The sequence below is a fragment of the Aquirufa sp. genome, assembly GCF_964796385.1.
Window position 1 is genome coordinate 1 of the sequence record NZ_CBAUBA010000021.1, and the last position, 49,161, is coordinate 49,161.

The following is a 49,161-nucleotide window of genomic DNA, read 5'->3' on the forward strand; positions in this document are numbered from 1 at the left end:
AACTGCGATACATTTCACCAAGGCCCATCTCCCAATATTTAACGGCAACTTTCTGAAAGCCTGGCCAACTTAAGGTGTCCCAAAGTTCTTTGGCATTAATACCTAATTTTTTATACCCTTCTTTTTTAAATGCCAAAACGGCATTGGGTCCTGCCTCCACACCACCGCGCATCATGCGCGTAAAATGCACACCTAGGAAAGGGAAATTAGGATCGGGAACTGGGTAAATTAAATTCTTGACTAAATATTCTTTGTCTTTTTTCAACTTAAAATACTCACCACGGAAAGGGACAATGCGTATATCCAATGGCTCTTTTTGCGTCCATTGCGCCACTTGATCGGAATATAAACCGGCACAATTGATGATGAGTTTTGCCTCGTAAACTGCCTTTTCGGTTTCAATGATTGAGAAGGTAAGCCCTTTGGTAATATTGGTTACTTTTTCGCCTAAATGCATTTCACATCCATTGGCTTGAATTCCTTGGGCTAATTTTTCAGCAACTGCGCGGTAGTCGACAATTCCCGTTTGAGGGACAAACAAACCCTCTACTCCAATTACGTGTGGCTCATGTTCACGCATTTCCGCTGGTGACAATTTCTTTAACCCACCAAGGCCATTTTCCTGACCGCGTTGAAATAAAGTCTCTAGTTGCGGACGCTGCTCTTGTGTACTGGCAACAACTACTTTACCTGTTAATTCAAAAGGAATATCTTCTTTTTGACAATACTCGATTAACTGATGATAGCCTTCAATGCAATTTTTAGCTTTTAGTGAACCGGGTTTATAGTAAAGTCCAGAGTGAATAACCCCGGAATTATTACCCGTTTGATGCATGGAAACCATTTTTTCTTTTTCGAAAAGTGCGATTTTCAAACTTGGTTTTGATTCCAATAAACGGTGAGCTGTCGCGAGGCCCACAATGCCTCCACCAACGATAATTACATCTAATGCCATAAGGTAAAAAGGTAAAATAAATAAGCCCTAAAGATACGAATTCCTGCGACGGAATTATCAATTAATTATCAAGTACTTGATGAAAAATCAACCTCGCTTGGCTGTTTTTTTCGTAGCTTTGTGCACCCTCTTTTTTTTTAGCTTCGCCAAACCTCAAAGGATTGGCGAAGCTAGAGGGGTTAAGCACAAAGCTATTGAATCCACAAATTGAAAAACTTTATCGCATTGCGCAACAACCCTCCCGAGTAATCTTGGGCCTCATGTCGGGTACCTCGTTAGACGGATTAGATATGGCGCTTTGTCGGTTTACGGGCCAAGGCCTATCTACAAATTGCGAACTATTTCATTTCGATTCTGTTTCCTTTGACGAAAGCTTTAAAACTTCCATTCGTGCCGTATTTGCACAAGAAAACATCCATTTTCCGAGTCTGAGTACCCTTAACGTGCAAATTGCGCGAACACATGCCGCCATAATTTTGAAAACATTGCAAGCATGGGGTATCAGACCGGATGAAGTTGACATAATTGCCTCGCATGGTCAGACGGTGATGCACCGCCCGGATCGCAGTGGCAAGCTTCCACATTCGACGCTGCAAATTGGCGATGGGGATCATTTGGCACATTTAACTGGAATCATTACACTTTCGGATTTTCGACAAAAACATATAGCGGCAGGCGGCGAGGGTGCTCCAATAGCGATGTTTGGTGATTATTTTTTATTTACCCAAGCAGGTGAAGAACGCATTTTGCTGAACATTGGGGGCATAGGTAATTTCACCTACTTGCCGGCTAATCAAGATCCCAAAGCCATCTTGGTAACAGATACAGGACCTGGAAATACGTTGATGGATGCTTGGGTTCGTACCCATTATCCGGAAAAATCCTTTGATGAAGATGCCCAAATCGCCCGTTCGGGTAGAATAAATACAGATTTTTTAACCGCCTTATTAGGTCTTCCCTTTTTCAAAGAATCATTCCCCAAAAGTACTGGACCTGAATATTTTAACTTGGAGCGCATTGAAAAACTAGCTCCTGCCGATATTACCCCTGCTGATTTCTTAGCGACATTAACGCGCTTTACGGCAGAAAGTATCGCGCTGACAATCCAACATTACACGGGATTACATCAAGCGCATATTTATGTAAGTGGTGGTGGCGCGCGGAACCCGTTGATGATGGAGCATTTGAAAAATTTAATGCCTGGATTTACGATTCAAGATTCAGCGGTTTTGGGAATTGAATCAGCAGCAAAAGAAGCTGTATTATTCGCATTGCTTGCTAATGAAACTTTGATGGACCCGACCCCGGGAGCGGCGCGCCGACTGGGTGATTCGCCGTGGATGACGATGGGGAAGATAAGTTTACCCAATTAGAATTAAGAGGTGAGAAGTAAGAGGTGAGAGGTGAAACTCCGGACTAAAGACTAGTGACTAGCGACTGATATATGAAATACAAATTACAAGATTACATTCTTTTTGAAAACGATGATTTTATTGTCATCAATAAACCATCCGGCATAGCGACGTTGGATGAGCGAAAAGATGATTATGCCCCCAGCATTTTGCGTATCGCAAAAGTGTACTCGGAGGATGCACAGGTGGGTCACCGGCTGGATAAAGAGACGACGGGGGCTTTGGTGATTGCCAAAAACCCCGAGGCATACCGCCACATTTCCATGCAATTCGAGCATCGGGAAACGGCGAAACGCTACCATGCAGTCGTGGAAGGCATGCATGACTGGGATGGCATACTTGTAAACCTGCCCATTCTTCCACTCAAAGATGGAAAGGTGATTATTGCGCGCACAAACGGCAAACATGCGGAGACCTGGTTTCAGACGTTACGTGTTTACAAAGGCTACACACTCGTGGAATGTATGCCCATTACGGGTCGTATGCACCAAATCCGCATTCACCTAACCTGCCTTCATGCGCCGATTGTGGCAGATGAGATGTATGGCGGGAAAGAAGTCTACCTATCCGATTTGAAGCGCAATTTTCATCTTAAAAAAGACACAGAGGAGCGCCCTTTAATGCGTCGCGTGGCACTTCATGCGCACAGTTTGAGTTTTAAATTATTGGATGGAAGCCCAATTACGGTAGAGGCGCCCTACCCGAAAGATTTTAATGTATTGACCAAACAGTTAGAGAAGTTTTCGTAAATTTGCAGCCCTGGCTCCGTAGTTCAATGGATAGAATGTAGGTTTCCGGTACCTAAGATGAAGGTTCGATTCCTTCCGGGGCCACAAAATTAAAAACTCCACCAAATTTAGTGGAGTTTTTTTATGAATTTATCCCTATTATTTTGTTATTAAGTAGAAATGCAAGCATTGCTTTGTTGTATTTAATATTTTCTTCAAAAGTATATTGTGGCATTAAAAAACTAGCAAACAAGTATATTATTTGCATTAATAACAATTTAAGATAATTTTTCTTATCATGAATTCTTAAATAAATGTGCATACTTTGATGAGTAATGATTCTTTGAAAGTTCTTTTTTTTCTTCAAACCACTACCACCTCCAATATGTATAATTTTAGTGTCCTTGAGTATGAATTGGGAAAATCCAGAATCAGCAATTCTTTTTTGAAGTTCAGTTTCCTCATAATTCATAAAAAAATCCTCTGAAAACCCATTAAATTCACTAAATAGAGACTTTCTCATAAACATGTCAGCGCCTATTACTTGATCAACTTTAATATAATTTTTGTTTTCTGAATTCAAAGGAATTTTATTCTTTAAAAAGAGTAATTTAAATTTTGAACTTAACTTTGGAAAGATAAGACCAACTTTCTTTCGGAACGGAATAAGTCTAATAAATTGATTGAATAATGCTTGTTTTAAAATGGTATTGACAATAGGAAAACGTCCACCATAATTATTCATCACATAATTTTCATCAAGCAGAATACATCCTAAGGCACCAATTTTTAATTCACTTTCGTATTTTTTAAAAAAATCATGAAAATATTTTATCGAGTTTTCTATAAGTCTCGTATCCGAATTTAAAAAAAACAAAAAGTCACCTTTTGCAATATTAACACCTAGATTATTTGCTCTACCAAATCCTAAATTCAGATGTGATTTTACAATATCAACATGCGGGAAATTTTCTTTTATGAACTCTACAGAATTATCACTAGAATCATTATCAATTACAATGATTTGAAATTGTACATCTTTTGTAAATTCATAAATTGATCTTATGCACTCACATGTCAAATCTCTTGTGTTGTAATTGACAATAATTATTGAAACCATCACTTAATTATATTTTTATCCTTATTACTTATGATTTAAAATTTAGTAGCATGTCTACTATCTTATTCAATGATTTAACTTGTAATTCCTTTATTTCAAGATATCTTAAATGTGACTTCTTACTATAAAAATCATAATTTGTTATGACTTTATTTAATGCGTTCATTAGATCTACTTTATAAAAAGGCGAAAAATAAACGGGAGCATCCTTCAATATTTCAGGCATAGAACAAACATTTGAAACGAGGAGTGGCTTTCCATATTTCATTGCTTCGATTGGAGGATAACCATATCCCTCAAATAAGGTGGCATAAATGAGGCAATAAGAATTTTTCATAACATTTTCTAAATCTGAAATCGATAAATAAGGCAAACCGATATGATTAGAAAATTGCTTATAACTTTTTCCAATGGTAACCAAAAAATATTCCGGATATACTTGTGAGAATTTTTCAAAAACGAATGACGTAAAATCTACATTCTTTAATGGACGATTTGCCCCTAAAATTAGAAAATACTTTTTTTGAGATTGAATTAATTTCTCTACTTCTTTATTATCAATTTCTTCCTTTCGCAACGCTACCTTTTCTGGACTATGAATGACCAAAATATCCTTCTTAATTTCTGGAAAATAATAATTGATTGAAGTTTTTGAATACTCAGATACTGTAATAATAGTTGCATTTTCTTTTTGGGCAAATTGAAATGGGTTTATATAATGATCTTTAGTTGCTTGAAAAGTAAGGTACTTATAGATCAACCTCAACAAATGTTTTATAGATTTTTTATGTAGTTTCAAATACAGAAAATACTCTAAAAAATTGTCTTCAATTTCAATATTTGACAAATCGTGAAATACGATAAACGTTTTACAGTTTATATTTTCTAGTGAATAATATTCAAGCCGTTGGCCAATACCCACAAAAAAAATATCAATCTTATATTCATAAATAATAGTTGAAATGCTGTTATTTAATGAAATGTCAACACAAGAAAAGTTATAATTTTTTTGTAAAAATTCCGGCGATGCGGATTTATATAGTGATGGAATTTGTGAGTCAAATAGAAAAACAATTTCGTGATTAGCTTCTTCAAGCCTTTCTAAAATGGTCTCTAATATTTTGACAGTAAATTCAGCGCCTCCATTAATGATCGACCCTTGAGTTGAAATCAAATCAAATAGGATTCTTGTTTTTTTAATATTTTTAATTTTAAAGGAGTTCTACATGTTCTTATACTATTAAAACTCAGTGAATTAGTTAATAGTTTTACTTCTAAATCAGAGCAAAACTAGAAAAATTTTTTTATTAAAAGGCAAAAAATAAATTTTCGTCACAAAAAAATAACCCCATCTCGCGACAGGGTTATTTCGTTTTATAAATTGAACTATTAGGGTTAGGTATTCACTTAATTAGAACTAGGTTAAATACTAAATCAAAGTAACCAACTTCCACCCTCCGTTACAATAGGCCCTAGGCCTCATTTTTCGCATTTTTTTACGCATCTACCGTAAACTAAATTAAAATCAGACTCGCCTTTAAATTTCTTAGCTTTACGGCATTAACTAGTATCCGCAATTTTGAAATGTATTCGTGCGCTTTGTTTTCTTTTCACGCTGGTTTCCTGCCACCTAAACGCGCAACAAGTTACATTCCACCAGCTCCCCCAAAATCTACAACTCTACCCACGAAACGAAAAAAATATTGCGATAGTCCCCATATCAGGACGCATGAAATCCGGAACCCCAGGATCGATTTCCGTTCTCGTTAAAAAAAATAAAGCACCCTACGCGTACGTCAAAACCACGTTAAAATCTAGCGGGGACTTTGCCCTATCCATTCCCATTCAAGCTGAATTAGCCCAGTATCAAGTAAGTGTTTATTGGCTCAATGCCAACGACTCCACGTTCCTCGAACAGTGCGAAAATATCGTCGCAGGTGACGTGTTTCTTGTCAGTGGACAATCCAATTCTTATGCGGGGAAAGAGCACCCAAAAGTCTATAAAGGCGAATTTGCGCGCAGCTTTGGCCGAAATCCAGACTACGAAAACTACGCACCCTACCATGCTGCGGATACGCTTTGGTCCATTTCCAATAGCCCATCGGACGTTGGCCTATTCGCCTCCGAACTGCAACGCCTCCTGATTGAAAAACAAAAAGTCCCCATCTGCATCATCAACGGCGGCTCAGGTGGTTCATCCATGGAATACAACCTATTTCGAACCGCGAACCCATACGACCTAAATACCTCTAGCGGTAAACTCAATTACCGCGCGCACAAAGCTGGTGTCACCTCCCACATTAAAGCCTTCATTTACCGACAAGGCGAAAATGAAACCAGCGGTAACGCACCTGAGTGGTTGGCAAATTTCAAAAAACACGCCGAATTACTCAAAAAAGAATACCCCAGCATTCAAAAAATCTACCTTCCCCAAATCAACATCCTCCATGGTGAACTTTCGTTACAAAGCGTCATTCGCGAAGGCCAGCGATCCATCACGCAAACAGATACATTCATTCGTGGATTAGCGACCATCGGCACAAAAGGGTACGACGGCATCCATTATACCCCCGAAGGCTATGCACAAACCGCGGCAGAATTACACCGATTGATTGAAGCTGATTTATACAATCCAAAGACAAACCCCAGTATCGAAAGCCCTAATATCCAACGGGCCTACTTCGCGAGTAAAGACAAGCGAAAAATAATTCTTGAATTTGACAAAGGCCAAAACCTGAAAATTCCCGCCGATTCAACCGTAACAGATTGGAAGGGAAATAAACTAACGCAAAGCCTAAAAAACAATTTTTTCTTCGCCCCGATCGCATTTCCCGATGCCAGATTTAGCGAATTAATTGATATTCAAGCAAAAGCCAACGAGCTTACTTTGCTGCTTTCGAAAGCTCCTGCGACAGACACGCTCGCCTACACGCCGTCATTTTACAACCATCCCAAAGGCTATCAAATCGCTGCACCACTACTCGTCAACCAAAATGGCATGCGGGCATTTGCATTCGACCATTTTTTGATTGAACCCTATGATTCTTATTTTGATGACGATGCCGATGGGTATGTCAATGCGAAGGACCAATGCCCCAATACTAGCCCCAATAATCCAGTTGACAAAAACGGTTGTGCCTCTGACCAACGAGACACCGATGCAGATGGGATGGTGGACAAAGTAGATGATTGCCCATTCGAAAAGCAATTACCCATTCCGGTAATTAGCCTAAACGAAAACACCCTCAGCTCATCAGCTGCCGGATCATACCAATGGTTTAAAAACGGTGTTTTAATGGCTGGTGAAACCAAGCAAATGCTAACCGTAAACGAATCAGGTAACTATGCCGTTGAAATCAAAAGTGCCATGGGATGTTTCGTACCTAGATCGGCGAGCCAACAAGTATTCATCTTGGGAAAAGAGAAGCCCGCAGCCATTCGAATTTTTCCGAATCCGGCACAGGATTTTTTACAATTGGATTTTGACGCTTTAGCTTATCCAAATCTACAGGTACAACTAATTGACCTGCAAGGAAAAGTTTGGTGGGAAAAATATCAGGTAGACGCAAATCAGCGCATTCCATTGAGCCAAGTACCACTTGGAATCTATGTAGTAAAATTCAACCACGGACTAGAATCCGTCAAGATTTTAAAGCAATAAAGTAACATTGTATTCTAGAACTGAAGTTAGCGCATCAAAGAAATAATATGATTGTTGCGTATACAAGGAGACCCGGGGCTCATTTTTACATGTTTTTCAAGGCCCAAGAAAGCAAACTATTGTTCTCATTGGACAAACCTATTTTTTTTGTCATGTGATACCGATGGTTTTTAACGGTTTTTTCAGAGATAAAAAGCAATTCTGCTATTTCCTTCGTTTTCTTTTGAGCAGCAATTAATTCCAAAATTCGCCGCTCAGCCGGTGTAAAATCATGCCCAGCACCCGATTTTTTATTGATTGTCTTAAAAGCTATTTCAACTGAAATTCGAATTTGACTTTCGTTCCATGGTTTAACCAAGTAATTAATTGGACTCGTATCATTCGTTTGATCCAAATGAGTTCGATCTCCAAATGCCGTCAAAAAAATCACCTCTAGCGAAGGAATTACATTTTTGGCATCCAACGCAAAATCGATGCCCGTTTTACCCCCACCTAAATCAATATCACAAATAGCCAGCTGAGGCTTCCAACTGAGCAAAACACGCATTGCATCAGCATAATTATGTGCAAATTGAACCTCATACCCACATTTTTCTAAGATTTCGTGCAGATCCACAGCAACAATCACCTCATCTTCTAAAACTAATATCCGATTACGTCCCATCTATAAATATTTAAACGTTATTTGGTGAATCACCCCCCCATTCACATGCACCTTATGAGTCGCACCCATTTGCGTACACATAAGCGCAATTAACTTCATGCCTAATTGGCCCGAGTTAGTCAAATCAGCTTCTTTTCCTAGTCCATTATCGGATATAAGGATCGAAAGATCCGCTTTAATTAACTGCACCTTAATCTGTAATATATTAGCCTGAGAACCCGTAAATGCATATTTAAATGCATTGGAAATGATTTCATTTAATATCAGGCCAAATGAGGTGATTTTCTCCAAACTCAAGCGAAGTGAAGTATCGATCTCATAGTGAATGGTAACGGGAGACTCCTCCTCTTTTTGGAAAACGGAAACTAAATGAACCACCAACGTTTGGATGTATTCATTGACATTGACAAATTCAAATTCGTGGGTATCATGTAAATTGGAATGGACCAACGCAAAGGTCTGAATGCGATTTTGCATGGACCGAATGAGCTCAATAGACTCTTTATTTCGGACACGTCGTTTTTGTAGATTCAACAGACTATAAATCACCTGCAAGTTATTCTTAACACGGTGATGTAATTCCTTGAGTAAAATTTCGTTCCGACTATTCTGTAGAACGATTTGTTCTGCTCGCACTTTCAATAAGTATTTTTGGCGAATGATGATAAAGGAGACGAGGACCGAAACCAGCATAATGATCACTAACAAGATCAAACTGCGTACTTGAATTTGCTGTACTTCGGAAATTTTTGTCAACTTCATTAGGTCGTTTTTGGAGGCCAATAACTCCGCTCGGCGCTTCGTAACTTCTAATTGGCCCAGCAATAAAACCGATCTATTTCGATTCATCGTCTCACTCAAACTATCTTGATATTGGTGTTGTGCATTTAAATAAAAAAAAGCCGTATCCGATTGATTGACAGATTTATGATAGGATGCAAGCGTTGCCAGTAATTCTATTTTCAGTGGCCGAATAACTTTCCCCTTAAAATATCGGTTCGCGGAGTCTAAATAAATTTTAGCTTTCGGGTATTGTTTTGCCTGAATGTAACATTGACTTAAAACAATCATACTTTGAATTTGATGATCAATGTCATCCCGCGTTAGCGCTAAATCTTCCTTTAAAGTCTCAATTGCACGCGTGTAGTTTCCCTTCTTAACGCGACACATCACGAGCTTTCCCTTAAAATCTCCCCGCCAATAATCTAATTCACGTGGCAAAAATTGCTTCGTCTTTTTATTCCATTCAATCAGCATTTTGACCTGTATAGATCCTTCATTATATAGCTGAATAGCTTGGTCGTATTGACCATTGATAAAGTATAAATTACCTAATCGATTACAATAATAAGCACGCCGAATTTCTAAATCTGCTGGATAGGGCTGATTCGCTTTAAAATCTTTGATAGCTTCTTCAAATAGGCCGCAGTCACGGTATATTTCCCAAAAAGTTTTAATATAGCCCAATTGAATCCGTTTCTGCCGAATTAAAATCGCTTTTTCCATTAGGTTTTTACCCCGATATTCCTCCTCCAAATTGACATAGACATCTCTCCGGTAATGAACCGGAACTAGCCACAAATGCGCATGAAGCCATTCAAGCAAAGGAAGTCCTTCCTCGAATTTAGCCTGATTGTGGTATACTGTGGAAAGTGTCAACAAAACACGCGCAATTTTCCGAACGTCCTTTGCCTTACGGGCCGCCTGTAAATGACCTAAAAGTATAGCCTGAAGATCGGCTACATTTGATAATGAAAAATAATTGCCATTCACTCGATACTGCTGATCCCAATCCTTCCAAATGGTTTCAAAATCAGCAAATTGGCTATGTCTAGCAAACTTACTCGGATTATATCCATCATTCGCCGCATTCGAAATATGGCTTCCTAAACATACAAATAGGAGAATAGCCATAAAACCGTAATCGATTTTACGAAACATATTAATTATTTTAGAACTAGGACCCTTGTGGGATTTTATTTTACTTCCAATATCATCGCCGTTTTTCCAGCGATGCTTATTTGATTTCCTAAGGTAAACTGATTATCTGTCAAAACCTCACTCATGGTGGCGCCAGGTTTAATCATTTCAGCATAGCGCGCTACATCAAGTACTTTTTCTTGGGTATTTTTATTTAAAACTACCATCACTTTGCCTGAATTCGTGTATCTAAAATAGACATAAACTCCGTTCTCTGGGCCAAAATGAAGCAATTTGCCCTCGTGAATAACTGAGTTATTCTTACGCCAGTTTAAAAGTTTTTTAAAAAAATCCTGCGTGCTTTTCTCGTCGGCCGTAAACCCACGCTGGGTTTGGGCATCTTTGTCATCGCCAGGCCAGCCGCCATAAAAATCTCCCCGAATCTCGCCATGCTCACTGCTATTTGGATTTGACATCAAATTCTCAGTACCATAAAAAATCTGTGGAATGCCACGCGTGGTCATTAAAAACGTGATGCCCATGCGAAATAAGGCTTGGTCATGTTTCACTTGGGTATAAAAACGAGACATGTCATGATTGTCGCCAAATACCACCAAATTAGCTGGATTGGCATAAATCAAATCACTCGACAATACACTGTAAATCTTATTCAATCCTTTTCCCCAGTCTTGATCATTTTCGTTCATCGATTCTGTCAAGGCATTCTGCAATGGGAAGTCCATTAATGCTGGCAAGGACGATTTAAATCCATCCCGGTTCACTTTCCCCTTTTGCCAATAGGACGTGATGATTGGATTCGACGACCATTCTTCACCTACCAGATTGAGGTTAGGGTATTCCGCCAAAACAGCATCTGACCATTGTGCCGCAAATTGCTTCTCGGAATAAGGGTACGTATCAATACGAATGCCTCCCAAATGGGCATATTCAATCCACCAGATCGTATTTTGGATCAAATATTTGGCCATAAATGGATTTTTTTGATTCAAATCAGGCATGGCGGGCACGAACCAACCTTCTGACTGCATCTTCGCGTCGAATTTGGACACGTGTGGATCTTGCACCGTTTCTCTACGATGGGTGGTTGAGACAAACTTTCCGTCGAAATTTATCCAATCCTTGAATGGAAAATCTTTCATCCACCAGTGGCCATCACCACAGTGATTTAACACAACATCCATGATGAGTTTAATGCCTTTTTGGCGTGCCTTATCCGCTAGATTTTTATAGTCATTATTTGTCCCAAAACGGGGATCAATCGCATAATGATCTGTAATTGCGTATCCGTGGTAACTTTCCTTCGCTTGATTATTGGTTTGAACTGGCAAACTCCAAATCGCTGTGAAGCCCATGTCATGAATGTAATCTAATCGGTCTGATATCCCTTTTAAATCACCTCCATGCCGACCGTACATTTCAGCGCGGGCAGGATTCGGTTCGCGGTATCCGGGAGCTGCATCATTGGATGGGTCTCCATTCGCAAAGCGATCCGGGGTAATTAAATAGATCACGTCTTTTGTGCTAAATGAAGGGCGATTTGCGGAATTTTTTTCGCGTGCTTTTAATAGATAATCAATATGATGAATGACTTTTCCTCCTTTTTTTATCTCAATCGGGTATGACCCCGCCGGGGTGTTTTTCGTGATTTCAAAGTCGATAAAAAGGTAATTTGGGCTGTCGGCCGAATGCACTTTCACGATCTTTAAACCTGGTTTTTTAGCTATAATTTCACTCCCTTTTATGTCCTTCCCGTGGACCATTAGCTGTAATTGGGTATTTTTCATACCGGTCCACCAGCTGAGTGGTTCGACCCGTAAATCTTGTGCATGCAGGGAAATCGATACGAATAGAAATATTATAAGTTTCTTCATGAATTTAGGGTGTTTTCGCCAGGTTGTCGGGGTCAAGACCCCAACAACCTGAAGCGTGAAATTAGGTAAAAATAGCCCAAAAAAGTGCACTATTTGGATTAAATAGGTGAAAATTATCAGGTTATAGGTAGTTAAAGTGGCCAAAAATTTGTTTTTTGGGGTAACGCTGCCGGGGTCTACGACCCCGGCAGCGTTTACCGGTTTCTTGCATTTAAGCCGATATTTAAAGATATTTGTGCTTCTAAAATTCGCCCTAAATAATCAATCTATATGTGTGGAATTGTTGCTTATATTGGCCATCAAGCCGCATACCCCATAATTCTAAAGGGATTAAAACGCTTGGAATACCGTGGATACGACAGTTCAGGTATTGCATTGTTTGGCCAAAAGGTAATTAGCTTCAAACGAAAAGGCCGGGTAGCCGAATTAGATGCTTGGACAGAAACCATCACACAAACCGCAACCGTAGGAATCGGGCATACACGCTGGGCAACGCACGGCGAACCATCCAACGCAAATGCCCATCCACACAAATCAAATTCGGGTAAATTGACCTTAGTCCACAACGGGATCATCGAAAATTACGCCTCGCTAAAACAAGAATTAATCCAAAAAGGATACACGTTCGAAAGCCAAACTGACACCGAAGTGCTCGTTAATTTTATTGAAGAAATTCAAAAAAACAACCAGTCATCACTCGAGGAAGCCATGCGCATCGCACTTAAACGCGTTGTGGGCGCATACGTGATCATCGTCATCGAAGAGGGCTTTCCTAATCGCTTGATTGCGGCACGTAAAGGAAGTCCGCTCGTGATCGGTGTGGGAGAAGGCGAACATTTTCTAGCCTCGGACGCCTCGCCCATTATCGAGTATACGAAGCAAGTAATTTATGTGAATGACTATGAATTGGCCATTATTTCCCCGGATGAAATCATCCTGAAAAACTTGGGAAATGAACCGATTACGCCATACATCCAACAGCTCGACATGGAATTAGCCCAAATTGAAAAAGGCGGTTATGACCATTTTATGTTGAAAGAAATTTTCGACCAACCGGCCAGTTTGACGGATTGTTTGCGAGGCCGACTAGACAGCGAGAAATTAACGCTGACATTGGCAGGGCTAGAACAGCACTTATCTGTTTTTGCGCAAGCCAAACGCATTGTTATTGTTGCCTGCGGAACCAGCTGGCATGCCGGTCTCGTGGCCGAGTACATGATCGAAACCCTTTGTCGGATCCCCGTCGAAGTTGAATACGCTTCCGAATTCCGTTACCGAAACCCAGTTATCGGACCAGGAGACATCATTTTAGCCATCTCTCAAAGTGGAGAAACGGCGGATACCTTAGTTGCCATTGAACGTGCAAAAGAACAAGGTGCCTTTATTTTTGGCGTGGTCAATGCGGTAGGTTCATCCATTGCACGCTTGTCGCACGCTGGTGCCTACACGCATGCCGGACCGGAAATTGGCGTGGCTTCTACAAAGGCATTTACGGCCCAGCTGACCGTCCTGGCTATGATGGCTATGAAAATTGGTAAGGCAAAAGGCACATTGGCCGAAGCCGAATATGTGCGTTTGATCGCTGAATTGGCCTTGATTCCTGAAAAAGTAAAAACAACGCTAGCGACCCATGAGGCAATCAAGAAAGTAGCCAAACACTACGCAGACGCACGTGATTTCTTATTCCTGGGACGGGGATACAATTTTCCAGTAGCCTTGGAGGGTGCGCTTAAGTTGAAAGAAATTTCATACATCCACGCAGAGGGCTACCCCGCTGCCGAAATGAAACATGGCCCCATTGCCTTGGTAGACGAAAATTTACCCGTCTTATTCATCGCAACCAAAGATGCTTACTACGAAAAAATCGTATCAAATATCCAGGAAATTAAGGCCCGAAAAGGCAAAGTGATCGCGGTAATTTCCGAAGGAGATACCCTCATCCGAAGCATGGCAGATCATGTAATGGTCGTGCCTGAAGTGGATGAACTTTTGGCGCCATTGATTAGTGTATTACCCACCCAGCTTTTATCGTATTACATTGGGGTGGAGCGTGGATTGGATGTAGATAAACCAAGAAATTTGGCAAAAAGTGTTACCGTGGAATGATGACCGAAAAAACATATCAACGCATTTTTTTAGCATTTTTTGCGCTCCTGGCTTTTTCGCTAATTTCACCCATAAATTATGCAACTTCAGGTTTGGATCAGAGCTGGACGCAGGCGATTTTGTTATTGACCAAACAAGGCAAAACTTTTGGCCAAGATTTAATTTTCACCTACGGGCCACTCGGCTATCTTTCATTTAAATTACCTCCAGAACATGCGTCGGTCATCCCAATTTTACTCGTTGATGGGATCGCAATTGGGCATTTTGTTTTCTTACTCACGCTTGCCTTTGAACGATTTCCAGGAAAAAAATGGATTTATCCAGCCATAATTGGACTAATTATCTTGCTGCCTTGGGGATTTTTTGCGGATTTAAGTTTCACTTATTTCTACTTTTTTATCTTTTGGATGCTATTTGCTCATTATAGAGGAAAAACGAACGCGACTTGGGCAGCGCTCCTCATCGTGATTTTGTTATTTTTCATCAAAGTCAACATCAGCATAATCGTCTTTTCTTTATTCGTTTTCAATTCAATTATCCTGGGTTTGACCCAAAAAATGACATGGAAATTAGTTGGCCTACAGAATCTAGCACTTATAGTCGGGATATATTTGAGCTCCATATACTTGCATGTTGACCTATTCAATTACCTAGCTTTCACGCTTCCGTTGATTAATGGCTACCAAGACAGTATGGCGACCATCATTATTTCCACCAGCGGACTAATCGGGCTTTTATTCGTTGAGTGCTTGATTATCGGGGTATTTTGTTGGCAAATTTTCGTCTTAAAAACTTCTTTCAAACACAATTTTTATCTCTATTTGTTACTTGCGATCGTTTTATTTTTAGGATTTAAGCAAGCTCATACGGCCATTTCAAACCCCAATCTTTTTGGTTTTTTCCTGCTGATACCGATGGTCAATGGACTACTATTTTTATTTTGCGACCGAAAATATACGGCACAAATAGGCGGGGGATTCGTGCTTGTTTTAGCAATCAATTTACTAGCGACCCAATACATCCGGTTTGCAGATGGCAACTATTCCGCCCAAGGCTACTTGGCAACATTCCGTCCCGTAAATATTAATCCAATCCACTATTTCGAAAAACTTTTTGGCTACCAATACGCCAAAAACTTTGACGAAAAACCGCTCCAATTGCCAGAAAGGATTAAAACTAAAATTGGCCAACAGACCGTTGACATACTTCACAACGACGTTTCATACATATTCTTCAACAAACTGAATTACAATCCGAGACCTATCATACAGACCTATTCCGCCTATACCGCGGAGTTAATGCAACTCAATGGCAGAAAATATGCGAGTGCCTCCGCACCAAATTTTGTCTTGTTTAAACTAGATCAATTCAGAGAACAAAACCCTTTTTGGGCTGATACAGATGTTAATTTTGAATTGTTGAAACGATATTCCGTAAACGACCAATTTACGGTAGGTAAGGATACACTTTTGTTATTTCAAAAAAATAGTACAGCAGCGCGGGTAGAAAATTTTGTTTATCGGCTGCCAACAATCAAGCAGGATCTATTCATTCCGCTTCTACAAAAAAATGCACCCTATCGGATGATTGCCAACCTCGAATACAGCATATGGGGGAAACTTTGCCGGTTTATTTTTCAGCCCCCGTACATGTATTGCACCGTCTACTACGCGGATGGAACGCAGAAAGAATACCGCGTCATCGATAAAATCTTGAAAGGTGGAGTGATTGTGAATAAAAGAGTCGTGACCCAACAAGAACTCGCAACCTTCTACACGCACAAGGGAGAAAAAAACACGAATGTCAAAGGCATCAAATTTCATACCCGGTTTCCGTGGGCTTATTTATAAAAAAAGAAACAATTTTTCCTCACAGCGTGTTACGCTACCATGTCTGATTCGATTATTTCCATCCAGCACTTAGCCAAAAATTTTGGTACTTTTCAAGCCGTCCGTGACGTAAATATTCAGGTCAATCGCGGAGATGTCTATGGATTTCTTGGGCCAAATGGCGCCGGAAAAAGTACCACCATGCGCTGCATGCTATCGCTCATCCAACCTGATGCGGGTGATATTTCACTTTTTGGCTTACCACTTGCCTCCAATCGTACAAAAATTCTACGGCGCGTAGGTAGCCTCATCGAAAAGCCTGATTTTTATAAATTCCTCAGCGCTTACCGTAACCTAGATTTATTTTCCCGCATTTCCGGTGCACCATCTACGAAAAAAGAAATCTACCAAATGCTCGAATTCGTAGGTCTTGAAGGGCGCGAAAAAAATCAAGTAGGTGGATTTTCCCATGGCATGCGCCAGCGACTTGGCATTGCCCAAACATTATTACATAATCCAGATCTCATTGTTCTCGACGAACCTACTACCGGACTTGATCCGCAAGGAATCATCGATATGCGCAACTTGATTTTGCGCTTGAAAAATGAACAACAAAAAACGATTGTTTTCTCCTCACACAATCTCAGTGAAGTAGAAATTATCTGCAACAGAATGGTGATTATTCACCAGGGAAAAAGCGTGGTCGAAGGAAATGTGAAAGAATTGTTAAACGAGGAAGACCAAATCATTCGAATTCAAACGCAAGAAGATGCGATTTCTAAAGGCATCGCTATCGTTGAAAAATATCCAAATGCTCAGGTGAAGAAAATCGGCAGCGACACCATTGAGGTCACCTTGCAAAAAGAATTGATTCCAGAGGTAAATCGCCAACTGATCGAAGCCGGAGTACCCATTTTTTCAATTGAATCGAAACGGAAATTAGAAGATTACTTCATCAACTTACTTGCCTCATGATATTTTTCCATAGCACCCGAAACGAGTTGATCAAAATCGCGCTGAAACCCCGCAGTTATTTAGGACTTGCGGCAATTACGGGTTTGGTAGGCATTATTTTATTTGCATTGATGGCAGATGGAATGTCCATGATTTCATTCGTCACAGCCTCTTTTGAACAAACACTACGCTTTGAAGGCAAGGTACTCAACGGCAATTTAGTGGCATTTATCATCCTACAGATGCTTATTGTGCACATTCCACTGCTAGTTGCCCTAGTCACCGGCGACCTCATTTCGGGTGAAGCCGCCATGGGAACCTTGCGCATGCTCATGACCAAACCGATTACACGGACCCAACTCCTCATGTCCAAATTCCTAGCCGGTGGTATCTATACGTTTTTGATCGTATTGTGGTTGGGCTTTATGGCGGTTGGGATTGGTCGATTTTTATTCGGACCAGGAGATTTAATGGTACTGAATTCCGATGGGCTCGTTATTCTTCAAGAAGGTGACGTTATGTGGCGATACGCCGGTGCATTTTGTGTTGCCTTTTTAGCCTTGTTGACCATCAGCTCCTTATCCATTTGCTTATCCTGTTTCTCCGATAATTCCATCGGCCCCATCGTAAGTACGATGGCCATTATTCTGTTATTTACGATTATTGGCACCTTGGATGTGCCCGTTTTCGATACGATTCGCCCGCTATTATTTACGACCCATATGGCTGCTTGGCGTTCCTTTTTTGAGGACCCAATTCCGTGGCAACAAATCAAAGAATCTATCGGAATCCTCGTGGCACATAACGCCTTATTTATTGGCCTTTCTGTCATTACTTTTCACCGCAAAGACATCACAGTATAATGAAATATTGGCTTTTAATTTGTTTTCCGTTTTTCGCTTCGGCCCAACAAGCAGACGAGCTTTTTGCACGATTGACTCAAAAATTCAAGCAGGTGCATCACTATGAAGTCGTCGCTCAAATCAAGCCAAATATTCCGCTAATCAAGATTTTACCGGTAAAAGTAAACGTGCAATTCACCTATCCCAATACCTATAAAATCAAATCGGCCGGCATCTCCATCCTACCGAAAAACGGATTCTCTGAACTGCCCTTGCTTTTCAGTCAGCCCAATCAATTCACAGCCATCGCATCCGGAAACGAAGTAATTCAAGGTGTGCGTGCGGAAATCATCACGTTGTTGCCACGCGCAAATGAAGGGGATTTAGTACTAGCCAAAATCTGGGTGGATACCCAATCCATGCTCATCCTAAAATCGCTGATAACCAGTAGGTCAAACGGGACCATCCTGAGCGAATTTGAATATACGAGTGAGAAATCCTGGGGTTTACCCGCACGTATGAAATTCACGATTGACGTGAAAAAATTTAAAATTCCGAAAGGGGTAGCCACAGATATTAATCGCACAAGCCGACAAGTAGATGATGGGAAAAGCACAAATAAGGGCTTTATCATTGTAGAGTTTTCGCAGTATCAAATTAACCGGAATTGAAAAATTTAGATATTCTATTTATATTTAAGAACTAATCCGAATTGATTGATATATGTATGAAATGAACTTACCATGGGTAGAAAGTCCTTTCTTTTCCCAAATCTTGAAAGCAAAAAATCTTACCTCAGCAGATGCCAAAATAGCGACTCAATATAATGAAAAGGGCTATGTTGTTCTTCAAAATATTTTTTCTGACCAATTAATCGAGAATATCAAAAAAGATATGCTTGAAAAAGGTTTTAATCCAGATTATCCTATTGAAACAGCGAGAAACGAGGTAAGGATTCAGGATCTTTGGTTAAAATCAGAATCGGTACAGCAAATGGCTATTCACCCAGAAATTATAAAAACGTTGGAGATGCTATATGACCGAGAAGTAATTCCTTTTCAAACCTTAAACTTCAAAGTTGGATCCCAACAAATGGCTCATTCGGATACCATGCATTTTAGCTGTTTACCAGCGCGTTATATGTGTGGAGTTTGGGTAGCACTAGAGGATATTACGGAGGAAAATGGTCCACTTTTTTATTATCCTGGATCGCACAAGACTCCTGAATACGATTTCAGTCATTTTAAAAATACATTGGAAGATAATTCGTACGAAAACTATCCTGAATACGAGAAATTTATAGAACAATTGATGGACGTTTCGCCTTACAAAAAGGAGAAATTTCTAGCAAAAAAAGGAGATGCACTTATCTGGTCATCCAATATTGTTCACGGGGGAAGTGCAGTTATTGACCCCCAATCAACGCGTTTTTCACAAGTCACCCACTATTATTTTAAGGATTGCGTTTACTACACACCAATGCTTTCTAACATGGCAACAAAAGAGTTATTCCTTCGTCGTTTCTTAGTAAATATTCGTAATGGAGAGACTTTAGTTAATAATTGGAATAGCAAACCAACTAGATTTATGCGTACTCGTGATCAACTTTTTACCATAAACAATCACTTATACTTACACAAATACTTACGTTGGATCGCTGCCAAACTAAGTAAGTAGGCCTAATTTAATTTGCTCTTTTGAATATTTACAAATATTTCCTTAGTAAATCGACGCTTTTCTGAACGCCAACAGTCCCAGGTTCTTTGCCTTCGAACTCAATGGAAATGTACCCTTGGTAATTCGCTTTTTTTAGCATCGCGATGATGCGCTGATAATCTAAATCGAGGCTATACCATTCACCGCCACCGTAATATGTTTTGGCTTGTACAAAACTCGTTTTAGAAACGATTTTTTCTAGCTTATTGTAGGGATTTTCAAGAAAATTACCCGTATCCATGAGGAGACCTAACCAGGGTGAATTCACTGTATCATGAATGCGCAACATACCTTCAGGAGTCGAACCCAAGCCCCAGTGGTTTTCAAGTGCCAATAACACGCCGCATTCCTCCGCTTTTTTCAAGCATTGTTGGATTCCATCCACACACCATTTATAACCATCATCCTCCGTATATCCTGGCAAAATAGGTTCAATTCCACGATTAGCCATTAATTCGTCAAAACTTTTGATGGTATTCCAGCGACCCGTATTCAATCGCAAACATGGAATACCCATTTTGTAGGCAAGCTCAATGCAATGATTCGTATGATCTACATGCTTTTTCAATTCCGCTTTGTCTGGCGTTACAAATCCCTGATGAATCGACAAACAAGTCAGCGCGATGCCATTCAAAAATGCATGTTTTTTAATGTCCTGTAGGTATGCATTGTCCTCACTTTCCATTTGTCGGTGCAATACATCAATCCCATCCAACCCCATTTTCGCCGCTTCATCAATCACGCGTTGAATTGGGAATTTATCTCCTTTAAAATGCCAATAGGAATAGGAAGAAACACTTAACTTGATTTTAGGATTTGGCTTTACGACTGCAGTTTGAAGAGGTGCAACCAAGGGAACGGCGGTAGTTAACGCGGCTGAAGACAAAAAATTACGGCGATTCATCATGGGATCTATTTATTTTTCTTGCCTAACTTACGTAAATATTTTAAATAAATAACAAGGATGTATCTGGATGAACTGGTCGAATTTTGTTTGAGTCTGCCGGATGTCGAGGAGACACAACCATTTGGTCCTGAACACGTTGTATATAAAACAAAAGGAAAAATGTTTTTGCTGGTTGGCCTAGAAGACTCCCCTATTCGTTTCAATGTCAAATGCAATCCGGAGCTTGCCATTCAATTACGCGAGGAATTCCCGCTCGCGGTCCTTCCTGGTTTTCACATGAATAAAAAACATTGGAATACGATTGTGGTGGGACCGGAGCTGTCGCGTAAACAAATTGAGACGTTTATTTTACATTCCTATCATTTAGTGTATAAGTAAACTGATTTTTGTAGTTAGTTTTTGAATAAAAGATTGAAAATTAATTTCCTCCCTGTAGCTTTGGCAAACCTTGGAGGATTGCCAAAGCTAAGAGACCAACATGAAAAAAACATTCGCATTATTTCTGCTTTTCCCATTCCTAAGCCTGGCGCAGAAATCCAATTGGGAATTATCAGGATTTAAAAAACTAGATGACGTAAATCCAATCATGAAACCGGATATAAATGCGCGGTTTTTATGCCCCATTCAAAAAAAATCCGTTGGCTGGGAAAATAAAAATGTACTCAATCCGACGGCTTTGGTACGAAACGGAAAAATTCATTTGTTATATCGCGCGCAAGATTCATTGGGAACATCGCGAATCGGAATGGCCACGTCAACCGATGGCATTCATTTTATCAAAAATCCTACACCCATCCTCTTTCCTACCAATGACCCATTTCAAAAATATGAATGGCCAGGTGGTATTGAAGATCCTCGCGTGATCGAAACGGAGGAAGGAAAATACCTAATGACCTACACATCTTATGATGGCAAAACAGCTCGACTTTGCTCGGCAATTTCGAGTGATTTGTTGGCCTGGGAAAAACTAGGACCCATGTTGAATAGCCCAAAATACGTAAATCTTTGGTCCAAATCTGGTGCCATAGTAGGCAAGGAAATCAATAGCCGAATCATCGCCCAAAAAATCGATGGATTCTATTGGATGTATTTCGGGGATACCGATTTATTCATGGCAAAATCAAGTGACCTACGTTTATGGGAGGTTTGTGAGAATGCAGAAAACCAACAAAAAATCTCCGTCCTACACCCAAGAATGGGGTATTTCGATTCCCGCCTCGTTGAACCGGGGCCATATGCCTTACTCAGGCCGCAAGGAATTCTACTAATCTATAATGCGAGTAATGCCGCAAATTTCAACGATGCCAAATTCCCCAAATTCACCTATGCCGCCGGACAAGCACTCTTCGATGCTAAAAAACCATACCGACTAATTAACCGGTCGAATCAGGCATTTATTTGGCCAGACAAAGATTACGAGCGTATCGGTGAGGTAAATGAGGTCTGCTTCGTGGAAGGGCTTGTCCATTTTAATGGTAAATGGTTCTTATACTACGGAACCGCAGATTCAAAAATCGCAATAGCAACAACTAACTGATAATTTTCAAAAATACGTTAAAATCTCACCTTTCCCCCCTAGCTTTGCCAAACCTTGGAGGATTGGCAAAGCTAAGAGAAAAGATATGATTTTAGGAATTCACCACATCGCAATTATCTGCTCAAATTACGCAGTATCCAAACAATTTTACACTGAAAAACTGGGCTTCACCATCGTACGCGAAGTGTACCGCGAAGCACGAGATTCCTACAAATTGGACCTGGAAGTCAATGGCTTATATCAAATTGAGTTGTTTTCATTCCCCAACCCACCAGCCAGAACCTCACGTCCAGAAGCCGCAGGACTTAGGCATCTTGCCTTTTGTGTTGACGATTTAGACGCGACCGTTGCCTTATTAAATCGGCAAAATATTACGTCCGAAATCATCAGAATCGATGAATTTACAGGAAAACGCTTTACTTTTATAGCTGATCCCGACGATCTCCCTATAGAATTTTACGAGCAATGAATCGAATAGATAAAAAACCACTAGCGCAATTAGGCTTTGATTTCGTAACAGAAAACTTCCTTAAAGCAAATGAAACCGAATTTAAACATCGAAATACCCACATAAATCAAAGTCTTTACCGCCAACTTCAAGCACGCGAAATAAGTATTCTAGAGGCCAATTTAAATGAGGCCGAAAACTGGAAAGATCTTTGGGTAAAAGACGGATTCAACCCCTATTTGGTAAAAAATTGCCGGTTTTTTGGTATTGTGCGCATTGGAATACTTGAGTCTTGCTACCTCGAATTCAAAAACCTCCGTATGCCGGTTGGCCTATATAATTCCACGATTATTTCTAGTGATTTTGGTGATAATGTGGCCATAGATCGGGTCAATCTCCTCTCCCACTACCAAATAGGGAATGAGGTCATGATTTTGCAAGTAAATGAACTGGCTACGACCCCTACAGCTAAATTCGGAAATGGAATTGTCAAAGATGGAGAAGAAGAGCGCATTCGGATTTGGCTTGAATTAGGCAACGAAAATGGTGGCCGAAAAGTCGTTCCGTTTATCGGGATGCGACCTGCTGACGCATTTCTTTGGACGCAAGATCGAGAAGATAAGGAACTTCAAGCAGGATATTTAAACTTGACCAAAGCTGAATTCTCATCAGAAAGAGGGTTTTATGGGCAAATTGGAGATCGTACCATAATTAAAAATACAGGCATCATAAAGGATGTCAATATGGGTTCGGACGCCTACATTAAGGGCGCGAATAAACTCAAAAATTTGACCATCATTTCTTATCCAAACGCCTCCACGCAAATCGGCGAAGGCTGTGAAATCGTCAATGGTATCATCCATGAAGGTTGTCGGATATTTTACGGCGTCAAAGCCGTGCGATTTATTTTGGAAGCACAATCCCAACTCAAATATGGGGCACGATTGATCAACTCATTTTTGGGAAGTAACTCGACCATTTCCTGCTGCGAGGTGCTTAATTCCTTGATATTCCCAGCACACGAGCAACATCACAATAATTCATTTCTATGTGCGTCCATCATTAAAGGCCAAAGCAACATGGCCGCCGGAGCTACATTAGGTTCAAATCACAATTCACGTGGAGCAGATGGTGAGTTGCAGACAGGTCGTGGATTTTGGCCAGGCCTTTCAGTGGCACTGAAACACAATTCCAAATTTGCGTCCTTTAACCTGATTTCCAAAGGCAATTATCCGGCAGAAATCCATAATCCAATACCTTTTTCATTATTGGGAAATGACGATCAAACAGGCGGATTGTTAATTATTGCTGGTTATTGGTTTCAATACAATATGTATGCGATTGCACGCAATGCGTGGAAATTTGCAGCGCGGGATCAGCGCGTTGAAAAAAACATGCTACTTGAATTTGATTATTTGGCACCAGATACCGTCAGTGAAATCCTTGAGGCCCGTGACTTATTTTGTCAGTGGGTCGGTGATGCTATCGGAAAAGATGCTGCAGCGGGAAAAGATTGGTTGGCAAATCCTGCCAACGAGCATGAGAATCTAGCTGTTTGGGCCACCGGAATTGAAAATACCAAACGGAAAACACGCGTAGCTAAAGTCTATCGGGCATACCAGATTTTTGGCGACTTATTACATTATCATGCGGCCAAAGAATGGGTCGCCACCTGTGACCGCAATCCCAGCCAAAAACCGCTCGATTTACTTCACAAGACCATGGAAAAAGCAACAGCTATTCAAACCTGGGACAACCTAGGGGGACAGTTGATTCCTTCCGGGGCGGTACTCGAACTCAAAAACAGCGTCAAAAATAGCCAAATCACGCGCTGGTCTCAAGTTCATGACTTCTATGAAACACAGGCCAAGGTATACCCAGATCAAAAATTTGAAAATGCGTTAAATGGCTTATTGAAAGTTGATCCAGAGGTCATGGCCAACATTCCAGCCTGGCTAAATAAAGCCGTAGAAACTGCACGTTTCTTAACTGCAGGAATCGAAAAATCACGCGAAAAAGATTATCAGGATCCATTTCGCCTGGCGATGTTTGGCAATTCCCAAGAACTCGAAGCGGTGATTGGGGATTTGAATGACAATGAGTTTATCCAACAGTCGAAAGTGAGTCAACAGATTTTTGAGGAGAAAATAAAAGCGATACAGATTAGACGCTAAGAATCGGCGTGAAAAACGCCTCAAACTTTGGCAATCCTTTAAGGTTTGCCAAAGAAAAAGCCCCAAAAATCCCATCACCACCCAAAAAAAGCCCCAAGCGTCGCTTGGGGCCCTCTAACGTCTAACATCCGACGACTAGCGTCTAGATGCTTATGGCTTATTCGAATCCACCTTCAAACGCTCCTCGCGATTGGAAATCTCCCACGCCATGTAAAACACCAAACGACCCACTTTTTGTACCTGATCAAATTCAATTTTCTCCACATCATCACCCGGCTGGTGATAATCATCATGAACCCCGTTAAAGAAAAACGCCACAGGGATACCATGCTTAGCGAAATTATAGTGGTCTGAACGGTAGTAAAAACGGTTCGGATCATTGGGATCATTAAAACGGAAATCCAATTCCAAACCTACGTGCTTCTTGTTCTGGTCAATTAAAATCTCACGCAACGACGAAGACAATTTATCAGATCCAATCTCATAAATATAATCCGGCTTACCCATGTGCTCGTCATCGTAACGTCCGGTCATGTCGGTGTTAAGGTCAACCACCGTATTTGCCAATGGAAACAACGGATGCTTGGAATAATACTCAGAACCCAACAAACCTTTCTCCTCACCGGTTACCGTCATAAACAAGATACTCCGGCGCGGTTTTTTACCTTCTGCAGCCGCCTTTCCAAACGCCTCCGCCAATTCCATAATCGTCACCGTTCCCGAACCATCATCATTCGCACCATTATTGATTTGGCCATCAGCCGAAATACCAATGTGATCATAATGAGCGGTTAATATCACCAACTCCTCTTTCTTGTCCGTTCCCTCTAAATAGCCAACCACATTGTAAGTGTCAACTGGTTTTTCCGTACGCTCAATGGTTAAGTTGATGGATGCCAACTTGTACGTAGACGCAATCGATTTTTTAGCAGCAGCCACAGTAGCTTTATAAGCCAATAGCTGCTCTTCGCTCGTGCCTAAAATTTCCGCAGCCATGGCAGATGAAATCAATAAAACAGGTGCCTCGTTTGGCGAAGCAGCCTCATCCGCAAAAACCATACGCTCATTACCAAAACGCTTCATCATCACCTGACGCTGACGTAATTGATTACCAAAATCTTTCTCCGATTTATCCGAAATCAAAATTAATCCCGCCGCACCCACAGCCTGCGAACGCTTTAATTTCTCTTTCCATCCATCCCCTTTACCAAAAACAGACGGATCCTTGGTTCCTGATAAAACATAATTACCCGCCTCGTCTTTCGCCTCTCCTTCAAATGCGAGAACATATTTTCCTTTGGCATTTAACTTAGCAAAATCCGTAAAGCCCGCCTGCTGAATTCCAAATCCAGCAAAGACCACCGGCACTTTCGTATTCGCAGCTACTGGTACCAAAGCACTCGCCATAAAGTGTCCCAAATAATCGTATGATTTCCCCTTGATAGCTAGCGCAACCTTCGTCCACGATCGATTCACCAAATCTACTTTTTGAAAGTAAGAACCATTTACAGGTGCTAATCCCGATTTCTTAAAATGATCCGCAATGTAATTCGCTGCCACCATTTGTTCTGGTGATCCCGTATTCCGCCCTTTTAGGCTATCGGATGCAATAAATGTCAGGTGCTTTTTCAGATCTTCTGCCTTAATTGTCAAGGCATAGGGAACCGGATTTGATTGAGCGAAAGCGCCGATTGAAATTAAATTAGCGAACAGAATGAACGCTAAAAGATAGTTTGTTAATTTTTTCATGAAGCAAAACAAATTTTAGGAAAGCGAAGTTAAGGAATCAAAAATAAATCGCTAAAAAAAGATTACTTTTGTGGCGCTTTTCATCTCAAATTCAGACGAATTTTATGACCCCAAATTTCAAGTATCGGGAAGACTTTTCATTGCGTCACAACAATGTAGAGCCAACCGATGTAGCAGCTATGTTAAAAGAAATCGGCGTAGCTGATTTAAACACACTCATCAATCAAACTGTACCCGAAAAAATTCGTTTGGCACAAGGCCTTCGCCTGCCAGAACCCAAAACTGAATTTGAATTCCTGCGTGATTTCAAACAAGTCATGGGTCAAAATAAAATCTTCAAAAGCCACATCGGCTTAGGATATTACGATACATTTACACCTACGGTCATTTTGCGCAATATTTTGGAAAATCCATCTTGGTACACGGCCTACACGCCTTATCAAGCGGAAATTGCACAAGGTCGTTTGGAAATGTTGTTGAACTACCAAACCATGATCATCGACCTAACTGGCATGGAATTAGCGAACGCGTCCCTCTTAGATGAAGGAACAGCGGCCGCGGAAGCCATGACCATGTTATATGGCCAGCGCCCGACAGAACGTGGAAATGCAGAAACCCTTTTCGTTTCATCGCTTTGCCTACCACAAACCATCGATTTATTAATGACCCGCGCAGAGCCAATTGGCATTGAAATCGAAGTAGGCGACCATACCAAAATTGACCTAACCGATCCAAAATATTACGGTATCGTTTTACAATATCCAGCGGCAAACGGAGAGGTATTTGATTATACTGCTTTTGTGAGCTCTGCCAAAGAACAACATATACAAATCGTAGTTGCTGCCGATTTACTTGCCTTGACTTTATTAACGCCTCCAGGTGAATGGGGTGCGGATGTTGTCGTAGGAAGTTCGCAACGTTTTGGCGTACCGATGGGTTTCGGTGGTCCTCATGCTGCTTTCTTCGCAACGAAAGAAAAATACAAGCGAAGCATTCCAGGTCGTATCATCGGGGTTTCCGTAGACACCGAAGGAAATCGTGCGCTTCGTATGGCTTTGCAAACCCGCGAGCAACATATTAGAAGAGAAAAAGCAACGTCCAATATCTGTACCGCGCAAGTACTGCTTTCCATCATGGCAGCAGCTTACGGAATTTACCATGGACCGGATGGCTTAAAGAAAATCGCTTCACGCGTGTATGGCCTAACGGAATTGTTGGCCGCCGGTTTGAAAAAACTAGGATACACCTTAGAAAACACCCAACACTTTGATACGTTAACTGTTTTAACCGGTGAACAAACCGAAGAAATTCGGGAATATGCCGAAGAATCGGAGCGTAATTTGAGATACTACAAAAATGATGGCGAGAAGTTGGGCATCACGCTTGACGAAACTACCTCAGAAGATGATGTGATTGAGATTTTGGCATTTTTCCAACGGGCGCAAGGCCAACGAATCTTAGGGGATGAGTTGACCGTCGCATGGAATATCCCAACATCCCTAACACGCGCATCGAACTTCATGACCCATGAGGTTTTCAATCGCTACCATTCCGAGCACGGTATGTTGCGTTATTTGAAGTCACTTGAATCCAAAGATTTATCGATGGTTCACTCCATGATTTCCTTGGGATCATGTACCATGAAATTGAATGCAACGACCGAAATGATTCCGGTGACTTGGCCAGAATTAGGTAAAATGCATCCATTTGCCCCGGGCTTCCAGACGCGTGGGTACCAACAAATGATCACGGAATTAAGTAAGTGGTTATGTGAAATCACTGGATTTGCGGCTATGTCGATGCAACCCAATTCAGGTGCGCAAGGCGAATACGCAGGTTTGATGGTGATTCGTGCTTACCATGCGTCGCGTGGAGATTCGCACCGTAACATCGCACTGATTCCTTCTTCTGCACACGGAACCAATCCTGCTTCTGCCGTGATGGCTGGCATGAAAGTTATCGTGACTCCTTGTGATGCACATGGAAATATTGATGTAGCTGAACTTCGTGCCAAAGCGGAGGAGCATAAAGATAATTTGGCATGCTTGATGATTACCTACCCAAGTACGCACGGTGTATTTGAAGAAAGTATTATTGACATTTGCCAAATGATTCACGAGTTCGGTGGACAAGTATATATGGATGGAGCAAACATGAACGCGCAGGTGGGATTAACATCTCCGGCACGCATTGGCGCCGACGTATGTCACTTGAACCTTCATAAAACCTTCTGTATTCCACACGGAGGTGGCGGTCCAGGTATGGGACCTATCGGCGTGGCACCACAATTGGTTCCATTCTTACCAGGTCATGTGATTACGGATTCGGTCGAAGCACCGGCACATGGTGCAGTTTCTGCAGCACCGGTTGGTTCAGCTTCTATCTTAGCCATCTCATACGCATACATTGCGATGATGGGCGGCGAAGGATTAACGATGGCCACGATGACGGCCATTTTAAATGCCAATTACATCAAAGCTCGTTTGGAAAAAGAATTCCCAATTCTCTACACAGGTTCGCAAGGACGTTGTGCACATGAAATGATTTTGGATTGTCGGCCATTCAAAATCTCCGCTGCCGTTGAAGCAGAGGACATCGCGAAACGCTTGATGGATTACGGTTTCCACGCACCTACCCTATCTTTCCCGGTAGCAGGAACGTTAATGATTGAGCCAACAGAATCTGAAAGCAAAGAAGAATTAGATCGCTTCTGCGATGCGTTGTTAAGTATCCGTGCTGAGATTCGCGCGATCGAAGAGGGCCGTGTAGAGAAGACAAACAACTTACTGAAAAACGCGCCGCATACACAAACACGTGTTTTGGCTGCTGAATGGGATAAAGTTTACACACGTGAAGAAGCTGTTTTCCCTCTTCCGTATGTCAAAGCCAATAAATTTTGGCCTACCGTTTCTCGGATTGACTCAGCATACGGCGATCGAAACTTGGTTTGCGCGTGCGAGCCTACTTCGAGTTACGCATAAATAAATCTTTTAAAATCCCTCTGGAGTAATTCAGAGGGATTTTTATTGATAATTTAATTAGTATGCTTGCATAACATTTTGTTTTTTCTTTATATTTACTGCGTTAGACGCTGACGGGGTCTCTGAGCCCGACAATACTAACAAAAATCAATCTCAAACTTGTTAACATGAATCGTTCCATTAAACGCGTAGCCATCCTTGGCTCAGGAATCATGGGCTCTCGCATTGCCTGTCATTTCGCAAACATTGGCGTTCAAGTATTGCTTTTGGACATCGCTCCAAAAGAACTGAACCCAGAGGAACAAGCAAAAGGCCTTAGCCTGGAGCACCCATCCGTGAAAAATCGGATCGTCAATACAGCATTTCAACAAACTATACAGGCAAAGCCCGCATCGCTTTATAGTAGCGGCTTTGCCAAAAACATCAAACTGGGCAACTTCGATGATAACTTATCGGAGATTGCGCAGGCCGACTGGATTATGGAGGTCATTGTGGAAAATTTAGCGATCAAAAAATCGCTTTATGACCGCGTCGAGCAATTCCGTAAACCAGGAACACTAATCACATCGAATACGTCCGGCATCCCCATTCATTTGATGGCTGAGGGTCGTTCAGATGATTTCCAAAACCACTTTTGTGGTACACACTTTTTCAATCCGCCACGTTACTTACGCTTGTTGGAGATTATCCCAACCCCCAAAACGGATCCCAAAATCATCGATTTCCTCATGCAATTCGGCGAAACCCAATTGGGTAAAACCACCGTTTTGTGTAAAGATAGCCCCGCCTTTATCGCCAACCGCATCGGAGTTTATTCGATGATGCAAACCATGAAAGTGGTAGAGGAATTGGGTTTAACGGTGGAGCAGGTAGATAAGTTGACCTCGAAAGTCGTAGGCCGACCGAAATCAGGGACCTTCCGTTTATCCGATGTCGTGGGTTTAGATACGACGGTTCACGTGGCGAATAATTTGAAGCAAGCATTAACAAACGACGAAAGCAAGTCGATTTTCGAATTGCCAAACATGCTCCAAAAACTAATGGACAACAAATGGCTCGGCGATAAAACCGGTCAAGGATTTTATAAGAAGACCAAAGAAGGTGGCAAAACGGTCATCTTAAGTTTGGACTTACAAACATTTGAATACCGACCGTCGCAAAAGGTTTCATTCGAAACCTTGGAGCGCACAAAGGCCATCGATAAATTAGCTGATCGCTTTGCCTATTTGTTAGCAGGAAAAGATTTAGCGGGAGAATTTTACCGCAAGACATTCCTAGATGGCTTCCGTTACGCATCCATGCGTGTACCTGAAATCGCAGATGATTTTATCAAAATTGACCAAGCAATCTGCGCAGGTTTTGGTTGGGAAATGGGCATTTTCGAAACGTGGGATGCGATCGGTGTACAAACTGGAATCGATCTTATGGCTGCGGAAGGCCACCAACCAGCCGCTTGGGTGACTGAGATGGTGAAGGCGGGGAATAGCAGCTTTTACCGATCAGAAAATGGGGAGCGTCAGTACTATGACATTCATACTAAAAAATACCTAGCGATTCCAGGTGCTGAAAAGCAGATTAATCTGCAAATTTTAAAACCAACCAAAACCATCTTCAAAAACGACGATGCGAGCATCATTGATATTGGTGATGGCATCATCAACTTGGAATTCCATTCGAAGATGAATACGATGGGGCAAGGAGTTTTGGAAGGTATCCAAAAAGCATTAGACCTAGCGGAGAAAGATTACCGCGGTTTGGTGATTGGAAATGAGGGCGTTGAGGCATTCTCGGCGGGAGCGAATTTGGGGATGCTGTTTATGTATGCGGCCCAACAAGAATTTGATGAAGTCAATCAAATGATTGCCATCTTCCAAAAAACCATGATGCGCGTTCGCTACTCATCCATTCCGGTGGTTGTAGCTCCGCATACTTTAGCTTTAGGCGGAGGAACGGAAATCAACTTACATGCGGATAAAATTGTCGCTCATGCAGAATTATACATGGGCTTAGTTGAAGTGGGCGTTGGCCTAATTCCAGCCGGTGGTGGAACCAAAGAAATGGCTTTACGTATGGGCGATGCCCGTCGGAAAGGCGACGTGGAACTGAACCGTTTACAAGAAGCTTTCATGAACATTGCGACGGCGCGCGTGAGTACATCGGCATATGAAGCCTTGGAGATGAACTACTTACGCAAGGAAGATCGCATCGTTTTAAATCGCAGCCAACTCATTTCGGAGGCGAAAAAAGAGGCGATTGCTTTGGCGGAAGCAGGCTATGTTCAGCAGCAACCACGTAGTGATGTGTGGGTGGAAGGAAAACAAGGTTTGGCCTTATTTAAAGCAGGAATTCAAGGCATGTTGATGGGTAAATACATCTCCGAACATGATGCCTTAATTGCCAATAAATTAGCCTATGCGATTTGCGGTGGTGATTTAGATACGCCACAAATGGTAACCGAAGATTACTTAATCGACTTAGAACGCGAGGCATTCCTATCGCTTTCAGGCGAACGCAAAACACTCGAACGAATCAGTAGCATATTAAATGGAGGTAAACCTTTAAGAAATTAATCATGAACGCATATATCATAGCAGGTTACCGCACAGCGGTGGCAAAAGCAAACAAAGGTGGATTTAGAACCATGCGACCAGATGATTTGGCGGCAGAGGTGATCAAACATTTAATGGCACAAGTTCCCTCAGTGGACCCAGCATTGGTGGAAGATTTAATCGTAGGTAATGCAATTCCCGAAGCGGAACAAGGCATGCAGATGGCGCGTTACATTTCGCTATTATCATTGCCAAAGAGCGTACCTGGTTTCATCATCAACCGTTATTGCGGATCAGGTTTGGAAGCCATCGCTTTAGCTTCTTCCAAAGTTACGGCTGGCATCGCGGATTGCATTATTGCAGGTGGAACTGAATCCATGAGTATGTTGCCGATGATGGGTCACAAAACTGTATTGAATTATAACATCGCTTCCGAGCATCCCGATTACTACATCGGTATGGGCTTAACGGCTGAAGAGGTTGCAAAAAAATATGAGATAACCCGAGAAGAGCAAGACGCATTTGCATTGGCATCACACCAAAAAGCATTAGCTGCACAAGCTGCTGGGCATTTTGACAAATCCATCGTACCGATCAGCGTATCTGAAAATTATTTCGATGCGGCATCGGGTAAGAAGCAAACAAGAACGTGGACCGTCTCGAAAGATGAGGGGCCACGTGCTGATACGACGATTGAAGCACTTGGAAAATTGAAACCAGTATTCGCCATGGGTGGAACGGTGACCGCAGGAAATGCATCCCAAACTTCCGATGGAGCAGCCTTTGTTTTAGTCGTTTCAGAAGCATTTGTGAAGCAACATAAATTAGAACCTATCGCGCGCATGGTGACTTATGCGACTGCAGGTGTGGAGCCAAGTTTGATGGGGATTGGCCCGGTGGAAGCGATTCCTTTGGCCTTGAAAAAAGCGGGATTGCAATTGAAAGATATCCAACAAATCGAATTGAATGAAGCCTTTGCGGCACAGTCTTTGGCAGTAATCAAAACCTTGGGAATTGATCCAAATATCGTAAATGTAAACGGCGGCGCGATTGCTTTGGGACATCCACTCGGATGTTCGGGCGCTAAATTGTCCATTCAATTATTCGACGAAATGAAACGCCGTAACCAGAAATACGGCATGGTAACTGCCTGCGTAGGTGGTGGCCAGGGCGTTGCAGGGATTTACGAGCGACTTTAATTTTTTTCCTTTGGCAAAGCTTCGCGCTTTGCCAAAGTTTTAAGACGTGATGAATTGCGTCTTTACATCATCAACAAATGACATCAACTGATTACATCCGCCTAGAATCCGAATACGGTGCGCATAACTACCATCCCATACCCGTTGTCCTAAATAAAGGTTTAGGTGTGCATGTCTGGGACGTTGAAGGCAAAAAATACCTTGACTTTTTATCTGCCTACAGTGCAGTGAACCAAGGACATTGCCACCCGCGCTTAATCCAAGCCATCACCGAGCAAGCCCAAAAACTCACCTTGAGTTCACGTGCTTTTCACAATGACCAATTGGGATTAACGGAGAAAAAGCTCGCAGAAAAATTTGGTTACGAGAAAGTATTGTTGATGAATACCGGTGTCGAAGCCGGTGAATCCGCCATCAAATTAGCGCGAAAATGGGCGTATGAAGTAAAAGGAATTCCGTCAAATAAAGCTCAAATCATCGTGGCCGAAGGCAACTTCTGGGGTCGAACGATTTCTGCAATTTCCTCGTCAACAGACCCGAATAGCTATACCAATTTTGGCCCATTCACACCGGGATTTATCAAAATCCCCTACAATAACTTAGCGGCTTTAGAAGAAAAATTACAAAATCCCAACGTCGCAGCCTTCATGGTGGAACCTATTCAAGGTGAGGCTGGCGTGGTTTTACCCGACACAGGCTACCTGAAAAAAGCGGCAGATCTTTGCAAAAAACATCGGGTACTTTTCATCGCCGATGAAATCCAAACGGGTCTCGGTCGGACCGGTGCGTGGTTGGCCTGCCACCACGAATTCGTTCACCCCGATATTTTATTATTAGGCAAGGCTCTTTCCGGAGGATTTATGCCGGTTTCGGCGGTGTTATGCAGTAATGAAATCATGTTGACCATTAAACCAGGCGAACATGGGTCGACCTTTGGTGGTAATCCATTAGCCTGTGCGGTAGCCAACGTCGCGATTGATATCCTGGAGGACGAAGATTTGATTGAAAATGCTGAAAAACGTGGCAAACAGTTAATGAAATTCCTTCAAACCCTAAAGGCAAAAACTGCCTTAATTCGGGAAGTGCGCGGAAAAGGATTATTATGTGCGATTGAAATTAACACCGATGAAGACAGTCCTGTAGCTTGGGAAATCTGTCTAGATTTCATGCGCGCAGGTCTTTTGGCAAAACCTACCCACGGAAATAAAATCCGATTGGCACCTCCATTGACCATTTCCAAAGTTGAAATGGATCAAGCCTGCGAAATCATTGAGAAAGTATTTTTTGGCTATTAACGCATTCATCGGACTGCCATGCCCAATAAACCAAGCGGGCTGACAATCCGATGAACGTAATTCAATGGGTAGAATCGGCATACTAGCGATTCATGGAAACCAAAAACTCTTCGTTGTTTCGTGTACCTTTCATTTGCTGTTGCAAGAATTCCATCGCCTCTACTGAGTTCATGTCCGACATGTGCTTGCGTAAAATCCAAACACGTTGCAATACCGCTGGATCCATTAATAGATCCTCACGACGCGTACCGGATGCAGTTACATCAATCGAAGGATAAATACGGCGGTTGGCCAATTTACGATCCAATTGTAATTCCATGTTACCCGTACCTTTAAATTCCTCAAAGATTACCTCATCCATTTTCGAACCAGTTTCGATCAAGGCAGTTGCGATGATAGTCAATGAACCACCATTTTCCACATTACGTGCCGCGCCGAAGAAACGTTTTGGTTTGTGTAATGCATTGGCATCCACACCACCTGATAAAATCTTACCTGAAGATGGAACAACTGTATTATAAGCACGCGCTAAACGCGTGATTGAATCTAATAAAATCACGACATCGTGACCACATTCTACCATACGTTTTGCTTTCTCCAAAACTAGATTGGCCACTTTCACGTGACGTTCTGCTTGCTCATCGAAGGTAGATGAAATTACCTCCGCGCGTACCGAACGTTGCATATCCGTTACCTCCTCTGGACGCTCATCGATCAATAAAATGATCAAATAAACCTCGGGGTGATTGCGCGAAATCGCATTGGCGATATCTTTCAATAAGACTGTTTTACCCGTTTTTGGTTGGGCTACAATCATACCCCTTTGGCCTTTACCAATCGGCGCAAACAAATCCAAAATACGCGTCGAATAATTATCCGCCGTTGAAGACAAGTTTAATTTTTCCTCTGGAAACAATGGTGTTAAATATTCGAAGTTGATCCGATCACGAATCTCATCCGTCGTTTTTCCATTCACAGATTCCACTTTCAATAAAGCGAAATATTTCTCCCCTTCTTTTGGTGGACGAATCTTTCCTAAAATGGTATCCCCCGTCTTCAAACCAAACATTTTGATTTGCGAAGGTGATACATAAATATCATCTGGTGATGCTAAATAGTTGTAATCCGATGAACGCATGAAACCGTATCCACCTTCTTGCATGATTTCCAAAACCCCTTCATTGTCAATTAAGCCATCCAATTCTTTGATAACTTGATTGTAATTAGTGCGGTGCTGGCGATGTTGATGCTGGGGCTGTTGGGCCTGCGCATCTTCTTTAGGCAAGGTACTTAAATCAACCGGTGCGTCTGTTGGCGACACTTTATCTGCTGCCAAAGGCGCATCACTCGTTACGAACGAAGTATCTACTTCCTCTGGCTCGATGATCCCGGCCATTTCGATAGGCGCTTCTTCCACATCAGGCTTACCTTTACGTGGAGGACGAACATTACGAACAGGTTTAGCCGTCGCTACGGGCTCTTCTGAGGGTGAGGATTCTTGAGTTGGTTCTTCCAAAGGAGCATCTACCATAGGTAAAAGTGGAGCTTGTTCTTCGTTTGGTTTTTGAATTCGTTGACGCTTAGGCCGTTCAGTGGAATTTGAGGATTCTTTATTATCCATAAATGGGGTAAATGATGTTCTTTTTTGATTGATCAATCCTCATTGAATCGTAAAATTCGATACCGGAACTATTTGGTAAGGAGCTAATAAAAGAGGGATTGTCTACATTGAAGCGCTCTCGTATCGAAACGCTTTGCAATACTACATGCTAAGTGTCAGATTGTCAAGCATTTTCTTTTGTTTTTACACCAAAGCCCGATTATTTCGTATTTTTACGACCAATCTAGGTCATGAAATCAGCTAACGAACTCCTAATCACGCAATTGAATGAACGTAAAGCCGCTGGGCTATTGCGTGAAACCAAATGTGTGGATGACCTCATCGACTTTTGTTCCAATGATTATTTAGGATTTGCGCGCAACCGAGAACTGGGTGAAGCGATGGCGACAAATTATTCTGCGTGGCTGGGCCAACAATCCTTAGAAACGCCAATCAATGGTGCTACGGGATCTCGCCTTATTTCGGGGCATAGTAAACTCGTTGACATTTTTGAAACACAATGCGCCGCCATGCATCAAGCAGAAGCAGCCTTATTATTTAGTTCGGGATATGAAGCGAACATCGGTTTAATTGCCGCTTTAGCCCAAAAGGACCATGTTATTTTTTGTGATAAATTATTACATGCCAGTTTAATCGATGGTTTACGTTTAAGTGCGGCGGAACGCCGGATATTTAAACATAACGATCTGGAGGATTTGGTGCACTTATTGGAACAATATCCCATCGCTACCACCAAATGGGTTGTTGTCGAATCCATCTATTCCATGGATGGCGACCAGGCTCCTTTGGCTGAATTAATTGCCCTTCGTGAAAAATATCAGTTTGAACTACTAGTAGATGAAGCGCACGCAGGGGGACTTTATGGTTCAAAAGGAGAGGGATTGGGTGCTGCGTTTCCTGAAATTTTTGCACGCGTCATCACTTTCGGAAAAGCATGGGGAAATGCAGGTGCTGTGGTCCTAGGCTCTACGATTTTAAAACAGTTTTTAATCAATTTTGCGCGCCCGTTTATATACTCCACAGCGCCCACACCAGAGCATGTACATCATTTATTAACGTCCATGCCGATTGTCCAGCAAGCTGATGAAGCAAGGATCAGGTTGAAAAATAATATTGACTTGTTCCGAAAAAACATCAAAGCGACCTCTTGGGGCCCAAGTGAAACAGCCATTCAAACCTTTTTTGTTTCGGGAAATGAAGCCGTTCGTGCCGTTGCCAAATCCGCACAAGATGCTGGGTTCGCAGTTAAGCCAATCGTGTATCCTACAGTCCCGAAAGGCAAAGAACGCATCCGAATTACCTTAACATCCTTGACAAAAGAAATCGACATATTGGCCCTTATACAAACCCTCGAATCGCATGCCTAAGCAATTTATAATCGCTGGAATTGGTACTGAAATAGGCAAAACAGTTTGTTCAGCCATTGTTACAAAAGCAATACAAGCCGCTTATTGGAAACCAATTCAAGCTGGAAATTTAAATGATGGAGATGCGTATTGGATCCAGAAATGGGTTCCAGAAACCAAGATATTTCCATCTGTGTACGCACTAAATCATCCACTTTCACCCCATACCGCGGCAGAGCTAGATGGGGTAAGCATCGAAATAGAGGCATTTTCCTTGCCTGAGACGGCACAAAATTTGGTGGTGGAATTAGCTGGTGGAATCATGGTTCCGCTTAACGACAACCAAACCAATTTGGATCTGATTAAATACCTAGGACTGCCCGTTATTTTGGTCAGTAAAAATTATTTAGGAAGCATCAACCATACCTTGATGACCTATGAAATATTAAAATCGCACCACATCCCCATCGAAGGAATTATCTTTAATGGCCAAACAAATAGTTCGGGCGAAGCGTTTATTGTCAAACATACGGGACTTCCTGTTTTGTTGCGCGTCAACGAAGAAAAAGAAATTAACTCCAGCATCATCGCTCACTATGCCCAATCACTCCAACGCTAATTTAGCTCAACGAGATGCCGCAGTTATTTGGCATCCATTCACACAGCATCAAATCGAACCTCTTTCGATTCCAATTACGCATGGAGAAGGCGTTTATTTAGTTGACGCAGATGGCAAAAAATACATCGATGCCATCTCCTCCTGGTGGGTTAGTATTCATGGACATGCACATCCTTACTTAGCACAAAAAATTTACGAGCAAGCGTTAAAACTAGAACAAGTTATTTTTGCTGGCTTTACGCACGAACCAGCTATTCAATTGGCTGAGCGTTTACTTGGGCATTTGCCCGCTAATTTTCAGAAAGTTTTCTATTCGGATAATGGAAGTACGGCGGTGGAAGTGGGCGTTAAGATGGCCTTGCAATTTTTCCACAATCAAGGACAAACACAAAAGCGGAAAATCATTGCTTTTGAGGATGCTTACCATGGTGACACCTTTGGGGCGATGAGTCTCGGAGCGCCAAGCGCCTTCAATGCACCATTTCAAGATATGTTATTTGAGGTAGAATTTCTACCTAGCCCATGTAATCCCGAAGCTTGTATCGCAGCCATGCGTGAAAAAATGCAAGATGCTGAAACGTATGCAGCCTTTATATTTGAGCCTTTGATTCAAGGTGCGGGTGGGATGAAAATGTATGCCCCAGAGACATTGGATGCGTTGATTTCTTTGGCGCATGCCAACAAGCTTTTGTGTATAGCCGATGAAATCATGACGGGTTTTGGTCGGACGGGCAAGTGGTTTGCGATGGATTATTTGCAGCATAAACCCGATATAGCTTGTTTCTCGAAAGGCTTGACTGGAGGCATGATGGCGATGGGAATCACTACATGTTCGAATGAACTTTTCGATACATTTCTATCGGATGACCGCAAAAAAATGCTTTTTCATAGTCATTCCTTTACCGCAAATCCGATGGCCTGCGCTGTTTCCCTAGCGAGTTTAGATCTGATGGAGAAACCGGAAACTTGGGAAAATATTGCGCGTGTTCAAGCGCGGCATGAGGCTTGGATAGAAAAAATACGCCCACATCGCATCATTCGAAACCTACGTGTGCAAGGGACAATCCTAGCATTTGAATTAGAAGATGGACAGGAAAATGGGTATATGCATTCGATTCGAGATGATGCGTATCAATATTTCATAAATAAAGGGATCCTTATGAGACCCCTCGGTAATACCATTTATATTTTAGCTCCCTATTGCATCAGCAACGATGAACTGGAAATTATTTATTCGGAAATCGAAAATTTCGCCGCTGGACTAGTTGGCTAATTTCGTCGACTGCCAAGAAACCATTTGCCAGCGACCATCTTCAAACACGAAAACATCTGTAAATCGCAATTTAAGTGGCGCTTCTTTCCCTTCGGCATTAATCGTAACGATATTAACAATTCCCGTGTTAATACCTGTTTTCCCATATACACGCGTCGTCAATTCCGCAGGCTCAATTGATTGATAATTAGATTTTCCAGAGAAAATAGAGGCAACGTAGGACTCCTTGTTGTCAGCAACTCCACTGGAATGAAAATATACTAAATCTTTGTGAAAAGCGGCCTCTAAGCCTGCGCGGTCTTTGGCAACCATCACTTTAAATCTACTTAATTCGGCTTGTTTTAGTGATGCAACATCTGCTTTTTGAGCTAGTGAGATTAACGTCAAACAGGCAAATAACAGGGTTAATAGGCTAGTTTTCATGTAGTTAATTTAAATTTAAAGTCATATTAATAAAAAAATTACTCAAAATAATGGGGTAATTAAATAAATTGTGCTAACTAAACCAAACTCATGTCTACATTCCAAACGTATCTGTTACTTGGATTACAGCATATTCTCAACTGGCAAGCCTTAGATCATTTGTTGTTTATTCTCGCCATCACCTGTATTTATACCTTGACTGACTTGAAGCGACTATTTTATTTAGTCAGTGCGTTCACCTTAGGACATTCGCTTACATTGGTATTAGCCACAATAAAACTAATTGAAATTTCAGCTAATTGGATTGAATGGTTGATTCCGTGTACCATATTGATAACTGCTTTGACTAACCTTCGCTTTAAAGAGCGCCAAAAACATAAAAATACCTATTGGATGGTTACGGCTTTCGGTTTGATTCACGGTTTAGGGTTCTCAAATTATTTACAGAGTTTATTAGGTAAAGAAGCCGGAATTGTCGGACCACTTTTTGCATTTAATGTTGGTCTTGAATTAGGCCAAATGATTGTCGTTGCAGTTATTCTAGGTCTAGGGACATTATTGATGCATATTTTGCATGTACGTCAACGGACCTATGTGCTTGTCTTATCGGGAATTATCATTGGTTTAGTCTTGCCGATGATTCTGGAAAGATGGTAAAAAAAATGCCCTGAATTTCTCCAGGGCATTTTTTAAAAAACTTATATTCATATTAAAAATCTTCACTCATAGAGAATGACATAGATTCTTTATCGGACATGACACCTGATTTTTGATATTCAGCCACACGCTTTTCGAAGAAATTAGTCTTCCCTTGCAATGAAATCATTTCCATAAAATCGAATGGATTGGTCGCGTTGTAGTTCTTTTGGCATCCTAAAGAAACCAACAAACGATCCGCTACAAACTCAATGTATTGACACATCAATTCTGAATTCATGCCAATCAAGGAAACTGGCAAAGCGACCGTAACAAATTCTTTTTCAATTTCTACCGCATTTAAAATGATCTCGTAAATACGCTCTTGAGAAATTTTATTTTTGATGTGATCGGTGTATAATAGACATGCAAAATCACAATGTAAACCTTCATCACGCGAGATCAATTCATTGGAGAATGATAGACCTGGCATTAAGCCACGTTTCTTCAACCAGAAAATCGAACAAAACGAGCCGGAAAAGAAGATTCCTTCAACGGCTGCAAATGAGATGAGACGTTCTACAAAATTGTCGCTTTCAATCCACTTCAATGCCCAATCCGCTTTCTTCTTCACGCAGTCAATCGTCTCAATGGCACGTAACAAATGGTCTTTCTCTTTTGGGTCGTTAATGTAAGTATCAATCAGAAGAGAATACGTTTCTGAGTGAATGTTTTCCATCATGATTTGAAAACCATAGAAACATTTTGCTTCAGCATATTGTACCTCTTTCAAGAAATTGTTTGCTAAATTTTCATTCACGATACCGTCAGAGGCCGCGAAAAAAGCTAGAACGTGAGAGATAAAATGACGTTCTCCGTCATTTAATTTCTTCCAATCTGACAAATCTTGTTGAAGGTCAATCTCTTCAGCCGTCCAAAAAGAGGCTTGGGATTGCTTGTAGAATCTCCAGATATCATCGTGTTTGATTGGAAATAAAACGAAACGACTTGGGTCCTCTATTAAAAGAGGTTCAGAAAAAAGTTCTTTTGACATGTGAAATATAAATGAATTCGAAATTAAGAATTTATCGCTTATAATATTAAAATACTAAGACTATATTTTGGGCTAAATTGTTTTAAATTTTTAAAAGAAAAATCCGCCTACTTGAACGACCAACGCTGTGCCGTAGGGGGAGTTCGATCCAGCCGTATAATTTAAGTCATACATGACGTTTAAATTAATTCCTAGTTTGGATCCAATGCCTATGCCAACTAAAACGGGCGTGGAATATTTCATCTTATTCGCGGGGCTTGCAATGTCTTGAAAATTTTCAATTTGGGCAGTTAAATACCCCTGGCCAATCATCGCTGATAAAGCCGGCACAAATTGACGAACAAAGATTCGTTGGCCTAATAAATTAGACGCTTGAAAACCTCGGAAAGAAAAATATTGATAGGTAAGACCTACCCCTAAAATCGTATTATTTGTTAGCATATACCCCGCCATAGGCGAAATACCTATGCTAGTTGGATTACCAAAACTTAATCCCGAAATCCCTCCCCCAAAGTGCAATCGTTGGCGAAATGGCAAGTCTTTCACATCGGGTTCGATATCGAGATCCCCTTTTGCCCCTTCCTCTGAAATGACGACAGGATCTTGTGCTTGACTTGCAAATGAGATTGAAAGAAGAGCAAAGGCGAAAAATAAGATTATTGATTTCATTTTATCAGTTTATAATGTTTCCAAGGCTTCATTCCCCCTTACCTTTGGCAATCCTCCAAGGTTTGCCAAAGGTAGCGTTGGGTTTGTCAAAATTAAAGGATAATTTTGAGATATGAGTTCTCCTTTGCCCCAAGATTTCGAAAATTTAGACCCTAGGTCCTACATCATTATCAAAGGTGCGCGCGTACATAATCTCAAGGGAGTCGACGTAGCCATACCCCGCAATAAATTAGTCGTTATTACAGGCCTTTCAGGCTCGGGAAAATCTTCACTCGCATTTGATACGCTTTTTGCAGAAGGCCAACGCATGTACGTTGAAAGTCTGAATTCCTATGCGCGCCAATTTTTAGGCCGCATGGAAAAACCGGCCGTTGATTACATTCGTGGAGTTTCTCCGGCGATTGCCATCGAGCAAAAAGTAAATACAAAAAATCCGCGGTCAACGGTGGGGACGACTACCGAGATCTACGATTATCTCAAATTATTATTCGCCCGAATCGGTAAAACCTATTCGCCCGTGTCTGGGAAAGAGGTCAAGAAAGATTCTGTATCCACCATAGTCGATTGGATTGGAACATATCCCGACAAAAAAGTCCTAATCCTCGCGCCTTTAGTAGCGCATCCTGACCGTAGCATTTTGGATGAATGCCAGCTACTCATTCAAAAAGGATATACGCGTCTGAAAATTAAGGACGAAATTGTCGAATTAGAAGAACTCGTTGATGAAGCCGACAACCTAAAAAAACTTCAAGCCAAACCAGGTGAAATTGCTATTTTAGTTGACCGACTGATTAGCAAACCAGAGGATGAAGAAACCATTTTCCGACTAGGCGATTCGGTTCAAACAGCCTATTTCGAGGGCGAAGGGGTTTGTTGGATCGAAGTCGAAGGCCAAAAACGCACCCAATTCTCCAATAAATTCGAACTCGATGGTCAGGTTTTTGAAGAACCAAGCCTCAATTTGTTTTCGTTCAATAACCCGTACGGCGCGTGTAAAAATTGTGAAGGTTACGGTAAAGTCTTGGGGCTCGATCCTGACCTTGTCATTCCAGATCAAAACCTCTCCGTCTACGAAGGAGCGATTGCCCCATGGCGCAGCGAGCGCATGAGCGAATGGCTACATCCTTTATTGCGCAACGGCATTCATTTTGATTTCCCAATTCACCGACCTTACAAAGATTTAAGCACCAAAGAGCAGCAATTACTTTGGAAAGGGAATAAATACTTTGCGGGATTAAATCAGTTTTTTGACCATCTCGAAAAAGAGACCTACAAAATTCAATACCGCGTTCTCCTATCCCGCTACCGGGGCAAAACAACGTGTCCAGAATGCCAGGGGTCTCGATTACGTGGCGACGCTGCGAATGTGAAAATCCTCGATACGTCGATTATCGATTTGGTACTTTGGCCCATTTCGAAGACTAAAAAATTCTTTGATTCACTGCAATTGTCTGAAACAGATCAGAAAATTGCCAAACGAATTTTAATCGAAATCACGAACCGACTGGACTACATGGACCGCGTGGGATTAGGGTATTTGACCTTAAACCGACTTACCTCTACCCTTTCCGGCGGCGAATTTCAGCGTATTAAATTAGCCACTTCCTTAGGCAGTGCGCTCGTAGGTTCCATGTACATCCTAGATGAACCCAGCATTGGCCTACATCCGCGGGATACGGAGCGATTAATTTCTGTTTTGGAATTGCTAAAGTCCATGGGCAATACGGTCATCGTGGTCGAACATGAAGAAGATATCATGCGGGCTGCAGATCAGATTATTGATATTGGGCCGGAAGCAGGCCGACATGGCGGAAATTTGATCTTCCAAGGCAATCTTGCTGAGGCGCTGAAAGACGACAAAACCGACAGCCACACCCTACGATTTTTACGTGGTGCGGATAAGATTGAGATTCCCTCATTCCGAAGAAAACCGTTGGCATTTATTGAGATAAAAGGCGCGAATGAGAATAATTTAAAGAATTTGGACGTTAAAATTCCTCTAGGCATATTATCGGTGGTAACTGGCGTCAGCGGTTCGGGTAAGTCGACCTTGATCCGTAAAATCCTTTACCCGGCTGTGCTGCGTCACTTGCAATTAGGGACGGAAGAAACGGGTAGATTTCGCGAATTAGGTGGGAGTTTGAACAAAATTGCGGGTGTAGAGATGGTGGACCAGCAGCCTATCGGGAAGTCATCGCGGTCGAATCCGATCACGTATATTAAGGCCTACGACGCGATTCGCTTGTTGTTTTCTGAACTTCCTTTAGCAAAAACGCGTGGATATAAACCGGCTCATTTTTCATTTAATGTTGAGGGTGGGCGCTGCGAAACCTGCCAGGGAGAAGGGGAAATAACGATTGAAATGCAATTCATGGCCGATATCAAATTGACCTGCGAATCATGCAACGGTCAGCGTTTTAAGCAAGAAGTACTCGATATTAAATTCCAAGATAAAAACATCGCAGATATTCTCGATTTAACCGTCGAAGAAAGCATTCCATTTTTCCACGAAAAATCACCTAAAATAGCTGAGAAAATTGATCCACTTTTTCAAGTAGGACTAGGCTATATTAAATTAGGCCAAAGCTCAAATTCACTCTCGGGTGGTGAAGCGCAACGCGTCAAATTAGCGAGTTTTTTGGGCAAAGGAAATTCCAATAAAGGGAAAACTTTATTTATTTTTGATGAGCCCACGACGGGTTTACACTTCCATGATATTAAAAAATTACTCAAGGCAATGAATGATTTGGTGGAGCAAGGAGATACGGTGATTATTATTGAACATAATATGGAGGTGGTGAAATGTGCGGATCACATCATCGACTTAGGTCCTGAAGGGGGCGAGTTAGGAGGATATATCAGCTACGAAGGAACACCGGAGGATATGATCAGTTTGAAAAAGAATCCTACGGCCCACTATTTGAAAGAAAAATTACCGACCAACTAAAGTCTATGTTTTCAACCGAATTCCTTTCTAGTATTTCGAGTAAAATGACCGGGACGACACAGGGATTTTCGTTGGTGTTACCGGAATTAGTAGTCGCTGGCTGTTTACTTATCAGTATTTTTGCTGATTTATTTATACATGGCAAACCAGCCAAAGTAGCTAATTCGTGGCGCTATTTCATGGCACAATTGGGGTTGTTTTTGGCAATGGGGTTGTCTTTCCAACGCATGTCGCAGGGATTAGCTGGCTTTGTTAGCTTTCAACTTTTCCAAGTTAATATTGGGTCAAACACGACAAATACACTGATTATTGCCCTAGGGGTACTTTTACTTGGCCTAAACCAATTACATCGAAAAGATTTCTCATTGGAGGAAAATATAGGATTTTCATCTATTCTATTAGGAAGTTTACTGACTTCGATGAGTTCGCATTTTTTATCGTTATTTCTGAGTTTAGAACTCATTTCAATGGGGACGTATGTGTTAGTTGGCATGCGCAAAGATTCTACTGGCGCGCGGGCGGCCTTACCTTATGTTTTGTTTGGACTTGGTACCTCGGCGATCCTGCTTTATGGAATTTCCCTTATCTATGGACTGAGCGGTACGATGTATTGGTTTTCAGCGGATTTAAGTCGGGGATTATCAACGGCAGATCCGATTTTTGCTTACACAGCCTTGGGCTTACTGGCTGTGGGTATCTTATTTAAAATGGCTTGGGTGCCCTTCCATCCTTGGAGTCCGGATGTGCTGGAAAGTTTACCTGCGTCGTGGATGAGTTGGATTTCAGTCGCCCCCAAAATTGCGGTTAGTATTTTGGGCATTAAGCTCGTGCATTACGTCCCACTTTCGATGGATTCGACGATTAGTTTCTTAGCAATTGCGACGCTATTGGTGGGGAATTTAGCGGCGATGGGTCAAAAAAACAGCAAACGATTACTTGCCTACTCAAGCATAGCGCATGGGGGTTTTATGGCAATGGTGTGGTTATTTCCGGCTGATCAGGCGCTGAAAGCCTTGTTGTTTTATGGATTTTTATATGGAATAAGTACATTTTTGGTATTCTATCAAGTGGATGAAGTGATTGGGGATTCGATTCAGTCGGATGACATGGGGGCCTGGGCGGGCTATTCGCAACGCCAACCGCTGAGATCGGTGACTTTGTTGGTGGGTTTAATCGCCATGATCGGCCTACCTCCAGCTGGAACGTTTTTAGCGAAGGTCACCTACTTTAGCCAGTTGTTGGAAAAGTACCAAAACAGCTTAAAAACAAGTGTTTTGGCATTACTAATTGTTTCCCTCTTGGTTACATTGGTATCCGTCTTTTATTATTTACGAATTCCGTATCAAATTTATTTAAAAAAGGGGGCAGATGGAATTGCCATACAGGAAGCTAAATTTAACGCGAAGGATTGTGGCTATGTACTTTTGGCAATACTTTTAATTGCTGCTTTAATCCGTCCAAACCTATTTTTTGAGCTTATAAAAGTTTAAATAAAAAATAAAAAATAACCCGAATTGCTGATAATAATTCCCTAATTTTAGGCTTTATTTTAGTAAAATCTTCTCCTAAACCTACATGTCTGAATCCATCAAACACGAATGCGGAATTGCACTAATCCGAATGCGAAAACCTTTTCAGCATTACCTCGATAAGTACAATACGCCGATGTATGGCTTGAATAAGTTGTATTTGATGATGGAGAAGCAGGTGAATCGAGGGCAAGATGGAGCGGGGATTGCGAATATTAAAATAGATGTCAAACCGGGTAGCAGGTATATCAGTCGCTACCGTTCCGTAGAACCCCAAGCCGTTGCGGATATTTTTGGGAAGATTAATAAGAAATTCAAGAAAGCGCAAAAATTAGCGAAGGATACAAAACGGGAAACGGGAATCGATGCGGTTCATGATGCTACGTGGTGGCAAGAAAATGTGGCCTTTACAGGGGAGGTGCTTTTAGGGCACCTGCGTTATGGTACTCATGGTCAAAATGAAATTGAGAATTGTCATCCGATGTTACGCCAAAACAACTGGCGGAGCAGGAATTTGGTGATGGCAGGGAATTTTAATATGACCAATGTAGATGATTTGTTTGACAAATTAGTATCGTTGGGCCAGCATCCAAAAGAGAAAGTGGATACCGTGACGGTGATGGAAAAGATTGGTCACTTTTTAGATGAGGAGAATCAGCGTCAGTTTGGCAAGTTTAAGGACAAGTATGAAAATCCAGAATTATCGGATGTACTTGCGGCAAATATCGATTTAAAACGTGTTTTAGAGCGTTCGTGCAAGGATTTTGATGGAGGTTATGCGATGGTGGGAATGACTGGGTACGGCGCTTCGTTTGTAGCGCGTGATCCGGCGGGTATCCGACCAGCGTATTATTACATGGATGATGAAGTCGTTGTGGTGGCTTCGGAGAAGCAAGCGATAAAAACTTCGTTTAATTGCGCGTATGACCAAATTAAAGAGATTACACCGGGTCATGCCTTGATTATTGAAATGGATGCTTCAGTTAGCGAGGTGCCTTTTATTGACCGTGTTGAGCAGAAATCGTGTTCGTTTGAGCGTATTTATTTCTCGCGTGGTTCGGATCCAGATATTTACCGGGAGCGTAAGAAGTTAGGTCGCTTGTTGATTCCTCAGATTTTAGATGAGGTCAAAAATGACTTGAAACATACCGTGTTTTCGTATATCCCCAATACCGCTGAAAGTGCGTTTTTGGGAATGATTGATGGATTAGAAGATCATTTGGCGAAGGAGCGAAAGAAGGCCATCATGGAGGGTGTGTTGTTCGAAGAGCAATTGGAGGAGTTATTAACCTTCCGTCCGCGTGTCGAAAAACTGATTTCCAAAGATGTTAAGGTTCGTACTTTCATTGCGAGTGATGCGATGCGGGATGACATGGTTGCCCACGTATACGACACCACGTATGAGGTGATTGAAAAAGGGGTGGATTCGGTGGTATTAATTGATGATTCAATTGTGCGCGGAACGACTTTAGAGAAGAGTATTTTAAGTTTGTTGGATAAATTATCCCCCAAGAAAATTGTCATTGTTTCCTCGGCGCCACAAATCAGATATCCAGATTGTTACGGGATTGATATGTCCAAAATGATGGAATTTGTTGCTTTTCGGGCAGCACTTGCCTTGTTGAAGGAACGTGGAATGGAAGATATTTTAGATGAGGTGAACTTGAAATGCTTGTTGGCCCTTGAAAATGGAACGGCAACGAGTGAAAACTTTGTGAAGGCGATTTATGCGCCGTTCACTGACGAGGAGATCTCGAACAAAATTGCGGAGATTGTTAAGCCAAAGAATTTGCAAGCCGAGTTGTCCATTGTATACCAGACGGTTCCCAGCTTGAATTTGGCCTGCCCAGATCATTTAGGCGATTGGTATTTCACAGGTAATTTCCCTACACCGGGTGGAAACCAGGTGGTGAATAAATCATTCGTGAATTTCATGAAGGGAATTGAAGTTCGAGCTTACTAGTTGTGATTTTATTTCCAACGGTCTAGGCCGCCTTCGATCATCGGTTCTTCTAGAAAAGTCAAATTCCCATCATCCTCTAAAACGATGGTGATATACTCCCATTGTTTATCGTAACGCGGAATTTGACAAATCCATTGATTTTGATTGTTTCGAATCGCTACGGTAAAGTAGGAACGAAGGGTTGTAGATGAATATAATTCAACAACTTTCTTTCCTTGCATGTAGGCAAAAAGTCGGTTGAAGAAAGAAACTTGCATCGCTTAATTTGAGAGTGTAGATCAATTATGACTCAAAAATACCTCCTGTAAAAAGCAGACGAAAAAATTATTTATCGAGTGGTCTCAAATTTATTAATAGGCGACTAAAACACCCCCTTTTAGGGTCTGAGTACCTCCGAAATCAATAGACTCATATTCAATGGCATACACGTAGGTTTCTTGAGG

At 41.7% G+C, this 49,161-nt stretch carries 37 protein-coding genes and 1 tRNA gene; 25 read left to right on the forward strand and 13 right to left on the reverse strand.

The annotated features are described in order from the left end of the window. Nucleotides 1-955 (reverse strand): L-2-hydroxyglutarate oxidase (lhgO, locus tag AC1W6K_RS07640; RefSeq protein WP_481947037.1); only part of this gene is annotated, 955 nt, incomplete at its 3' end. Nucleotides 956-1,116: 161 nt separating this feature from the next. On the opposite strand from lhgO, the gene AC1W6K_RS07645 reads away from it, so the two are divergent. The 3 genes from AC1W6K_RS07645 to AC1W6K_RS07655 all read left to right on the forward strand — a co-directional run bounded on the left by AC1W6K_RS07645 (nucleotide 1,117) and on the right by AC1W6K_RS07655 (nucleotide 3,200). Continuing rightward, on the forward strand, nucleotides 1,117-2,328 hold the full coding sequence (locus AC1W6K_RS07645) for an anhydro-N-acetylmuramic acid kinase (protein ID WP_481947038.1): 1,212 nt from the start codon (nucleotides 1,117-1,119) through the stop codon (nucleotides 2,326-2,328). 71 nt (nucleotides 2,329-2,399) lie between these two features. Continuing rightward, a complete protein-coding gene (locus AC1W6K_RS07650) occupies nucleotides 2,400-3,116 on the forward strand; it encodes an RluA family pseudouridine synthase (protein WP_481947039.1) in 717 nt (238 codons plus the stop codon). Nucleotides 3,117-3,128: 12 nt separating this feature from the next. Beyond that, a tRNA-Arg gene (locus AC1W6K_RS07655) sits at nucleotides 3,129-3,200 on the forward strand. Between the two features lie 37 nt (nucleotides 3,201-3,237). On the opposite strand, the gene AC1W6K_RS07660 is transcribed toward AC1W6K_RS07655, so the two are convergent. Beyond that, nucleotides 3,238-4,215: a glycosyltransferase family 2 protein gene (locus tag AC1W6K_RS07660; protein WP_481947040.1), complete on the reverse strand. Its 978-nt coding sequence runs from the start codon at nucleotides 4,213-4,215 to the stop codon at nucleotides 3,238-3,240. Nucleotides 4,216-4,243: 28 nt separating this feature from the next. Beyond that, a complete protein-coding gene (locus AC1W6K_RS07665; RefSeq protein ID WP_481947041.1) occupies nucleotides 4,244-5,389 on the reverse strand; it encodes a glycosyltransferase in 1,146 nt (381 codons plus the stop codon). Nucleotides 5,390-5,944: 555 nt separating this feature from the next. Here AC1W6K_RS07665 and AC1W6K_RS07670 point away from each other — a divergent pair. Next, nucleotides 5,945-7,876 carry a T9SS type A sorting domain-containing protein gene (locus AC1W6K_RS07670; protein WP_481947042.1) on the forward strand — a complete coding sequence of 644 codons (1,932 nt, stop codon included), beginning with the start codon at nucleotides 5,945-5,947 and terminating at the stop codon, nucleotides 7,874-7,876. 85 nt (nucleotides 7,877-7,961) lie between these two features. On the opposite strand, the gene AC1W6K_RS07675 is transcribed toward AC1W6K_RS07670, so the two are convergent. Genes AC1W6K_RS07675 through AC1W6K_RS07685 form a run of 3 tightly spaced genes read right to left on the reverse strand, consistent with a single transcriptional unit; the run spans nucleotide 7,962 to nucleotide 12,352 of the window. Beyond that, nucleotides 7,962-8,540: a response regulator transcription factor gene (locus tag AC1W6K_RS07675; protein WP_481947043.1), complete on the reverse strand. Its 579-nt coding sequence runs from the start codon at nucleotides 8,538-8,540 to the stop codon at nucleotides 7,962-7,964. After that, nucleotides 8,541-10,481, reverse strand: coding sequence for a tetratricopeptide repeat-containing sensor histidine kinase (locus AC1W6K_RS07680; protein ID WP_481947044.1), 1,941 nt, complete (start codon nucleotides 10,479-10,481; stop codon nucleotides 8,541-8,543). A 35-nt stretch (nucleotides 10,482-10,516) separates the two neighbouring features. Further along, nucleotides 10,517-12,352 (reverse strand): glycoside hydrolase family 13 protein, encoded by a 1,836-nt coding sequence (locus tag AC1W6K_RS07685; protein WP_481947045.1) that lies wholly within the window; start codon nucleotides 12,350-12,352, stop codon nucleotides 10,517-10,519. 270 nt (nucleotides 12,353-12,622) lie between these two features. Between AC1W6K_RS07685 and glmS the strand changes: the two genes are divergently transcribed. The 6 genes from glmS (at nucleotide 12,623) to AC1W6K_RS07715 (ending at nucleotide 19,760) form a co-directional block, all read left to right on the forward strand. Beyond that, entirely contained in the window at nucleotides 12,623-14,458 is a 1,836-nt protein-coding gene (gene glmS / locus AC1W6K_RS07690) for a glutamine--fructose-6-phosphate transaminase (isomerizing) (RefSeq protein ID WP_481947046.1), read from the forward strand. Next, nucleotides 14,455-16,308: a hypothetical protein gene (locus AC1W6K_RS07695; RefSeq protein ID WP_481947047.1), complete on the forward strand. Its 1,854-nt coding sequence runs from the start codon at nucleotides 14,455-14,457 to the stop codon at nucleotides 16,306-16,308. Before glmS ends, AC1W6K_RS07695 begins: the two co-directional genes overlap by 4 nt. A 39-nt stretch (nucleotides 16,309-16,347) precedes the next feature. Then, nucleotides 16,348-17,262 carry an ABC transporter ATP-binding protein gene (locus AC1W6K_RS07700; protein ID WP_481947048.1) on the forward strand — a complete coding sequence of 305 codons (915 nt, stop codon included), beginning with the start codon at nucleotides 16,348-16,350 and terminating at the stop codon, nucleotides 17,260-17,262. Continuing rightward, nucleotides 17,259-18,104 carry an ABC transporter permease gene (locus tag AC1W6K_RS07705; protein ID WP_395784903.1) on the forward strand — a complete coding sequence of 282 codons (846 nt, stop codon included), beginning with the start codon at nucleotides 17,259-17,261 and terminating at the stop codon, nucleotides 18,102-18,104. Before AC1W6K_RS07700 ends, AC1W6K_RS07705 begins: the two co-directional genes overlap by 4 nt. Continuing rightward, complete coding sequence (locus AC1W6K_RS07710; RefSeq protein ID WP_481947049.1) at nucleotides 18,104-18,754, forward strand: LolA family protein; 651 nt, start codon at nucleotides 18,104-18,106, stop codon at nucleotides 18,752-18,754. Before AC1W6K_RS07705 ends, AC1W6K_RS07710 begins: the two co-directional genes overlap by 1 nt. A 61-nt stretch (nucleotides 18,755-18,815) precedes the next feature. Then, nucleotides 18,816-19,760 (forward strand): phytanoyl-CoA dioxygenase family protein, encoded by a 945-nt coding sequence (locus AC1W6K_RS07715; protein WP_481719748.1) that lies wholly within the window; start codon nucleotides 18,816-18,818, stop codon nucleotides 19,758-19,760. Nucleotides 19,761-19,788: 28 nt separating this feature from the next. Here AC1W6K_RS07715 and AC1W6K_RS07720 read toward each other — a convergent pair whose 3' ends face one another. Beyond that, nucleotides 19,789-20,706: a sugar phosphate isomerase/epimerase family protein gene (locus AC1W6K_RS07720; protein ID WP_481947050.1), complete on the reverse strand. Its 918-nt coding sequence runs from the start codon at nucleotides 20,704-20,706 to the stop codon at nucleotides 19,789-19,791. A gap of 57 nt (nucleotides 20,707-20,763) precedes the next feature. Between AC1W6K_RS07720 and AC1W6K_RS07725 the strand changes: the two genes are divergently transcribed. The 4 genes from AC1W6K_RS07725 to AC1W6K_RS07740 all read left to right on the forward strand — a co-directional run bounded on the left by AC1W6K_RS07725 (nucleotide 20,764) and on the right by AC1W6K_RS07740 (nucleotide 24,865). Continuing rightward, entirely contained in the window at nucleotides 20,764-21,084 is a 321-nt protein-coding gene (locus tag AC1W6K_RS07725; protein ID WP_481719744.1) for an MmcQ/YjbR family DNA-binding protein, read from the forward strand. A gap of 100 nt (nucleotides 21,085-21,184) precedes the next feature. Continuing rightward, nucleotides 21,185-22,243 carry a glycoside hydrolase family 130 protein gene (locus tag AC1W6K_RS07730; RefSeq protein WP_481947051.1) on the forward strand — a complete coding sequence of 353 codons (1,059 nt, stop codon included), beginning with the start codon at nucleotides 21,185-21,187 and terminating at the stop codon, nucleotides 22,241-22,243. An 85-nt stretch (nucleotides 22,244-22,328) separates the two neighbouring features. After that, the gene (gloA2, locus tag AC1W6K_RS07735) at nucleotides 22,329-22,712 is read left to right on the forward strand and encodes an SMU1112c/YaeR family gloxylase I-like metalloprotein (protein WP_481947052.1); all 384 of its coding nucleotides are present in this window, start codon (nucleotides 22,329-22,331) and stop codon (nucleotides 22,710-22,712) included. Then, nucleotides 22,709-24,865 (forward strand): DUF4954 family protein, encoded by a 2,157-nt coding sequence (locus AC1W6K_RS07740; RefSeq protein ID WP_481947053.1) that lies wholly within the window; start codon nucleotides 22,709-22,711, stop codon nucleotides 24,863-24,865. The genes gloA2 and AC1W6K_RS07740 overlap by 4 nt, the downstream gene beginning before the upstream one ends. Before the next feature lie 150 nt (nucleotides 24,866-25,015). Here the strand turns inward: AC1W6K_RS07740 and AC1W6K_RS07745 are convergent, their stop codons facing one another. After that, nucleotides 25,016-26,614 carry a M28 family peptidase gene (locus AC1W6K_RS07745; RefSeq protein WP_481947054.1) on the reverse strand — a complete coding sequence of 533 codons (1,599 nt, stop codon included), beginning with the start codon at nucleotides 26,612-26,614 and terminating at the stop codon, nucleotides 25,016-25,018. Nucleotides 26,615-26,718: 104 nt separating this feature from the next. Here AC1W6K_RS07745 and gcvP point away from each other — a divergent pair, with 104 nt between their 5' ends. From gcvP to rocD, 4 genes are all read left to right on the forward strand, one after another. After that, nucleotides 26,719-29,595 carry an aminomethyl-transferring glycine dehydrogenase gene (gcvP, locus tag AC1W6K_RS07750; RefSeq protein WP_481947055.1) on the forward strand — a complete coding sequence of 959 codons (2,877 nt, stop codon included), beginning with the start codon at nucleotides 26,719-26,721 and terminating at the stop codon, nucleotides 29,593-29,595. Nucleotides 29,596-29,762: 167 nt separating this feature from the next. Further along, nucleotides 29,763-32,165 (forward strand): 3-hydroxyacyl-CoA dehydrogenase/enoyl-CoA hydratase family protein, encoded by a 2,403-nt coding sequence (locus AC1W6K_RS07755; protein ID WP_481947056.1) that lies wholly within the window; start codon nucleotides 29,763-29,765, stop codon nucleotides 32,163-32,165. 2 nt (nucleotides 32,166-32,167) lie between these two features. Beyond that, nucleotides 32,168-33,343, forward strand: a complete 1,176-nt coding sequence (locus AC1W6K_RS07760) for an acetyl-CoA C-acyltransferase (RefSeq protein WP_481719728.1) — start codon at nucleotides 32,168-32,170, stop codon at nucleotides 33,341-33,343. A 77-nt stretch (nucleotides 33,344-33,420) separates the two neighbouring features. Continuing rightward, nucleotides 33,421-34,638 (forward strand): ornithine--oxo-acid transaminase, encoded by a 1,218-nt coding sequence (gene rocD, locus AC1W6K_RS07765; protein ID WP_481947057.1) that lies wholly within the window; start codon nucleotides 33,421-33,423, stop codon nucleotides 34,636-34,638. Between the two features lie 82 nt (nucleotides 34,639-34,720). Here rocD and rho read toward each other — a convergent pair whose 3' ends face one another. Further along, on the reverse strand, nucleotides 34,721-36,259 hold the full coding sequence (rho, locus tag AC1W6K_RS07770; protein ID WP_481719724.1) for a transcription termination factor Rho: 1,539 nt from the start codon (nucleotides 36,257-36,259) through the stop codon (nucleotides 34,721-34,723). Nucleotides 36,260-36,489: 230 nt separating this feature from the next. Here rho and AC1W6K_RS07775 point away from each other — a divergent pair, with 230 nt between their 5' ends. From AC1W6K_RS07775 to bioA, 3 genes are read left to right on the forward strand one after another with little or no spacing between them, the layout of a single operon-like run. Continuing rightward, nucleotides 36,490-37,626 carry an aminotransferase class I/II-fold pyridoxal phosphate-dependent enzyme gene (locus AC1W6K_RS07775; protein ID WP_481947058.1) on the forward strand — a complete coding sequence of 379 codons (1,137 nt, stop codon included), beginning with the start codon at nucleotides 36,490-36,492 and terminating at the stop codon, nucleotides 37,624-37,626. Continuing rightward, nucleotides 37,619-38,224, forward strand: coding sequence for a dethiobiotin synthase (gene bioD / locus AC1W6K_RS07780; RefSeq protein ID WP_481947059.1), 606 nt, complete (start codon nucleotides 37,619-37,621; stop codon nucleotides 38,222-38,224). The genes AC1W6K_RS07775 and bioD overlap by 8 nt, the downstream gene beginning before the upstream one ends. After that, nucleotides 38,202-39,497 carry an adenosylmethionine--8-amino-7-oxononanoate transaminase gene (gene bioA, locus AC1W6K_RS07785; protein ID WP_481947060.1) on the forward strand — a complete coding sequence of 432 codons (1,296 nt, stop codon included), beginning with the start codon at nucleotides 38,202-38,204 and terminating at the stop codon, nucleotides 39,495-39,497. The genes bioD and bioA overlap by 23 nt, the downstream gene beginning before the upstream one ends. Here the strand turns inward: bioA and AC1W6K_RS07790 are convergent. Further along, nucleotides 39,486-39,920 (reverse strand): nuclear transport factor 2 family protein, encoded by a 435-nt coding sequence (locus tag AC1W6K_RS07790; protein WP_481947061.1) that lies wholly within the window; start codon nucleotides 39,918-39,920, stop codon nucleotides 39,486-39,488. The genes bioA and AC1W6K_RS07790 overlap by 12 nt on opposite strands. Before the next feature lie 90 nt (nucleotides 39,921-40,010). Here AC1W6K_RS07790 and AC1W6K_RS07795 point away from each other — a divergent pair, with 90 nt between their 5' ends. After that, nucleotides 40,011-40,577 carry a HupE/UreJ family protein gene (locus tag AC1W6K_RS07795; protein ID WP_481947062.1) on the forward strand — a complete coding sequence of 189 codons (567 nt, stop codon included), beginning with the start codon at nucleotides 40,011-40,013 and terminating at the stop codon, nucleotides 40,575-40,577. 52 nt (nucleotides 40,578-40,629) lie between these two features. On the opposite strand, the gene AC1W6K_RS07800 is transcribed toward AC1W6K_RS07795, so the two are convergent. Together AC1W6K_RS07800 and AC1W6K_RS07805 are read right to left on the reverse strand one after the other, a co-directional pair. After that, complete coding sequence (locus tag AC1W6K_RS07800; protein WP_481719714.1) at nucleotides 40,630-41,610, reverse strand: ribonucleoside-diphosphate reductase small subunit; 981 nt, start codon at nucleotides 41,608-41,610, stop codon at nucleotides 40,630-40,632. 90 nt (nucleotides 41,611-41,700) lie between these two features. Next, nucleotides 41,701-42,279, reverse strand: coding sequence for a hypothetical protein (locus tag AC1W6K_RS07805; RefSeq protein WP_481719712.1), 579 nt, complete (start codon nucleotides 42,277-42,279; stop codon nucleotides 41,701-41,703). A gap of 112 nt (nucleotides 42,280-42,391) precedes the next feature. On the opposite strand from AC1W6K_RS07805, the gene uvrA reads away from it, so the two are divergent. The 3 genes from uvrA to AC1W6K_RS07820 all read left to right on the forward strand — a co-directional run bounded on the left by uvrA (nucleotide 42,392) and on the right by AC1W6K_RS07820 (nucleotide 48,718). After that, on the forward strand, nucleotides 42,392-45,226 hold the full coding sequence (gene uvrA / locus AC1W6K_RS07810; protein WP_481719710.1) for an excinuclease ABC subunit UvrA: 2,835 nt from the start codon (nucleotides 42,392-42,394) through the stop codon (nucleotides 45,224-45,226). A gap of 5 nt (nucleotides 45,227-45,231) precedes the next feature. Then, nucleotides 45,232-46,716 carry an NADH-quinone oxidoreductase subunit N gene (locus AC1W6K_RS07815; RefSeq protein ID WP_481947063.1) on the forward strand — a complete coding sequence of 495 codons (1,485 nt, stop codon included), beginning with the start codon at nucleotides 45,232-45,234 and terminating at the stop codon, nucleotides 46,714-46,716. Nucleotides 46,717-46,801: 85 nt separating this feature from the next. Beyond that, on the forward strand, nucleotides 46,802-48,718 hold the full coding sequence (locus AC1W6K_RS07820; RefSeq protein ID WP_481947064.1) for an amidophosphoribosyltransferase: 1,917 nt from the start codon (nucleotides 46,802-46,804) through the stop codon (nucleotides 48,716-48,718). Between the two features lie 8 nt (nucleotides 48,719-48,726). Here the strand turns inward: AC1W6K_RS07820 and AC1W6K_RS07825 are convergent, their stop codons facing one another. Continuing rightward, a complete protein-coding gene (locus tag AC1W6K_RS07825) occupies nucleotides 48,727-48,975 on the reverse strand; it encodes a hypothetical protein (RefSeq protein WP_481947065.1) in 249 nt (82 codons plus the stop codon). Nucleotides 48,976-49,161 lie beyond the last annotated feature (186 nt).

Coding starts and splice junctions, on each gene's coding strand:
- AC1W6K_RS07675 (WP_481947043.1), bottom strand. CDS start 8,540: ATGGGACGTAATCGGATATTAGTTTTAGAAGATGAGGTGATTGTTGCT.
- AC1W6K_RS07790 (WP_481947061.1), bottom strand. CDS start 39,920: ATGAAAACTAGCCTATTAACCCTGTTATTTGCCTGTTTGACGTTAATC.
- AC1W6K_RS07700 (WP_481947048.1), top strand. CDS start 16,348: ATGTCTGATTCGATTATTTCCATCCAGCACTTAGCCAAAAATTTTGGT.
- AC1W6K_RS07815 (WP_481947063.1), top strand. CDS start 45,232: ATGTTTTCAACCGAATTCCTTTCTAGTATTTCGAGTAAAATGACCGGG.
- AC1W6K_RS07800 (WP_481719714.1), bottom strand. CDS start 41,610: ATGTCAAAAGAACTTTTTTCTGAACCTCTTTTAATAGAGGACCCAAGT.
- bioD (WP_481947059.1), top strand. CDS start 37,619: ATGCCTAAGCAATTTATAATCGCTGGAATTGGTACTGAAATAGGCAAA.
- uvrA (WP_481719710.1), top strand. CDS start 42,392: ATGAGTTCTCCTTTGCCCCAAGATTTCGAAAATTTAGACCCTAGGTCC.
- gloA2 (WP_481947052.1), top strand. CDS start 22,329: ATGATTTTAGGAATTCACCACATCGCAATTATCTGCTCAAATTACGCA.
- glmS (WP_481947046.1), top strand. CDS start 12,623: ATGTGTGGAATTGTTGCTTATATTGGCCATCAAGCCGCATACCCCATA.
- AC1W6K_RS07670 (WP_481947042.1), top strand. CDS start 5,945: ATGAAATCCGGAACCCCAGGATCGATTTCCGTTCTCGTTAAAAAAAAT.
- AC1W6K_RS07795 (WP_481947062.1), top strand. CDS start 40,011: ATGTCTACATTCCAAACGTATCTGTTACTTGGATTACAGCATATTCTC.
- AC1W6K_RS07805 (WP_481719712.1), bottom strand. CDS start 42,279: ATGAAATCAATAATCTTATTTTTCGCCTTTGCTCTTCTTTCAATCTCA.
- AC1W6K_RS07760 (WP_481719728.1), top strand. CDS start 32,168: ATGAACGCATATATCATAGCAGGTTACCGCACAGCGGTGGCAAAAGCA.
- AC1W6K_RS07660 (WP_481947040.1), bottom strand. CDS start 4,215: ATGGTTTCAATAATTATTGTCAATTACAACACAAGAGATTTGACATGT.
- AC1W6K_RS07730 (WP_481947051.1), top strand. CDS start 21,185: ATGAAAAAAACATTCGCATTATTTCTGCTTTTCCCATTCCTAAGCCTG.
- AC1W6K_RS07740 (WP_481947053.1), top strand. CDS start 22,709: ATGAATCGAATAGATAAAAAACCACTAGCGCAATTAGGCTTTGATTTC.
- AC1W6K_RS07725 (WP_481719744.1), top strand. CDS start 20,764: ATGTATCTGGATGAACTGGTCGAATTTTGTTTGAGTCTGCCGGATGTC.
- AC1W6K_RS07715 (WP_481719748.1), top strand. CDS start 18,816: ATGAACTTACCATGGGTAGAAAGTCCTTTCTTTTCCCAAATCTTGAAA.
- AC1W6K_RS07650 (WP_481947039.1), top strand. CDS start 2,400: ATGAAATACAAATTACAAGATTACATTCTTTTTGAAAACGATGATTTT.
- AC1W6K_RS07705 (WP_395784903.1), top strand. CDS start 17,259: ATGATATTTTTCCATAGCACCCGAAACGAGTTGATCAAAATCGCGCTG.
- AC1W6K_RS07825 (WP_481947065.1), bottom strand. CDS start 48,975: ATGCAAGTTTCTTTCTTCAACCGACTTTTTGCCTACATGCAAGGAAAG.
- AC1W6K_RS07695 (WP_481947047.1), top strand. CDS start 14,455: ATGATGACCGAAAAAACATATCAACGCATTTTTTTAGCATTTTTTGCG.
- AC1W6K_RS07745 (WP_481947054.1), bottom strand. CDS start 26,614: ATGAAAAAATTAACAAACTATCTTTTAGCGTTCATTCTGTTCGCTAAT.
- AC1W6K_RS07720 (WP_481947050.1), bottom strand. CDS start 20,706: ATGATGAATCGCCGTAATTTTTTGTCTTCAGCCGCGTTAACTACCGCC.
- bioA (WP_481947060.1), top strand. CDS start 38,202: ATGCCCAATCACTCCAACGCTAATTTAGCTCAACGAGATGCCGCAGTT.
- rho (WP_481719724.1), bottom strand. CDS start 36,259: ATGGATAATAAAGAATCCTCAAATTCCACTGAACGGCCTAAGCGTCAA.
- AC1W6K_RS07755 (WP_481947056.1), top strand. CDS start 29,763: ATGAATCGTTCCATTAAACGCGTAGCCATCCTTGGCTCAGGAATCATG.
- AC1W6K_RS07820 (WP_481947064.1), top strand. CDS start 46,802: ATGTCTGAATCCATCAAACACGAATGCGGAATTGCACTAATCCGAATG.
- rocD (WP_481947057.1), top strand. CDS start 33,421: ATGACATCAACTGATTACATCCGCCTAGAATCCGAATACGGTGCGCAT.
- AC1W6K_RS07710 (WP_481947049.1), top strand. CDS start 18,104: ATGAAATATTGGCTTTTAATTTGTTTTCCGTTTTTCGCTTCGGCCCAA.
- AC1W6K_RS07685 (WP_481947045.1), bottom strand. CDS start 12,352: ATGAAGAAACTTATAATATTTCTATTCGTATCGATTTCCCTGCATGCA.
- AC1W6K_RS07775 (WP_481947058.1), top strand. CDS start 36,490: ATGAAATCAGCTAACGAACTCCTAATCACGCAATTGAATGAACGTAAA.
- AC1W6K_RS07680 (WP_481947044.1), bottom strand. CDS start 10,481: ATGTTTCGTAAAATCGATTACGGTTTTATGGCTATTCTCCTATTTGTA.
- gcvP (WP_481947055.1), top strand. CDS start 26,719: ATGACCCCAAATTTCAAGTATCGGGAAGACTTTTCATTGCGTCACAAC.